The organism is Haemophilus sp. SZY H53 (assembly GCF_054332375.1).
The window spans coordinates 57,672-115,342 of record NZ_JBTGNV010000008.1; the positions used below are offsets into that span (position 1 = coordinate 57,672).

At 39.9% G+C, this 57,671-nt stretch carries 55 protein-coding genes and 2 pseudogenes (1 of these 57 only partly in view); 21 read left to right on the plus strand and 36 right to left on the minus strand.

All coding sequences use genetic code 11. From position 1 onward, the window contains the following. The 4 genes from ACXVWB_RS08400 to glnA form a co-directional block, all read right to left on the minus strand. Window positions 1–584: the 5' portion of a LicD family protein gene (locus tag ACXVWB_RS08400; RefSeq protein WP_458485318.1), read on the minus strand. The gene continues 229 nt to the left of window position 1, outside the view; only the first 584 of its 813 coding nucleotides appear in the window; its start codon is at window positions 582–584; its stop codon lies off the left edge, out of view. Between the two features lie 3 nt (window positions 585–587). After that, entirely contained in the window at window positions 588–1,388 is an 801-nt protein-coding gene (locus ACXVWB_RS08405; RefSeq protein ID WP_458485319.1) for a DUF4422 domain-containing protein, read from the minus strand. 2 nt (window positions 1,389–1,390) lie between these two features. Further along, window positions 1,391–2,524, minus strand: a complete 1,134-nt coding sequence (locus ACXVWB_RS08410) for an LPS O-antigen chain length determinant protein WzzB (protein WP_458485320.1) — start codon at window positions 2,522–2,524, stop codon at window positions 1,391–1,393. 206 nt (window positions 2,525–2,730) lie between these two features. Then, a complete protein-coding gene (gene glnA / locus ACXVWB_RS08415; protein WP_458485321.1) occupies window positions 2,731–4,149 on the minus strand; it encodes a glutamate--ammonia ligase in 1,419 nt (472 codons plus the stop codon). 246 nt (window positions 4,150–4,395) lie between these two features. Here glnA and typA point away from each other — a divergent pair, with 246 nt between their 5' ends. Further along, window positions 4,396–6,246, plus strand: coding sequence for a translational GTPase TypA (gene typA / locus ACXVWB_RS08420; RefSeq protein ID WP_458485322.1), 1,851 nt, complete (start codon window positions 4,396–4,398; stop codon window positions 6,244–6,246). An 83-nt stretch (window positions 6,247–6,329) separates the two neighbouring features. Here typA and rdgC read toward each other — a convergent pair whose 3' ends face one another. Then, window positions 6,330–7,241 carry a recombination-associated protein RdgC gene (gene rdgC / locus ACXVWB_RS08425; RefSeq protein WP_289902198.1) on the minus strand — a complete coding sequence of 304 codons (912 nt, stop codon included), beginning with the start codon at window positions 7,239–7,241 and terminating at the stop codon, window positions 6,330–6,332. Between the two features lie 68 nt (window positions 7,242–7,309). Here rdgC and proC point away from each other — a divergent pair, with 68 nt between their 5' ends. The 3 genes from proC to xerD are packed head-to-tail and all read left to right on the plus strand — an operon-like array spanning window position 7,310 to window position 10,181. Further along, complete coding sequence (gene proC, locus ACXVWB_RS08430) at window positions 7,310–8,125, plus strand: pyrroline-5-carboxylate reductase (RefSeq protein WP_289902241.1); 816 nt, start codon at window positions 7,310–7,312, stop codon at window positions 8,123–8,125. Further along, window positions 8,125–9,285, plus strand: a complete 1,161-nt coding sequence (locus tag ACXVWB_RS08435) for a 3-phenylpropionate MFS transporter (RefSeq protein WP_289902197.1) — start codon at window positions 8,125–8,127, stop codon at window positions 9,283–9,285. Before proC ends, ACXVWB_RS08435 begins: the two co-directional genes overlap by 1 nt. A gap of 2 nt (window positions 9,286–9,287) precedes the next feature. After that, window positions 9,288–10,181, plus strand: a complete 894-nt coding sequence (gene xerD / locus ACXVWB_RS08440; protein ID WP_049357954.1) for a site-specific tyrosine recombinase XerD — start codon at window positions 9,288–9,290, stop codon at window positions 10,179–10,181. Between the two features lie 58 nt (window positions 10,182–10,239). Here xerD and ACXVWB_RS08445 read toward each other — a convergent pair whose 3' ends face one another. The 9 genes from ACXVWB_RS08445 to epmB form a co-directional block, all read right to left on the minus strand. Beyond that, window positions 10,240–11,370: a glycerate kinase gene (locus ACXVWB_RS08445; RefSeq protein ID WP_289902196.1), complete on the minus strand. Its 1,131-nt coding sequence runs from the start codon at window positions 11,368–11,370 to the stop codon at window positions 10,240–10,242. Window positions 11,371–11,384: 14 nt separating this feature from the next. After that, on the minus strand, window positions 11,385–12,641 hold the full coding sequence (locus ACXVWB_RS08450) for a GntP family permease (RefSeq protein ID WP_289902195.1): 1,257 nt from the start codon (window positions 12,639–12,641) through the stop codon (window positions 11,385–11,387). Between the two features lie 114 nt (window positions 12,642–12,755). Continuing rightward, window positions 12,756–13,112 carry a diacylglycerol kinase gene (locus ACXVWB_RS08455; protein WP_128786865.1) on the minus strand — a complete coding sequence of 119 codons (357 nt, stop codon included), beginning with the start codon at window positions 13,110–13,112 and terminating at the stop codon, window positions 12,756–12,758. A gap of 20 nt (window positions 13,113–13,132) precedes the next feature. After that, the gene (relA, locus tag ACXVWB_RS08460) at window positions 13,133–15,382 is read right to left on the minus strand and encodes a GTP diphosphokinase (protein ID WP_289902194.1); all 2,250 of its coding nucleotides are present in this window, start codon (window positions 15,380–15,382) and stop codon (window positions 13,133–13,135) included. A gap of 102 nt (window positions 15,383–15,484) precedes the next feature. Further along, a complete protein-coding gene (gene rlmD, locus ACXVWB_RS08465; protein WP_289902193.1) occupies window positions 15,485–16,795 on the minus strand; it encodes a 23S rRNA (uracil(1939)-C(5))-methyltransferase RlmD in 1,311 nt (436 codons plus the stop codon). 36 nt (window positions 16,796–16,831) lie between these two features. Continuing rightward, window positions 16,832–17,536 carry a DNA repair protein RecO gene (recO, locus tag ACXVWB_RS08470; protein WP_289902192.1) on the minus strand — a complete coding sequence of 235 codons (705 nt, stop codon included), beginning with the start codon at window positions 17,534–17,536 and terminating at the stop codon, window positions 16,832–16,834. Window positions 17,537–17,568: 32 nt separating this feature from the next. Further along, complete coding sequence (locus ACXVWB_RS08475; protein WP_289902191.1) at window positions 17,569–17,949, minus strand: Opacity-associated protein OapB; 381 nt, start codon at window positions 17,947–17,949, stop codon at window positions 17,569–17,571. Window positions 17,950–18,052: 103 nt separating this feature from the next. Continuing rightward, window positions 18,053–19,429 carry an opacity-associated protein OapA gene (gene oapA, locus ACXVWB_RS08480; protein WP_128787983.1) on the minus strand — a complete coding sequence of 459 codons (1,377 nt, stop codon included), beginning with the start codon at window positions 19,427–19,429 and terminating at the stop codon, window positions 18,053–18,055. Window positions 19,430–19,502: 73 nt separating this feature from the next. Next, window positions 19,503–20,519 (minus strand): EF-P beta-lysylation protein EpmB, encoded by a 1,017-nt coding sequence (gene epmB, locus ACXVWB_RS08485; RefSeq protein ID WP_289902240.1) that lies wholly within the window; start codon window positions 20,517–20,519, stop codon window positions 19,503–19,505. Between the two features lie 36 nt (window positions 20,520–20,555). Here epmB and efp point away from each other — a divergent pair, with 36 nt between their 5' ends. Further along, complete coding sequence (gene efp, locus ACXVWB_RS08490) at window positions 20,556–21,122, plus strand: elongation factor P (RefSeq protein WP_049357938.1); 567 nt, start codon at window positions 20,556–20,558, stop codon at window positions 21,120–21,122. Window positions 21,123–21,243: 121 nt separating this feature from the next. On the opposite strand, the gene ACXVWB_RS08495 is transcribed toward efp, so the two are convergent. The 8 genes from ACXVWB_RS08495 to rdgB all read right to left on the minus strand — a co-directional run bounded on the left by ACXVWB_RS08495 (window position 21,244) and on the right by rdgB (window position 27,915). Further along, window positions 21,244–21,747: a surface-adhesin E family protein gene (locus ACXVWB_RS08495; protein ID WP_128786861.1), complete on the minus strand. Its 504-nt coding sequence runs from the start codon at window positions 21,745–21,747 to the stop codon at window positions 21,244–21,246. Window positions 21,748–21,801: 54 nt separating this feature from the next. Then, complete coding sequence (gene pflA, locus ACXVWB_RS08500) at window positions 21,802–22,542, minus strand: pyruvate formate lyase 1-activating protein (protein ID WP_049357935.1); 741 nt, start codon at window positions 22,540–22,542, stop codon at window positions 21,802–21,804. A gap of 116 nt (window positions 22,543–22,658) precedes the next feature. Beyond that, the gene (locus tag ACXVWB_RS08505; RefSeq protein WP_128786860.1) at window positions 22,659–22,949 is read right to left on the minus strand and encodes a putative quinol monooxygenase; all 291 of its coding nucleotides are present in this window, start codon (window positions 22,947–22,949) and stop codon (window positions 22,659–22,661) included. 82 nt (window positions 22,950–23,031) lie between these two features. Continuing rightward, entirely contained in the window at window positions 23,032–25,344 is a 2,313-nt protein-coding gene (gene pflB, locus ACXVWB_RS08510) for a formate C-acetyltransferase (RefSeq protein WP_172621991.1), read from the minus strand. Window positions 25,345–25,397: 53 nt separating this feature from the next. Beyond that, complete coding sequence (gene focA, locus ACXVWB_RS08515) at window positions 25,398–26,252, minus strand: formate transporter FocA (protein ID WP_289902190.1); 855 nt, start codon at window positions 26,250–26,252, stop codon at window positions 25,398–25,400. A 213-nt stretch (window positions 26,253–26,465) separates the two neighbouring features. Further along, a complete protein-coding gene (locus tag ACXVWB_RS08520) occupies window positions 26,466–26,816 on the minus strand; it encodes a helix-hairpin-helix domain-containing protein (RefSeq protein ID WP_289902189.1) in 351 nt (116 codons plus the stop codon). 143 nt (window positions 26,817–26,959) lie between these two features. Beyond that, window positions 26,960–27,277, minus strand: a complete 318-nt coding sequence (locus ACXVWB_RS08525; RefSeq protein WP_128786856.1) for a heavy metal-binding domain-containing protein — start codon at window positions 27,275–27,277, stop codon at window positions 26,960–26,962. 38 nt (window positions 27,278–27,315) lie between these two features. After that, window positions 27,316–27,915, minus strand: coding sequence for an RdgB/HAM1 family non-canonical purine NTP pyrophosphatase (gene rdgB / locus ACXVWB_RS08530; protein WP_049357925.1), 600 nt, complete (start codon window positions 27,913–27,915; stop codon window positions 27,316–27,318). 131 nt (window positions 27,916–28,046) lie between these two features. Between rdgB and copM the strand changes: the two genes are divergently transcribed. Then, window positions 28,047–28,418 (plus strand): CopM family metallochaperone, encoded by a 372-nt coding sequence (gene copM, locus ACXVWB_RS08535; RefSeq protein ID WP_049357924.1) that lies wholly within the window; start codon window positions 28,047–28,049, stop codon window positions 28,416–28,418. Window positions 28,419–28,466: 48 nt separating this feature from the next. Here copM and ispH read toward each other — a convergent pair whose 3' ends face one another. From ispH to glmU, 3 genes are all read right to left on the minus strand, one after another. After that, window positions 28,467–29,411 carry a 4-hydroxy-3-methylbut-2-enyl diphosphate reductase gene (gene ispH / locus ACXVWB_RS08540; protein WP_065244609.1) on the minus strand — a complete coding sequence of 315 codons (945 nt, stop codon included), beginning with the start codon at window positions 29,409–29,411 and terminating at the stop codon, window positions 28,467–28,469. Then, a complete protein-coding gene (gene lspA / locus ACXVWB_RS08545; RefSeq protein ID WP_289902188.1) occupies window positions 29,408–29,899 on the minus strand; it encodes a signal peptidase II in 492 nt (163 codons plus the stop codon). Before lspA ends, ispH begins: the two co-directional genes overlap by 4 nt. 116 nt (window positions 29,900–30,015) lie before the next feature. Beyond that, entirely contained in the window at window positions 30,016–31,386 is a 1,371-nt protein-coding gene (gene glmU / locus ACXVWB_RS08550; RefSeq protein WP_065242722.1) for a bifunctional UDP-N-acetylglucosamine diphosphorylase/glucosamine-1-phosphate N-acetyltransferase GlmU, read from the minus strand. A gap of 127 nt (window positions 31,387–31,513) precedes the next feature. On the opposite strand from glmU, the gene ACXVWB_RS08555 reads away from it, so the two are divergent. From ACXVWB_RS08555 to pyrG, 8 genes are all read left to right on the plus strand, one after another. Continuing rightward, window positions 31,514–32,263 (plus strand): DeoR/GlpR family DNA-binding transcription regulator, encoded by a 750-nt coding sequence (locus ACXVWB_RS08555; RefSeq protein ID WP_065242721.1) that lies wholly within the window; start codon window positions 31,514–31,516, stop codon window positions 32,261–32,263. A gap of 225 nt (window positions 32,264–32,488) precedes the next feature. Then, on the plus strand, window positions 32,489–34,258 hold the full coding sequence (gene fucI, locus ACXVWB_RS08560) for an L-fucose isomerase (RefSeq protein WP_126469724.1): 1,770 nt from the start codon (window positions 32,489–32,491) through the stop codon (window positions 34,256–34,258). Window positions 34,259–34,367: 109 nt separating this feature from the next. After that, a complete protein-coding gene (gene fucK, locus ACXVWB_RS08565) occupies window positions 34,368–35,792 on the plus strand; it encodes an L-fuculokinase (RefSeq protein ID WP_289902187.1) in 1,425 nt (474 codons plus the stop codon). 57 nt (window positions 35,793–35,849) lie between these two features. After that, complete coding sequence (gene fucU / locus ACXVWB_RS08570; RefSeq protein WP_065242718.1) at window positions 35,850–36,284, plus strand: L-fucose mutarotase; 435 nt, start codon at window positions 35,850–35,852, stop codon at window positions 36,282–36,284. A 20-nt stretch (window positions 36,285–36,304) separates the two neighbouring features. After that, on the plus strand, window positions 36,305–36,952 hold the full coding sequence (gene fucA / locus ACXVWB_RS08575) for an L-fuculose-phosphate aldolase (protein ID WP_049357912.1): 648 nt from the start codon (window positions 36,305–36,307) through the stop codon (window positions 36,950–36,952). A gap of 42 nt (window positions 36,953–36,994) precedes the next feature. Next, window positions 36,995–38,284 carry an L-fucose:H+ symporter permease gene (gene fucP / locus ACXVWB_RS08580; RefSeq protein WP_065242717.1) on the plus strand — a complete coding sequence of 430 codons (1,290 nt, stop codon included), beginning with the start codon at window positions 36,995–36,997 and terminating at the stop codon, window positions 38,282–38,284. Between the two features lie 82 nt (window positions 38,285–38,366). Next, complete coding sequence (gene fucO / locus ACXVWB_RS08585; RefSeq protein WP_289902186.1) at window positions 38,367–39,521, plus strand: lactaldehyde reductase; 1,155 nt, start codon at window positions 38,367–38,369, stop codon at window positions 39,519–39,521. Window positions 39,522–39,720: 199 nt separating this feature from the next. After that, window positions 39,721–41,358, plus strand: coding sequence for a glutamine hydrolyzing CTP synthase (pyrG, locus tag ACXVWB_RS08590; protein WP_065242715.1), 1,638 nt, complete (start codon window positions 39,721–39,723; stop codon window positions 41,356–41,358). A gap of 84 nt (window positions 41,359–41,442) precedes the next feature. Here pyrG and ACXVWB_RS08595 read toward each other — a convergent pair whose 3' ends face one another. Then, window positions 41,443–43,209: a DUF4153 domain-containing protein gene (locus tag ACXVWB_RS08595; RefSeq protein ID WP_049357906.1), complete on the minus strand. Its 1,767-nt coding sequence runs from the start codon at window positions 43,207–43,209 to the stop codon at window positions 41,443–41,445. Between the two features lie 287 nt (window positions 43,210–43,496). Between ACXVWB_RS08595 and eno the strand changes: the two genes are divergently transcribed. The 6 genes and pseudogenes from eno to ACXVWB_RS08625 all read left to right on the plus strand — a co-directional run bounded on the left by eno (window position 43,497) and on the right by ACXVWB_RS08625 (window position 49,038). After that, entirely contained in the window at window positions 43,497–44,807 is a 1,311-nt protein-coding gene (gene eno / locus ACXVWB_RS08600) for a phosphopyruvate hydratase (protein WP_054420251.1), read from the plus strand. Window positions 44,808–44,890: 83 nt separating this feature from the next. After that, the gene (locus ACXVWB_RS08605; RefSeq protein ID WP_289902185.1) at window positions 44,891–45,310 is read left to right on the plus strand and encodes a DUF2251 domain-containing protein; all 420 of its coding nucleotides are present in this window, start codon (window positions 44,891–44,893) and stop codon (window positions 45,308–45,310) included. Window positions 45,311–45,318: 8 nt separating this feature from the next. Then, on the plus strand, window positions 45,319–46,026 hold the full coding sequence (locus tag ACXVWB_RS08610; RefSeq protein ID WP_289902184.1) for an HAD-IA family hydrolase: 708 nt from the start codon (window positions 45,319–45,321) through the stop codon (window positions 46,024–46,026). Between the two features lie 373 nt (window positions 46,027–46,399). Continuing rightward, window positions 46,400–46,660: pseudogene (locus ACXVWB_RS08615) on the plus strand (hypothetical protein); the annotation flags it as partial. A gap of 2 nt (window positions 46,661–46,662) precedes the next feature. Next, a complete protein-coding gene (locus ACXVWB_RS08620; RefSeq protein WP_289902183.1) occupies window positions 46,663–47,844 on the plus strand; it encodes a glutathionylspermidine synthase family protein in 1,182 nt (393 codons plus the stop codon). 48 nt (window positions 47,845–47,892) lie between these two features. Beyond that, window positions 47,893–49,038 (plus strand): iron-containing alcohol dehydrogenase, encoded by a 1,146-nt coding sequence (locus tag ACXVWB_RS08625; protein ID WP_265469400.1) that lies wholly within the window; start codon window positions 47,893–47,895, stop codon window positions 49,036–49,038. Window positions 49,039–49,193: 155 nt separating this feature from the next. Here ACXVWB_RS08625 and rplA read toward each other — a convergent pair whose 3' ends face one another. The 8 genes from rplA to lysM all read right to left on the minus strand — a co-directional run bounded on the left by rplA (window position 49,194) and on the right by lysM (window position 55,511). Next, a complete protein-coding gene (rplA, locus tag ACXVWB_RS08630; protein ID WP_005695230.1) occupies window positions 49,194–49,883 on the minus strand; it encodes a 50S ribosomal protein L1 in 690 nt (229 codons plus the stop codon). Between the two features lie 4 nt (window positions 49,884–49,887). Further along, window positions 49,888–50,316: a 50S ribosomal protein L11 gene (gene rplK / locus ACXVWB_RS08635; RefSeq protein WP_014064251.1), complete on the minus strand. Its 429-nt coding sequence runs from the start codon at window positions 50,314–50,316 to the stop codon at window positions 49,888–49,890. Window positions 50,317–50,486: 170 nt separating this feature from the next. After that, the gene (nusG, locus tag ACXVWB_RS08640) at window positions 50,487–51,044 is read right to left on the minus strand and encodes a transcription termination/antitermination protein NusG (RefSeq protein ID WP_005695227.1); all 558 of its coding nucleotides are present in this window, start codon (window positions 51,042–51,044) and stop codon (window positions 50,487–50,489) included. 1 nt (window position 51,045) lies between these two features. Further along, the gene (gene secE / locus ACXVWB_RS08645) at window positions 51,046–51,462 is read right to left on the minus strand and encodes a preprotein translocase subunit SecE (RefSeq protein WP_289902182.1); all 417 of its coding nucleotides are present in this window, start codon (window positions 51,460–51,462) and stop codon (window positions 51,046–51,048) included. Window positions 51,463–51,583: 121 nt separating this feature from the next. After that, window positions 51,584–52,822, minus strand: a complete 1,239-nt coding sequence (clpX, locus tag ACXVWB_RS08650) for an ATP-dependent protease ATP-binding subunit ClpX (RefSeq protein WP_289902181.1) — start codon at window positions 52,820–52,822, stop codon at window positions 51,584–51,586. Between the two features lie 9 nt (window positions 52,823–52,831). Then, a complete protein-coding gene (gene clpP, locus ACXVWB_RS08655; RefSeq protein ID WP_289902180.1) occupies window positions 52,832–53,413 on the minus strand; it encodes an ATP-dependent Clp endopeptidase proteolytic subunit ClpP in 582 nt (193 codons plus the stop codon). Between the two features lie 145 nt (window positions 53,414–53,558). Then, window positions 53,559–54,857: a trigger factor gene (tig, locus tag ACXVWB_RS08660; RefSeq protein ID WP_289902179.1), complete on the minus strand. Its 1,299-nt coding sequence runs from the start codon at window positions 54,855–54,857 to the stop codon at window positions 53,559–53,561. 213 nt (window positions 54,858–55,070) lie between these two features. Beyond that, window positions 55,071–55,511 (minus strand): peptidoglycan-binding protein LysM, encoded by a 441-nt coding sequence (gene lysM / locus ACXVWB_RS08665; protein ID WP_128786841.1) that lies wholly within the window; start codon window positions 55,509–55,511, stop codon window positions 55,071–55,073. 177 nt (window positions 55,512–55,688) lie between these two features. On the opposite strand from lysM, the gene ypfJ reads away from it, so the two are divergent. After that, window positions 55,689–56,525, plus strand: coding sequence for a KPN_02809 family neutral zinc metallopeptidase (gene ypfJ, locus ACXVWB_RS08670; protein ID WP_128786840.1), 837 nt, complete (start codon window positions 55,689–55,691; stop codon window positions 56,523–56,525). 89 nt (window positions 56,526–56,614) lie between these two features. On the opposite strand, the gene ACXVWB_RS08675 is transcribed toward ypfJ, so the two are convergent. Beyond that, window positions 56,615–57,160 (minus strand): carboxymuconolactone decarboxylase family protein, encoded by a 546-nt coding sequence (locus ACXVWB_RS08675; protein ID WP_128786839.1) that lies wholly within the window; start codon window positions 57,158–57,160, stop codon window positions 56,615–56,617. Window positions 57,161–57,287: 127 nt separating this feature from the next. After that, a pseudogene (locus tag ACXVWB_RS08680) lies at window positions 57,288–57,574 on the minus strand (PTS sugar transporter subunit IIC); the annotation flags it as partial. Window positions 57,575–57,671: the final 97 nt, after the last annotated feature.

Here is a 57,671-nt window from a genome sequence, read left to right on the forward strand (position 1 = left end):
TCATAATCATATTTCATGGCTAAACTATTTAAATGATTGATAGCGCGATCTCTACCATAAATTAAAGCTAAAGGTTTAAGTACATATTTAGCTAATTTTTTGACCGCACTTTTTCCTTCACCTAATTTAGCATTACATAAACCAATAATTTTTCTGTAGTATTCTGCTTTCTTATAAATCCTAGCAACTTCATTTAGATCTTCAGGTAAACCATCCATTGGCATAATATCTAGCCATAGATGTTGCTGCATTTCATCTTCTGCATACTTAGCATCAATGTGCGTTTTGACATTCACAAATTTAGCATAAGGCAACAAAGTTCCACTCTGACTAAAAAATAAGAATTTATAAGTATCACTTTGATAACCACGACTAAATTCAATCAACTTATTAAAATCACTGCGAGGCATTGCTAAGTCAATATCATCATCCCAAGGAATAAAGCCTTTATGACGAATAGCGCCAAGCAATGTGCCACCTGAAAGATAATATCTCAACCCAAGAGCATCACAAATACGACGAAATTCGATTAGAATTTGTAACTCGACTTGTTTAATTTCATCTAAAGAAAGCTGCTTTTTCATTTTTTAAAAACTCTTTTCGTATTTTTTGCCGAAAAATTTTGCACTTAAAAAGGCAAAGCCTTTCTTCAACCAATTAATTTTCTCACCATAGACAAATGGAATTGCTTTCACTTTTAATGGCTTAGATTGAGAATATTGTTTTAACCAAACATTGAATAACAACTCACTGACACGTCCATAAAAACGTGCATGGAATGTTGAATATTGTTCCGCCGGAATACGTTTTTCCAATTCAAATAAAATGGGGAATAACCAACTGCAGTAATCATTCACTAATTCTTTAGACATTATGAACATGTTAAACATATAGCCACCACGCTGTTTCATTACTGCATCAAAACTTCCTAGAAATTCACCGCACTTTTCAGTAATAATTTCACGAGTTACATCTAAATGCTCGGCATGTAAGGTATTTGCATAATGTGAATAAAGCGTTTCAATGTAATAATTTCGTTTACTTGGTACGATTACATCATATTGGCTTAATAATTGACTCGCTTCTTCGTGTGTTAGATAGAGTGTTTTCAAAGGATTCTTTTTACGCTCAGCACGGCTTTTTACGCTAAAAAAACGACGATAATGAATTAAACCTAAATAATCATTAGGTAAATTTTTCCACGCCCAATAAAGTCCTGTTAGCTCACAAAAATTAGGATTTTTAGCTGAAATATTATCACCAGTATCATCGCCTTGATAACCAAGTTCCTCTTTCCCTAATTTACCTACATGTAATGGCAGATACATATCATCTGAAGGCATAAAATGTTGTTTGTGTGTAGCAATAATAATTTTAATATCTTTCATATTTATGCCTTATTCGAAAATACTTCTCTAGCTAAAATAATTAATGATGAAAGTACTACACCAAAAACAAATCCTACAATAAGTAAAATCAATCGCTTAGGCCAATCACGTTGAACGGGATAGTCTGGAGAACTCAAATAATAATAACTTTTTACTTCTCCAATATTATCTAAACTAGGCTCCAATTTTGTTAATTTTGTTAACTGTCTTTCTGTACTATAATAATCTACTGGATAAACAATTTCTGTATTCTTTGCAATATCTAGTTGCGCTTGTAAATATTTTTCTCCTAGCATAAAAAGGTAAGTACCATCGGCTAATTTAGAATCAGAAATATTTAAACGCCCCTCACCTAACATATATTCAGGAACAGAAAGGTTATTTGAATTACCTTTCGAAAAATCTCTAATACCTGCTTTCTTCGCAATATTCAAAGCCTTATCTAAATTCTCTACTTGAACAGTCTTAGCTTCAGTTAAACTTTCTTCAATTTGTTTTTTAGTAAATTTCAAAGCATCTAGGCGTAAATTAAATCCAAGTTTAAATTCTTTATTAATCTGATTCAAAACAAACTGATTTACAAAATTAACGTAATCCAATAATACAGCTTGAGCTAATTTAGGAGTTTCCGCAGAAAAAGTAATTTTTAAGCCTATTTTATCTAACGCTGTCAAATCTTTTTTATTAGGATCTACTTCATGGACAACAAGATACTTTGAAATTGCATTCTCAATGTAATCTTCCCGCTGCTCTTCTGTCATATCTTTAGTGTAATTCTTAATCAAACTTGATTGTGACAAGAATTCTCTTTTTAAATCGTTCGATAGAAGAAAATGTTTAAACTGCCCATAAAGTGAATTTGATAAACCTCCAGTTGAAAAGTCATTATCACCTATAATTCGTGCGTACTCCGCTCGTACGGATAATAGCTTACCTAGTTCAGTAGAACGAGGAGCCACAATGACTGCTGTTGATGTCCATTGTTCTTTAGCTGTAAAAGCATAGCCTGCCGCAATGGCAGTACAAACGAAGGCAGATAAAATAATCCACAGCTTTTTCTTCCATAGATTTTTAACTAATTCAATCAAATCAATCTCATCCGACTCATTTATTCTTTGATAACGACTATCACTCATTATTAATCCTTTCAGGTCAATTGAACATACTATAAATTTACCGCATTCTACCTGAGTTTCCCTACTCTAACAAGGGAATTAAAATAATCTTAATGAACTATGGTCAACTGTAATAACACTATAAATTATTAATATAAATAAAAAAAAGATATCACTTTAGAAGTGATATCTTTTATATAAAAATAAATCAATTGATTATATATTAATCAAGAATAATACATCTCAAACTCAACCGGATGTGGTGTCATATTTAAACGTTCTACCTCTTTACGTTTAATATTAATAAATGCTTCGATAAAGTCTTTAGCAAACACACCACCTTGCGTTAAGAATTCATAATCTTTTTCTAATGAATTCAATGCTTCTTCTAGTGAGCTCGCGACTGCTGGAATATCTTTTAATTCTTCCGGTGGAAGATCGTAAAGATTTTTATCCATTGCATCACCTGGATGGATTTTGTTCACCACGCCATCAAGACCTGCCATTAATAATGCAGCGAAAGCCAGATATGGGTTTGCCATCGGATCTGGGAAACGCGCTTCAATACGGATTGCTTTCGGGCTAGTTACTGCAGGAATACGAATTGACGCAGAACGGTTACTTGCAGAGTAAGCCAATAATACTGGTGCTTCAAAACCAGGTACTAAACGTTTGTATGAGTTAGTACTTGGGTTGGTGAACGCATTTAATGCTTTAGCATGCTTAATGATACCGCCGATGTAATAAAGTGCGGTTTCAGAAAGACCTGCATATTTATCACCTTGGAAAATGTTTTTGCCATCTTTGCTTAATGACATATTACAGTGCATGCCTGAACCATTATCACCCGTAATTGGTTTCGGCATAAAGCAAGCGGTTTTACCATGTTCTAATGCAACGTTTTGCACCACATATTTATAGATTTGTGTTTCATCTGCTTTTAAGGTTAAGCTGTTGAATTTCGTTGCAATTTCGTTTTGACCTGCTGTTGCCACTTCATGGTGATGAGCTTCGATGACTAAGCCCATTTCTTCTAAAATCAAACACATTTCAGAACGAATATCATGAGCGGTATCAATTGGTGCCACCGCACAATAACCACCTTTCTTCAATGGACGGTAAGCATTGTTACCGCCTTCATATTTTTTATTGGTGTTCCAAGCTGCTTCAATGTCATCAACTGCAAAAGAAGCGCGGTTCATTGATACATCAAAACGTACATCATCAAATAAGAAGAACTCTGGTTCAGGACCAAAGAATGCTTGATCAGCAATACCGGTTGAACGCATATAGTTTTCGGCACGAATAGCAATTGAACGCGGGTCACGATCATAGCTTTGCATGGTCGTTGGTTCATAAATACTGCAACGAATAGAGAGGGTTGGGATCTGCGCAAATGGATCGACTACCGCAGTCTCAGCGATTGGCATTAAAAGCATATCGGCTTTGTTAATGGTTTTCCAACCTTCAACAGAAGAGCCATCGAACATTTTGCCATCTTCAAACATATCTTCATCAACAAGGCTAACTGGGATAGAAACACCGTGTTCTTTACCTTTAATGTCGGTGAAACGAAGTAGCGCGAACTTAATATCGTTCTCTTCGATCAGTTTGAATACGTTGGCAATTGCATTTGCATTTGGCATAAGGAGTCCTCTATTTTGCTATATATAATCTTCATAAAAATTAAAAGAGCATTATAACGCAACCGCTTGCTTTTTTCATGGGATTTATTTTAAACACCGGCATAGCAGAGTAACGAAATATCGTGTATAATTTTTGCCCTTTCGAGATTCTCGTAGGGTGAGTTTAACTCACCAATTTAAACTACTTGGACTATTTGGTGGCATAAAAATTCCACCCTACAAACTTAAACTTTAAGAACGTAATAAATGAAAAACGACATTGATATTAATAAATTGCGCAATATCGCAATTATCGCTCACGTTGACCATGGTAAAACCACCCTCGTTGACAAACTCCTTCAACAATCCGGTACATTTGAATCAACTCGTGGTGATGTTGATGAGCGCGTAATGGACTCAAACGATCTTGAAAAAGAACGTGGCATTACCATCCTGGCAAAAAATACTGCAATTAACTGGAATGGTTATCGCATTAACATCGTAGATACCCCAGGACACGCCGACTTCGGTGGTGAAGTAGAACGTGTTCTTTCTATGGTGGATTCTGTACTTTTAGTCGTAGATGCCTTTGACGGCCCAATGCCACAAACGCGTTTCGTGACACAAAAAGCTTTTGCTCATGGTTTAAAACCAATTGTAGTTATCAATAAAGTTGACCGTCCAGGCGCACGTCCTGATTGGGTGGTGGATCAAGTATTCGATTTATTCGTTAATCTTGGTGCAACCGATGAGCAATTAGACTTCCCTATTATCTATGCTTCAGCATTAAATGGAGTTGCTGGTCTTGAACACGAAGATTTAGCGGAAGACATGACCCCATTATTTGAAGCGATTGTTCAACACGTTGAACCGCCAAAAGTGGAACTTGATGCCCCATTCCAAATGCAAATTTCCCAATTAGACTATAACAGCTATGTGGGTGTTATTGGTATCGGTCGTATCAAACGTGGCTCAATCAAACCAAATCAACCTGTAACGATCATTGATGGTGAAGGTAAAACTCGCCAAGGTCGTGTGGGTCAAGTATTAGGTCACCTTGGTTTACAACGTTATGAAGAAGATGTTGCTTACGCAGGTGACATCATCGCGATTACCGGTTTAGGTGAATTAAATATTTCGGATACTATTTGTGATATCAACGCCGTTGAAGCCTTACCTTCATTAACCGTTGATGAACCAACTGTAACCATGTTCTTCTGTGTAAATACTTCACCGTTTGCGGGTCAAGAAGGTAAATATGTAACTTCTCGTCAAATTCTTGAACGTTTAAACAAAGAATTAGTTCACAACGTGGCATTACGCGTAGAAGAAACACCAAACCCAGATGAATTCCGTGTTTCTGGTCGTGGTGAATTACACCTTTCTGTATTAATTGAAAATATGCGCCGTGAAGGTTATGAGCTTGCAGTTTCTCGTCCTAAAGTAATCTACCGTGAAATCAACGGCAAAAAACAAGAGCCTTACGAGCAAGTGACTATCGACGTAGAAGAACAACACCAAGGTTCTGTTATGGAAGCATTAGGTATTCGTAAAGGTGAAGTTCGTGACATGATGCCGGATGGCAAAGGTCGTGTACGTTTAGAATACATCATCCCAAGCCGTGGCTTAATCGGTTTCCGCGGTGAATTCATGACCATGACATCAGGTACCGGTTTACTTTACTCTAGTTTCGATCACTACGATGACATCAAACCAGGTGAAATCGGTCAACGTAAAAACGGTGTATTAATTTCTAACGCAACCGGTAAAGCATTAGCTTATGCGCTATTTGGTTTACAAGAGCGTGGCAAATTACTGATCGAAGCCAACGTAGAAGTTTACGAAGGTCAAATCATCGGTATTCACAGCCGCACAAACGACTTAACCGTAAACTGTTTACAAGGTAAAAAACTCACCAATATGCGTGCGTCAGGTAAAGATGATGCCATCGTCTTAACTACACCGGTGAAATTATCCCTTGAACAAGCAATCGAATTTATCGATGACGACGAGTTAGTGGAAGTCACACCTGAATCGATCCGTATCCGTAAAAAACTCTTAACGGAAAACGATCGTAAACGTGCAAACCGTACGACAACCAGTACGAGTACACACTAATTAAAAACGTGCGGAAATTTGACCGCACTTTTAAACAAACAAAAGGCGAACATGATGTTCGCCTTTTTTATTTTATGATTAAACTAACCTAATCTGACTTTCTCGCCACCGAATTCATCGAGTAAATTTTCGGTCAGTTTAGATAAAATACCTGTCATTAATACAAAATCAGCATCAAAGCGTTGCGCATAGTCTTCTTTTAAAATATCGGCATTTTTCTCACGCACCGCATCAGCAAATTTTAAACGTTTGAGCGTGCAATCTTCATTAAATACAAAAGTCAGCGTATCTTCCCATTCCAATGCGAGCTTGCTCACCACTTTTTTGCCATCTTGTAAAAGCGCTAAGATCTCCTCATTTTCCAAAGGCTGTTTCTTACAACGGATCACACTGTCTTCTTGGCTTCCACGCAGTTCAGCCTCTTCTAACGCCACCAACCAATGCGGAATTTTTTCCTGCACAATCCAATCCGTTAAAATGGTCGAAGGTTCATTCGCAAAAGCCAACGGCACAACCGGTAACGAACCAAGTGATTTACGTAATAATGCTAAGGCATCTTCTGCACGTTTACTGGATGCCGCATCAACATGAACAAGGTTATTTTCGGTATCAATCCACACGGCAGTTTGCTGATTTTTACTGAACGCACGCGGCAATAAATTCATCACCACATCATCTTTTAACGTTTGTTTTTCCGTTTTCTTCAATTTACGGTTTTCTTTTTGCTCAAGGCTTTCAATGCGTTCATCTAATTCACGTTTCACCACATTCGCCGGCAACATTTTCTCTTCTTTTTTCGCAACCAATAAAATGTGTTTACCGACAGAAAAATGCAATAATTCGCTGCCTTTCAAGGGATTCGTCCAACCGAATTTGCTTTGATCTTGTGAGCCACAAGGATGAAATTCACAATCTGACAACTGGCGTTGCAATTCATTAAGATCCCAATCTAGAGGCTTAGTCAGCCTATATGTCATTAAATTTTTAAACCACATCGTAACACTTCCTTCATAATAGGGTAAAATACACAGCATTGTAGCCCATAAACTCACGGGAAAAAATGATGCAACAGAAATTAATTGCCTTCATCGGCGGTGGCAATATGGCACAAGCCATTGTGTTAGGCCTATTAAAACAAGGTTATCCAGCCGATAAAATTATCGTTAATGATCCTAATGAAGAAAAACGTGCTTTTTTTGCTCAATATGGCATTTCCGTTTCGACTGACAACGAGCAATCCATCACACAATCTCAAGTAGTCTTATTTGCGGTTAAGCCACAAGTCCTCGCTGATGTTTGCAAGCCATTAAGTGCGGTTGATTTTTCTAACAAATTAATCATTTCTATTGCTGCGGGGATTTCGACCATCCGATTAGCCGAATTCATCCCAACAGCAAAATCCATTGTTCGTGTCATGCCAAACACGCCTGCATTAGTAGGTGAAGGAATGGCTGGCTTATTTGCCGATAAAAACACGCCTGAAACTGACCGCACTTTTGCGGAAGATTTGCTTTCTGCGGTCGGACAAACCACTTGGGTGGAGAATGAAGATCAAATGCATGCAGTCACTGCCGCATCTGGTAGTAGCCCTGCTTACTTCTTCCAATTTTTAGAGGCTATGCAACAAGGCTTAATAGAAATGGGCTTAGATGAAAAGCAAGCTCGTGAGTTGGTACAACAAGCCATGTTAGGCTCGGCGAAGTTGGTGATTGAAAATCCTCAAACTGCCCTTTCCACTTTACGAGAAAATGTCACCTCAAAAGGCGGTACCACCGCAGCCGCATTAAATGTGTTCAATCAACATCAATTTAACGACATCATTAAACAAGCGATGCAAGCCTGCGTGGCACGCTCACAAGAAATGGAAAAATTATTCTAATGCAAGTTCGTCCTTTTACTTGGCTCACCCTGAGCTTTTTTGGTTACTATTGTGCCTACGGTGTGTTTCTTCCCCTTTTCCCTGCGTGGTTGAAAACACAATCTTATAGTGAAGAAAGCATCGGTTTATTGCTGGCCTGTGGTTATATTTTCCGTTTTAGTGGCAGTATTTTATTTTCTGGCTTGATAAAACGCGTTTCTCTTTTAGTGAATGGCTTACGTTACTTAGCTGTTGCCAGCGCTGTCACCATGGCGTTAATCGGGCTCATGTCGCATAATTTTTGGTTATTATTTATTGGACTTGCCTTGTATTCCATGGTGAATGCGGCTGGCATGCCGATTGGTGATAGCCTCGCTAGCACGTGGCAACAACAAATTCATTTAGATTACGGCAAAGTACGCTTAATTGGCTCCTTTGCATTTGTTGTTGGTGTGATGGTGTTTGGGTATTTAGCGGGGATGATTGGTGAGCAATACATCACATGGATGATTACGGGAATCCTTATTTTCTATAGCATTGTGCAATTACTTCATCCCAATCCAATGCCACAAGATGAGCCACAAAGTGCGGTCGAAAATTCTGTTGGATTTTTAGGCTTACTCAAAAATAAAACGACACTTCGTTTATTTATCGCTATTGCACTGATTCAAGGATCACATGCCGCTTATTACTCATACAGCACTATCTTCTGGACAAGCCACGGTCATTCTGTTTCCGATGCGGGCTTATTTTGGGGAATTAGCGTATTAGTAGAAATTGTCGTCTTTTTCTTCTCCACCCGATTATTCAAAAATTGGAGCATTACGGCCCTTTTCTATCTCACTGGCATCGCTGCTATCGTACGTTGGCTTGCTTTCGGTTATGCCGACACCTTTGTTGAAATCGTTCTATTGCAATGTTTTCACAGCCTCACTTATGTGGCGGGGCATTACGCAACAGTGCGTTATATCACGACTCAACCACAAAACCATATTGCAAAATTACAAGGTTTATACAATGCTTTAGCGGGATGTGCAGCCATTGCTATTTTCACTGCACTTTCTGGCGTACTTTATCCAATTTCTCCAGTTTATGCTTTCAGCTTAATGGCTGCTTTTGCATTCATTGGTTTATTTATCACTCCGCGTGGCGTGAAAGCCTTTTTGGTACATAGAGTGTAAACATGAATAATCTCACGCTAGTCGATTTATTCTTAAATGAATATTGGATCGAAAAAGGGTTGTCCGAAAACACTGTGCAGTCTTATCGTCTCGATTTGACCGCACTTTGTGATTGGTTAGATAAACAAAATTTATCCCTCGAAACCCTTGAACCATTAGATCTGCAACAATTTCTAGGCAGCCGTTTAGAGCAAGGTTACAAAGCTACCAGTACTGCACGAATGTTGAGTGCGATGCGAAAATTGTTTCAATATTTATATCGTGAGAAATATCGTACGGATGATCCAAGTGCCGTACTGAGTTCGCCTAAACTACCAAGCCGTTTGCCTAAGTATTTAACCGAGCAACAAGTCACAGATTTATTAAATACGCCAGATGTAGAAATTCCGCTCGAGTTACGCGATAAAGCCATGTTGGAATTGCTGTACGCCACAGGATTACGTGTCACGGAATTGGTCACGCTCACTATTGAGAATATGAACCTGCAACAAGGTGTCGTGCGAGTGATTGGTAAAGGTAACAAAGAACGCATTGTGCCAATGGGAGAAGAAGCCGCATTTTGGGTGCGACAATTCGTGCTTTACGGTCGTCCTATTTTGCTTAATGGACAAAGCTCTGATGTGGTCTTTCCAAGTCAACGAGCTCAGCAAATGACTCGCCAAACCTTTTGGCATCGTATAAAACATTATGCGGTGTTAGCGGAAATCGATACAGATGCCCTTTCACCACATGTTCTCCGTCATGCCTTTGCGACGCATTTAGTGAACCACGGTGCAGATCTCCGTGTTGTGCAAATGCTCCTCGGACACAGCGATCTCTCCACTACGCAAATCTATACTCATGTGGCTAAAGAACGCTTGAAACACCTTCATGAAAGATTTCATCCGAGAGGATAAGATCAAAAAGTGCGGTCAAATTTATTGTTATTTTTGATCGCACTTTAGTATGAAAAGCTTATTTCAATGACAACAATCTCGCCACATTTTGAGCTGTTGAGATTAAATTCTGCTCGCCCTGTTTGAGAATTGTCGGTAAATCATCCAGATTACGGATAATTGGGAACACCGCATCAATGCCATGTTCATACACCACTTCATAATCCTCACGTAAACAACCTACGATCGCGATGACTGGCTTATTAAATTGTTTTGCTGTGCGTGCCACACCAATTGGGGTCTTACCTAAAATACTTTGTGCATCCATACGGCCTTCACCGGTAATGACTAAATCAGCCTCTTTAACTTGCTCAGCAAGTTTCAAATTATCCAAGACAATCTGCACACCGGCTTTGAGCTGCACATTGGGTAAAAGCAATAAACCACCGCCCATACCACCTGCCGCCCCCGCGCCTGGTTGTTCTTGAATTTGTTTACCACAATCCCGCTCGGCAATTTTAGCAAAATGGGCTAATGCAGCATCGAGTTCTTTCACCATATCAGGCGTCGCACCTTTTTGTGGACCAAAAATCGCAGAGGCACCTCGTTCACCACAAAGTGGATTATTCACGTCACAAGCTACTTCAATTTCCACATGTTGCAATCGAGGATCTAAATCAGTCATTTGGATTTCAGCAAGATTGGATAACGCTGCACCACCAAAGCCAATGGATTGACCATTTTTATCCAATAAACGTAAGCCTAACGCTTGCAACATACCCGCGCCACCATCATTTGTAGCACTCCCGCCAATTCCTAAAATGATATGCTGTACGCCAAGATCAAGGGCTTGCTTAATTAGCTCACCCGTACCAAAACTGGTGGTTTGACAAGGATTTCGTTTATCTATCGGGACAAGATGCAATCCCGATGCGGCCGCCATTTCGATAATCGCTGTTTTACCATCACCCGATAAACCGAAAAAGCTTTTTACTTGATTGCCTAACGGTGCAGTGACTTCTGTTTCAATCAGGCGACCTTGAGTGGCATCCACTAAGGATTGCACGGTTCCCTCACCTCCATCTGCCATCGGTAATTTCACATATTCGGCATTCGGGAAAATTCGTTTAAAGCCCGTTTCAATTGCATTTGCCACTTCGAGCGCGGTTAAACTTTCTTTAAATGAATCAGGCGCAATCACAATTTTCATACACTCTCCTGACATCAATAAAACACTCCGAAAATGAGCGTAGAAACGACCGTCATAATCAAACCAATCGCGCTTTCATAAGGAATCAGTTTTAAGCGTTCTTTCATATTCATATTCACACTGCCGCCAGTCGCATGGAAGAAAGAACCGTGTGGCATATTGTCGAATACAATCGCTCCCGCATGGATCATGGCGGCGGCCGCAAGGCTGCTTACACCCAGTTCTAATAATGTTGAGCTGAATACATTGGATGCGACTGCCGTGCCTGCCGTCGTTGACGAAGTCGCAAGAGACATCAATACACCAGAAATCGGGGCGAGAATATAAGGAGGCAAACCAGAGTGTTTTAAGCCCTCGATTAGCACATCTTTCATACCCGAGTTACCAATAATGCCCGATAAAGCACCGGTACCGAGCAACATAATCGCCACAGGTGCCATTTTTCCTAAGCCACTAATCGCATAGCTATTTGCGTGGCGAAGTTTTCCCATACATAACGCACCAATTAAACCACCTAGTGGTAATGCAATGAGAGGATCGACTTTAATGTCCGCCAATGGACGTAGCGCCAGTAATAAGATGGCCACTAATGGCGCTACAAGTGCGGTCAAAAATGAGGGTAAATTTTGAGTATCAACGGCAACGCTCTCTTGTTCGGATACAAAAGAGCCTTTATTTTTTAAACGTTTCGCTAAGAAATAGGTTAAGGCTAACCCAAAGATCCCGGGGATAATCCCCGCTACCATTACCGACGTTAAAGGCAGATGAAAGGTATCTGCAGCAGCAATGGCATTGGGATTCGGTGACATCAAGTTTCCAGCTTTCCCCCCACCAATCATCGCTAATAAAACAGCTGATTTTGATAAATTGGTGCGACGAGCTAACGCGAGCGCAATCGGGGAAACGGTAATAACAGCCACATCAATAAACACACCTACAGCGGTTAAAATCAGTGTTGCTAAAGCTAAGGCCAATAACGCTCTTGCTTCACCAAGTTTATGTGTAATAGTTTCGGCAATCGTGCTGGCCGCCCCCGATTCAATGAGTACACCTGCTAGTACGCCCGCCGCTAAAATTCGCATAACGGCTGTCGTAATGCCCTTTGCCCCACCGATCATTAAGTTCACCGTTTCGGATAAATCTGCGCCTCCAATTAGTCCGCCTATCAAGGCCCCCGTCAACATGCCATAGACTGGTGAGACTTTTTTCAAAATAAGAAAAATGGCCACAATAAGCGCAACTAATGCACCGAAAGATGAAACTGTTGTCATAAATACCTACTTATATCCAATACCGCTGAGATATATAAATGTTTGTGTACATTATACAAAAACGGCTTATGTAAAACACATAAGCCGAAATTGTTACTGAAAATTGACCGCACTTTAGAAAAATAAAATACTTCCCCAAATAACGGCAACGATGCAAAGCGCAATGAATACCGCTGCTGAGCCTTGGTCTTTCGCTCTTCCTGAAAGCTCGTGGCGTTCTGTACCGATACGATCCACCACCGCTTCAACTGCACTATTTAACAGCTCCACTGCCATCACGAGTAAAACCGATGAAATCATCAGCGCGATTTCAATTTTAGTGTCACCTAACAAAAATGCGAGCGGAATCAGAATGCACGCAAGAAAACATTCGTGGCGAAATGCAGTTTCATTTTTGAATGCACTCTTTAAACCTTGTAAGGAATATTTTGTAGAGTTAATTAAATGGGTTAATCCCGTGGTTTTATACATAAAAGTTCCTATGTTGCAATCTATAAACGTTTTGCTTCGATAACGTCGTCTAACTTCGCTAATCTGGCCAGTATTTTACTTAAACTTTCGACATTTTTCAGTTCAATTTCCATATCCATCGTTGCCACTTGTTTTTTAGTGTCCGCACGGCTTGAAACACCTAGCACACTGACTTTTTCATTCGCCAGCACAGTCGTAATATCGCGTAATAAACCATTACGATCACTCGCCACAATGCGAATATTAATATGGAAACCTGCTGCGTAATTATCTCCCCAAATAGCATCCACTACACGTTCAGGATGAACGACTTGTAATTCAAGGAATTGTTCACAATCGCTACGATGAATAGAGATCCCTCGCCCCACAGTAATATAGCCTGTAATTGCATCACCTGGAATAGGTTGACAACAACGCGCCATGTGATGCATCAAATTGCCTACACCTTCAACAATTACATAACTTTTATTCTGTTGTTGTTCTGCTTTCTGTTGTGCCTTTTGTTGTGCGGTATTCGCGCTTTTGCTCGCAACATGACGAAGAATCTCTTGATCAGCCTCTTCTGCCGTCACTTTAATCAGCCGACTTTGTAAGAAGTTCATCAACTGATTTAAACGAATATCTCCACTACCTATACCCGCATATAAATCTTCTAGATTTTTTAAGTTATAACGTGGTAAAGCAAGCTGTTCTACTTGTTTTAAGCTGATATTCAAACGAGCAAGTTCATTATCTAACAGCTCTTTACCCGCTGGAACATTTTTATCGCGATCTTGTTTTTTGAACCAGGCTTGAATTTTCGCACGTGCTTTTGACGTATGGGTAAAACCTAAGTTTGGATTCACCCAATCTCGGCTTGGATTTGGATTTTTCTGTGTGATGATATCCACTTGCTCACCCATCTGTAGGTGATAAGTGAATGGCACGATACGCCCCCCAACTTTCGCCCCAATACAACGATGACCAATTTCACTGTGGATCGCATAAGCAAAATCGAGAGGGGTTGATCCAGCGGGTAAATCAACCACTTCACCTTTTGGCGTAAACACATAGACTCGATCATCAAACACTTGGCTACGCAATTCGGCCATCACTTCGCCAGAATCTGTAATATCATCTTGCCATGCAAGTAATTTACGCAACCAAGTGATTTTTTCTTCATAAGCAGAAAGACTACCTGTCGTTCCCTCTTTGTATTTCCAGTGTGCTGCAACCCCAAGTTCCGCATCATCATGCATTTGTTGAGTACGAATTTGCACTTCAATCGGCTTGCCGCCTTTACCTAATACGACGGTATGAATAGATTGATAGCCATTCGGTTTTGGATTGGCGACATAGTCATCAAATTCTTTTGGTAAATGTTTGAAATGAGTGTGCACGATACCAAGCGCGGTATAACAATCCTGCAATTTTTGCACGATAATTCTGACCGCTCTTACATCATATAAACCACTGAATTCCAAATGTTTCTTTTGCATTTTTCGCCAAATACTATAAATATGTTTTGGACGACCGTAAACCTCAACCTGCTCGATATTTTCTTTTAAATAACCGGTTAATTCTGTTACAAAATCAGCAATATATTGCTCACGGTCTAAACGACGCTCGTGCAATAATTGAGCAATATTTCGATATTGTTCTGGATGTAAATAACGGAAGCAGTAATCTTCAAGCTCCCATTTTAATTGACCGATACCTAAACGATTTGCCAACGGGGCATAAATATTGGAACATTCTTTCGCTGCTAACACTTTTTCTTCTTCGTAAACATGATTTTCTGCATTACGAAGAAAGGTAATACGTTCAGCAAGTTTGATTATCACGCAACGAAAATCATCTACCATCGCAAGGAGCATTCGGCGCATATTATCTACTTGAGAGGCATTAGCAGAATGACTGGCGTTGAGCTGACGAATATTATCCATCTCTTCTACGCCTTTGAGTAGTTTAGTGATTTTTGGACCGAAATCTTCTTGAATTTGTTCCCAATCGACGAGTTGGTTGGCCACTAATGGAAATAGCATCGCAGTGAGCAAACTTTCACTGTCCATATTCATTTCATGCAGGATTTCCACCATCTCCACGCCGGATTGCAACGTAAGAATTGCATTTTTCATTTGAGCTGCGTGTTCAGCCATCTTAGCTTGAGCATAATACCAGGCATTAATTAGGGATTTTTCAGTTGAAGTTAGAAGTTTAAGGCTCGAACACCATTGTTCGATCACAAAATCTTGCGGATTTGATAAGTGAGAACCACGAACTGCAACCATAATACCCCCTTGTTGATGAATATGGCTCGGCGACATCCTGTCAACCGAGTTGTCTTTTTTAAGACAACAAAAAAGCCTGATTATTCTATCAGAATTTATAGCTTATTTAAGAAATAATGTCACCGACTCCAAATGGCTGGTATGGGGAAACATATCAATCATGGACGTTTTGATGATACGATACCCAAAAGATCGGAGAATTTCAGCATCTCGTACTAAAGTGGCGGGATTGCAAGATACGTAAAGAATGCTTTCTGCACCCAGTTCACATAACGCATTCAGTGCAAAAGCCGCACCACTGCGAGGCGGGTCGAGAAGAATTTTATTGAAATGTTGTTTTGCCCAAGGTTGTTCTGAAAAAGCTTGGTCTAAATCGGCTTGATAAAATTCAATATTATCGATGTGATTAAACTGTGCATTCGCTTGGGCTTTTTGCACCATATCAAAAACACCTTCAATTCCAACCGCACTTTTCACGCGTTTAGCTAAAGGCAACGTGAAATTGCCCATGCCGCAGAATAAATCTAAGACATGATCATCCTGATTCAAATCAAGCCAATCTAAAGCCGTCTCAACCATTTGTTGATTTAAGTGGGTATTCACTTGAATAAAATCGCGAACATCAAAAGATAAACGAATACCATTTAATGCATAATAAGGCATTTCACCATGCACAAGTTGAATACCTTGATCATCTTGCAGGAACAAATTGACGGCATTTATACGAGCAAACTCAAGCAACAAAGTGCGGTCAGTTTCAGCTAAATTTCCTTTGTAACGTAACAACATAGCTATGCCATTCTCAGCAGAAACCAATTCAATATGCCCTAATTGTTTCGGGGCTGAATATTGCGCCCAAAGTGCGGTCAATTTGGGGATAAGATCATTGATTGCTTGCTCTGCGACTAAGCATTGCTGAATGCTGACTAACTGATTGGAGTTTTTCTGACGAAATCCCATTTCAATGATTTTATTTTTCGCATTCCACAGTAAACTTAATCGTACTCGACGACGATAAGCCCATTGTTCGCCACAAATCATGGGCATTAATTGAATAGGCGCTGCTTGCAGTTTACTTAAACGAGAAAAAAGGGCTTTCTCTTTCGCTTTACGTTGCATTTCCACAGGAATATGCTGGCCTTGGCATCCACCACAACACCCATAATAACGACATTGTGGCTCAACACGCTGATTACTTTCTTGTAGCCATTTTTGTGCAGTCGCTAATCCATATTGACGTTTTTCATCGGTCACTACCGCTTCCACTTTTTCCGTTGGCAAGGCATTTTCAATGAACCAGGTTTTACCTTGAATTTTGGCGACACCTAGCCCTTGATAATCCAAATCCTGAATTTCTGCGACGATTCTTTGCGTGGTTTTCTGTTTTTTTTGTGGAGCGTAAAGTAAAGCCATGATGGTGTTTTAATCTATTTATATCAAAGAAAGAGATTATTTTAAATAAAGTACATTTTGCGTAAATAATTCTCGGCTTTTCAGCGGCTTATCACCTAAATAAGGTTTAAGCGCGATGCGGGTAAAACGCTTTGCCGCTTGCAAGACTGCCTCATCAGTAAATTCCAAACGCTCAAAGGCGAGTAAATCTCGACCATAAAAGGTCAAGTTATCTTTCACCAACGAAGCGATAAAACCCTTTTCCGCACGATATTGGTAAGTCATCGATTCATCCACAGGCAAACCCGAGCCAGCACAATGCAAAAAATCAATACCATAACCTAAGATTTTAAGTAGATGAAATTCAAATAGACGTAATGTAGGCTCAACCTGTGGTTGAGTGGCTAAGCCGGTTAAGCATTGCAGATAATGCTGAAAAAGCTGTAGATTGGCAGTTTCTGGCTCGATCACTCGCGTAATCAACTCATTTACATAAAACCCGCTGTATAGAGCCGTCTGTTGTAAAGGTAATGTAATCGCTGCCGGCTCAGCTTTGGTGAGTGTTTTTAATGCGCCTTTCCCCGCCCAACGTAAAAGCAATGGCGTAAAAGGCTGTAAAACAGATTTCCATGCAGAACGTTTCGCTCGAGCACCTTTTGCAATAACTGTCAAACGTCCTGTTTCCTCCGTAAATAAATCTACCAAAAGACTGGTTTCACTATAAGGACGACGATGTAGCACAAAGCCGCGTTGGAGATCCATAAAGAATGACTTACCTGATTTTAATTGATTTGTTATTTAACACAGCGTTCCGCAAGTACTTCGCCTACGCTAGTTTGTAATTGGCTGAAGTCATCACGTTCCTGCCAGTACCAACGAATATTCGCATAATTTCTACCTCGTTCCGAAATCACGCGCATTAGCTTTTCAGTTACACCATTAAAGGTTACTGTTACTTGACTTAATATTTTTTTACTCTTTTTTTTCTGTCTAATATGCATCACGCTCACTTCTTTATTTCCTTCACACAGATAAACTGTTACTAATCCCTTTTGAGATTTCTTATCAAGCGTTTGCACTTTCATTTTTTGTAAAGTTGGTTGATTTAAGACCATGTTTTGGGTACAAGCTGACAACCCAACTATGGTCAAAATTAAAATTAATTTTCTTAACATAAATATTATTTCCATAAAAATTTTTATCATTGTTCACTTCATAAAATGAACAGAGATAAACAATCTTATCTAGAAAAAAGGGCGATTGCTCGCCCATTAAAAATTATTTTTTATATTGATATGAACCATCAGATTGACGAATAAACTTACCGCCATTCGATAAACGAAGTTGATTCACTCGTCCTTGACTGTTCAATAAAACCTGTACTCTATCACCAGGTTTGAAACTGCTTAAGACATTACCTGCACCAGGTGCTTTAGTCATCGCATTTACATCAGCAATATTCAATTTATTATCACGGAATACTTGCATCAATGAAACCCCTTGCGGCACAGTTAATGTTTTAGTTGCGCCAGACAGCGGTGTTTTTTCTTCTGCTGGTCCAATTTTCACTCTATCACTTGTTGGTTTAGCCTCAACAATCTGAACATTCTTATTTTTCGTCACAACAGGTTTAGCCTCTTGAATTTTAGCTTGCTCTTTTCTTACCGTTTGAGTAGATGGAGCGCTCGCTTTGTCAGCTGATTTAAACTGTTTTTTCTCTTGAATAACTTGTGTCTGTTCACGACGTAGTTCTGCTTTATGTTCAACCGTTGCATTATTTTTTTCTACGGCTGGTTGTGCAGTTTTCACTGGCTCTTTAACTGGAGCTGGAGCAACAGTTGGTTGTGTAGGAGCTTCTGTTGCAGGTTGTTGAGCAACAGTTTGTTTTGCTGGTTCTGCAGTTTGAGGTTTAGTTGCATCTGCTTTGTCACCTACATATTGCATCGCTGGAGGCGTATCTGATTTAGCCTCATTTGCTGCTTGTTCTGTTGTTGCCGGAGCGGTTGTATTGTTGTTATCTAATACGGTTGTTTCAACCGGTTGAGATTGATCCAATGATTGAAACTGGACAGGGATTTCATTACCATTTTGTTGTTCAAAGCTCTCCACCGTATCGGAGTTTGGTTTCAACGCAAAGAAAATGATCAGTAATACCACTAAACCTAAAATAGCAATGAATAAACGGCGATGTTTTTCTGGTAACATTTGTAAAACTTTCCATTTTTCGGGAGATTTCAAACTCGTTGTGGCTGCCGGCGCAACGCTTTCAGCTTGAGTTGTCACTTCTGCCACAATCTCTTCTGCAGGAGCATTTTCAAAAATCACTTTTTCTTCCGCTACGTTTTCTACTTGAACATTTTCAATAGACTCTTGAGTTCTGAAAGCACTTGATGGTGCTGACTGTTCAGCATTTTCACTTTGAAATGCTTGAGCTGGTGAAAAATGTTCACTTGTTGTCGTGCCAAAAGTCGGCTCTCGACGAACATGAAATTGCGTATCTGGTTGTTCTTTTTTACCAAAAAGGCCTTTGGCTTTATCAAAAATTGAGTCACTTGATTGAACCCGTTTTCTTGGTGTAATAGCGTCAGAATGATTAAGTCCTAAATCTAATTCATTTTGAGATGAATTGTCATCAGATTGATTTTGCTTATCCACGATGTTACCTCGATTTGCTAAACTAAAGATCACACAAAAGTGCGGTGAAAAACTAAGCCCATTTTATCGGATCTTAAGATGTGTATAAAGTTTTATTTGGTTCCCCTCCGATTTCTCTCGCTAATTTGGGCACTAAATAACCTGAGGTGAGTGTCTGTAATTCTTTGTAAATTTGTAACGCTTTCTCATCTGAAATATAGAAATGGCTTGCGCCCTGCACTTTATCCAACAAATGCAAGTAATAAGGCAGAATTCCCGCTTGAAACAACTTATCGCTCAATGCTTTTAATGTATGTGGGTTATCATTCACCTCCTTTAAAAGGACTGATTGATTGAGTAACGTGACCTTAGCGCCTACCAGTTTTTGCATCGCCAAAGCGAGTTCTTCATCAATTTCATTTGGGTGATTGATATGCGTCACAAACACTGTTTGTAATGGGCTTTTTAGCAATAAATCACAAAATTCATCCGTAATACGTTCTGGAATTACGACAGGTAAACGAGAGTGAATACGCAAACGTTGTAAGTGCGGTATCTTTTTAAGGTGTTCTAATAGCCATGCCCATTCACTATCCTTCGCCATCATCGGATCACCACCTGAGAAAATGACTTCTTCAATTTCAGGATGTGCAGCAATATAGTCTATTGCTTGCTGCCAACTCGTTTTATTGCCTGGATTTTGGTCATAAGGAAAATGACGACGGAAGCAATAACGGCAATTGACTGCACAGCCTCCTTTTGTCATGAACAGCAAGCGATTTTGATATTTATGCAGAATATTAGGTACCGCATTTTTTTGCTGCTCATCTAAAGGATCTTGGCTAAAACCTTCGGCCTCAATAAATTCTTGTTGAGCCGTCATTACCTGTAAAAAAAGTGGGTCTTTAGGATTCCCTTTTTCCATTTTTTCAACAAAAGGTAAAGGTACTCGCATAGCAAAAAGTTTACGAGCGACGATGTCCTCGGCAAAATCTTCAACAGACAAATTTAAGGTTTTTAGCAAGATTTTCGGATCAGAAATCGCATTTTTTAGGGTTTCTAACCAATTTTGTTCTTCTCTAATCGCAATATTTCGGGTTAAAATACGCACTTTCAAACAATCTCTATTTTTTAGGATATTTTTAATATGGCTACATATACTACCAGTGATTTCAAACCAGGTCTAAAATTTATGCAAGACGGTGAGCCTTGTGTGATCGTTGAAAACGAATTCGTTAAACCAGGTAAAGGCCAAGCTTTTACTCGTACTCGTATTCGTAAATTAATTTCAGGCAAAGTATTAGACGTAAACTTCAAATCTGGTACTTCGGTTGAAGCTGCTGATGTTATGGATCTTAACCTCACTTATTCATACAAAGATGATGCATTCTGGTATTTCATGCACCCAGAAACATTCGAACAATACTCTGCTGATGCAAAAGCAGTAGGTGATTCAGAAAAATGGTTGTTAGATCAAGCAGATTGTATCGTGACTTTATGGAATGGTGCACCAATCAGCATCACACCACCAAACTTCGTAGAATTAGAAATCATCGATACTGATCCGGGCCTTAAAGGTGATACAGCCGGTACAGGCGGTAAACCAGCAACATTAAGCACTGGCGCTGTAGTGAAAGTACCTCTTTTCGTTCAAATCGGCGAAGTGATTAAAGTCGATACTCGTTCAGGCGAATACGTTTCTCGTGTGAAATAATCTTTTATAATGAGATAAAAAGAGCGGTCAATATTTGATGAATATTGGCCGTTTTTTATTGCTTGCTCATTAGTTTTATAGATATAAAAAATGCGGTTATTTCTAACCGCACTTTGATTGATTATTTTGCTTTTGAGCCTTCTAACTCTAAAGAAGGTTTTCTATCTGAGTTCACACAAATGATTTGTGCGGCAGCATAGAGCGTTGTATTCGGCTTTAAACTAATGGTGTATTTCTCTTGTTTTTTCGGTGCTGCACGTAAACCTTCGCCCCAGAAATCATCATAAAAATCGGTACGAACTTGGGTTAAATGGTAGTTCTTACAGTTTAAGATTTTATATTGGCGAACAGAACGTGCATAACGTCTAGTTTCGTTTGGATACACATATAAACCTTTATCCAAATTTACGACTGCATCAAAATGCACTTGGTTTAAATCTTGGTTATCGACCCAAATAGAATCAGCATCAATATAGTAATTTTTATCTTTTACCAATCGAACATAACCCACTCTATCTTTAGAAGGTGGGCTTAGTTTCACCTCTTCTTGAGAAAGTGTCGGTTGGACAGCTGAACAGCCTGCTAAAAGGGCTATACCTAAAAACGTTAATGCTAATTTTTTCATTTTTCTCTCCTTAAAGCTTACTGAAGCTTGCTGTTTACCATTTCATACTATCGCTTAATATTTTACGGTGTGTCCGTATCCCTCTAAGATATTTTTAATATGCTCAAGCGACTCTTTTGTCGGTGGCAATACATCTTCGAGTTCATAGTCAAACCCAAGGGTTTTCCATTTGTGGGCACCTAATCGATGATAAGGTAGAAGTTCGACTTTTTCAATATTGGTCATACCTTCAATAAACTGTCCGAGCAGATGAACATCATGATCGTTATCGGTATAGCCTGGAACTACTACATAACGAATCCAGGTACGCTGATTACGTTTTTGCAAATATTTCGCAAATTCCAGCGTCCGTTTATTCGGTACGCCGATCAAATTCTGGTGTACTTTGTCGTTCAGTTCTTTTAAATCAAGCAAAACGAGATCAGTTACATCGAGTAGTTCATCAATAATATGGTCATAATGACGTACAAACCCATTAGTATCTAAACAAGTATTAATCCCTTCTGCTTTACAAGCTCGGAACCAGTCACGCACAAATTCTGCTTGAAGAATTGCCTCACCACCTGATGCTGTCACACCACCACCAGTTGCATTCATAAAATGGCGATAGCTCACGACTTCTTTCATGAGTTCTTCCACACTGATTTCGCGCCCACCATCAAGATCCCAAGTATCACGGTTATGGCAATATTTGCAACGCATTAAACAGCCTTGCATAAATAAAATAAAACGAATACCGGGGCCATCCACGGTTCCACAGGATTCAAAGGAGTGAATTCTTCCTAGCACAGACATACATAAATTTCCAAAAAATTAATCTAGCTAAATTTTACCAAAAATATCATCTATAAAAAATGAGCCTGACTTAAAATCAGGCTCATAATTAAAATATATTTATCAAAGTGCGGTCATTATTCGCTAACTTTTTGAAAGGTTTGCACCACTGGCGCTTGTTCACAATACTCGACCAATACAGGTACAATTGAGGTAAAGTGTGACGTTGCAAAATGTTGTTCTAAATCGGCTTTGCTTTTCCATTGCTCAATAAAAACATAATGATTAGCCTGCTCACTATTTTGTTGTAATTCATAAGATACGCATCCTGTTTCTTGACGAGTATGCTTAATTAATTCTTTGCATTGAGTTAGAAAATCATTAATTTTGTCTGCTTTTACTGAAAATTGGGCAATAACTGTTAGCATAATTTGCTCTCCTATATATAAAAATAAACCACTCACAAAACTAGTCTGTGAGTGGTTTATATTAAAACATAATATTATTTACTTAGAAAGACTCAGTAAATGTACGAGTTACGACGTCTTGTTGTTGCTCTTTAGTTAAAGAGTTGAAACGTACTGCGTAACCAGATACACGGATAGTCAATTGTGGATATTTATCCGGATTTTCCATTGCATCTAACAACATTTCACGGTTTAACACGTTCACATTTAAGTGTTGGCCACCTTCAACTGTTGCTTCGTGGTGGAAGTAACCATCCATTAAGCCAGCAAGATTACGACGTTGTGCTTCTGCATCTTTACCTAACGCATTTGGTACGATTGAGAAGGTATAAGAAATACCATCTTTCGCGTAAGCAAATGGAAGTTTAGCTACAGAAGTTAATGATGCTACCGCACCTTTTTGGTCACGACCGTGCATTGGGTTTGCTCCTGGTCCGAATGGTGCACCAGCACGACGACCATCTGGAGTATTACCCGTTTTCTTACCATAAACCACGTTAGAAGTAATGGTTAATACAGATTGTGTAGGCACTGCATTGCGGTAAGTTTTAAGTTTTTGAATTTTCTTCATGAAACGTTCAACTAAGTCACAAGCGATGTCATCAACACGGTTATCGTTGTTACCATATTGTGGATATTCACCTTCGATTTCAAAGTCGATTGCTACGTTACTTGCTACAACATTGCCATCTTTATCTTTGATGTCACCACGAACCGGTTTAACTTTCGCATATTTAATTGCTGAAAGTGAGTCTGCCGCAACAGAAAGACCAGCAATACCACAAGCCATGGTACGGTATACATCACGATCATGTAATGCCATTAATGCTGCTTCGTATGAATATTTATCGTGCATATAGTGGATTACGTTTAATGCAGTCACATATTGTTTTGCCAACCAATCCATAAAGCTATCCATACGAGTCATTACTGTATCAAAATCTAACACTTCATCAGTAATTGGTGCTGTTTTCGGACCTACTTGCATACCTAATTTTTCATCGATACCGCCGTTGATTGCGTATAACAATGTTTTCGCTAAGTTTGCACGTGCACCGAAGAATTGCATTTGTTTACCCACAACCATTGGTGATACACAACATGCGATTGCGTAGTCATCATTGTTGAAGTCTGGACGCATTAAATCATCATTTTCGTATTGAACTGATGAGGTATCAATCGATACTTTCGCACAGAAACGTTTGAAGTTTTCAGGTAATTGTTCAGACCAAAGGATAGTTAAGTTTGGTTCTGGAGAAGTACCCATGTTGTAAAGGGTGTGTAAAATACGGAATGTATTTTTGGTTACTAATGTACGACCGTCTAACCCCATACCTGCGATGGTTTCAGTTGCCCACATTGGGTCGCCTGAGAATAATTGATCGTATTCAGGTGTACGTAAGAAACGAACCATACGGAGTTTCATAACTAAGTGGTCAACTAATTCTTGCGCTTCAGTTTCAGTAATTTTACCTGCTTGTAAATCACGTTCGATATAGATATCGATAAAGGTTGCAGTACGACCGAATGACATCGCTGCACCGTTTTGTGATTTGATTGCAGCAAGATAAGCAAAGTACATCCATTGAATGGCTTCTTTAGCATTAGTTGCAGGGTTAGAAATATCATAACCGTAGCTTGCCGCCATTTGTTTCATTTGACCTAATGCACGGTGTTGTTCTGCGATTTCTTCACGTAAACGAATAGTTGCTTCAAGATTTACGCCATCTTCTAAGTCTTTTTGTAAAGAAGAGAACTGTGCGTATTTATCTTTCATTAAGAAGTCAACACCATAAAGTGCGACACGACGGTAGTCACCAATGATACGACCACGGCCGTAAGCATCTGGAAGACCAGTTAATACACCCGATTTACGACAACGTAAAATGTCTGGCGTATAAACATCAAATACACCTTGGTTGTGGGTTTTACGATATTCAGTAAAGATTTTTTTCACTTCAGGATCTAATTCACGACCGTAAATTTTGCATGATCCTTCCACCATTTTAATGCCACCAAATGGCATAATGGCACGTTTTAATGGCGCATCTGTTTGAAGACCAACTATTTTTTCTAAATCTTTATTGATATAGCCTGGCGCGTGAGAAATAATCGTTGAAGGCGTATGTTCGTCAAAGTCTAATGGCGCGTGAGTGCGGTTTTCAACTTTGATCCCTTCCATTACGGTTTCCCAAAGTTTTGTTGTCGCTTCGGTTGGACCAGCTAAGAAAGAATCATCACCTTCATACGGGGTGTAGTTTTTCTGAATAAAATCACGCACGTTGACGTTTTCTTGCCAATCACCGGCAACGAACCCTGTCCACGCCACTTTTTGTGCTTCATTAAGTTCTGACATAGTCATTTCCTTTTTTAATTGATAAAAAATAAGTCTGTTAGTTCGTTAGTACATTAGTGAGCTTTAGTTAAATAACGTTGGAATAAGCCGATACAAACTGCGCCGCCCACAATGTTGCCCAACGTTACGGGAATTAAATTCTTCACAATGAAATGATAAAGATCTAAGTCTGCATATTTCATTGGATCCACACCAATTTGTTGCCAAAATTCTGGTGTACTAAAATGAGCTGTGATAATGCCTAGTGGAATCATAAACATATTTGCCACACAGTGTTCAAAACCTGATGCGACAAATAAACCAATCGGCATGATCATAATAAATGCTTTGTCTGTAACAGTTTTACCGGAATAAGACATCCATACCGCTACACACACCATAATGTTACATAAAATACCAAGGTTAAATGCTTCAAACCAAGTATGATGAATCTTATGTTGAGCGGTTGCCAAAATGGTTAAACCCCATTGACCATTTGCTGCCATGGTTTGTCCTCCAAACCAAATCACCGCAGCAATAAATAAACCGCCTATGAAGTTGCCCAAATATACTACAATCCAATTTCGAATCATTTGGGTTGTGGTTATTTTTCCGCCTACACGGGCAACTAAGGTTAAAGTAGAAGAGGTGAATAATTCTGAACCTAAAATCACCACCATAATTACGCCCAAGGAGAAGACTAATCCACCAACTAATTTGGTTAATCCCCAAGGCGCACCAGCGCTCGCTGTTTGAGTTGTCGTATAAAATACAAAGGCTAATGCAATACAAGCCCCAGCACTAATACCAGACATGAATGATAAAAATGGACGTTTTTGCGCTTTATACGCAGCGATGTTTTCAGCATAATCCGTTGCTTCAACTGATGTGAGAGCAACAGAAGATTGATTTAAATTTTCTGATGCCATATCTGACTCCAAATAATTAATTTATTCTTTTTATACTTCAACATAGGTATTTTTATACCTATTGGTATTCTACTCTCTTAAAAAACCTTTGCAAGAAATCCCCCATTTATTTCAAAAAAATTTGATATTTTGCAAGTTTTGGTAAATTTTCTACTCAAATACAAAAAAAAGCGAGATATCTCTATCCCGCTTTTTATATATAAATAACAGAGATTAAAACACGATGCGATCGCGATTTTTCTCTAAGGTTGCTTTACCTATGCCTTGTACTTCAAGCAATTGTTCTGCCATAGTGAAATTACCGTGCTTTTCACGATACTGTACAATGGCTTCCGCCTTTTTCGCACCAATACCAATTAGCGCTTTTTGAATTTCTGATGCGCTGGCGGTATTGATATTTAATTTATCACTCACTGCTTGTTGTGTCGTTTGTGATGCAGTTTGTTGCTGAACTTGCGCTTGAGGTAGAGCCTGTTCAGCCACTTGTTCTTCTGCAAACACTTGCGAGCTCAACATTGTGGTTGCAACAAATAATGAACTAAATAAATGTTTCATCAATTTCATAAAAATGCCCTTTATTAATAAAAAGTACCGTTGATTTATATCAACAGCGACATTTTTAAGAAAGACCAAAAACACGCAAGAAATTGACCGCACTTTTGCGATCATGATCGCAAAAATTACATTTAAGTAAATGAAAAACGACCTTAACGCACCACCACTGCCGTGCCACTTGCAATCACCATAAACATGCTTTTCGTGCCTACCGTTGTGTAATTAACCTCTACGCCAACAATGGCATTAGCACCCAAGGCATTTGCTTTTTCTTCAAGTTCTTTCAACGCATCTTGACGCGCGCGACTAATACGACGCTCATAAACACTAGAACGCCCACCAATCACATCTGTGATGCCAGCAAAAAAATCACGCATGAAGTTTGCCCCCGCAATCACCTCACCAAAGACGACTTGTTTGTATTCTACGATTTGTTTCCCTTCAACACTAGGGGTTGTTGTCACAATCATTTTGTATCCTTAAATTCTCGTTAAAAATTAACCGCACTTTAGACGCTTAATTTTGATTTTAAAATGGCTAATGCCTTAGCACGATGAGAAATTTTCTTTTTCTCTACGGTTTCTAATTCTGCAAAAGTACAACCTTTTTCAGGGCTAAAAAAGAGCGAATCGTAACCAAAGCCGTTTTCACCTCGTTCTTCATAAATGATATTCCCTTCACATTCACCTTGAGCAATGATCGGAGAAGGATCACTTGGGTATTGTAATAACACAATCGTACTCACAAATTTTGCTTGGCGACGTTCAGTTGGTACATCAGCTAATTCTGCCAGTAATTTTTCACGATTTTTCGCATCGGCTTCCTCACCATCTACACCCGCATAGCGTGCAGAATACAATCCTGGCGCACCATTTAACACATCCACCACAAGACCGGAATCATCTGCAATAGCCGGTAAACCTGATTTTTCAGATGCATAACGCGCTTTCAGGATCGCATTTTCGACAAACGTTAAGCCAGTTTCCTCTGGGCTTTCGATGCCTAAATCCGTTTGAGCAATCACTTCAAAACCGAAATCGGCTAATACGTCTGCCATTTCTTTTACTTTGCCTTTATTGCCCGTGGCAAGCACAATTTTTTGCTTCATGATTCTGTTCCTCATATCAAATATTGTCTTATTCTAGCACCTCACCAAAAATTTTCGGAATAAATATTGACTTTAACCTTAGGTCAAAGTTTATGATTGGTGCTCATTCAGTTATCACATAGGAGAAAAACATGAAAAAACTTATGACTTTTATCACACTTAGCGCTGCTGCAGTTTCAATTTATGCCCAAGCTAATGAACAACCGCATCAAGCACACATGAATATGCCAATGTCGACAGATTCTGCAATGCAACAAGAATTAATGCAAGGTATGAGTCAAATGCATCAAGACATGATGGCAGCTGCGCAATATAAAGATCCTGATGTTGCTTTTGCAGCAGGTATGTTGCCACACCATATTGGCGCAGTAAAAATGGCAGAAGTTGAATTAAAATACGGAAAAGATCCTGAGATGCGTAAGCTTGCTGAGAATATTATTAACGCTCAACAGGCAGAAATTGAACAAATGCAAAAATGGCTTAAAGTGCACAATAAAAAATAAAATAACACCAAAAAAGTGCGGTAAATTAACCGCACTTTTTTAATAGAATTAGTTTACTTCTTTTATTCGTAGCTCTTTTGGCACTTCAAAGAACATATTTTCTTCTAAGCCTTGAAGCTCTTCAATGCTATCCGCACCAAATTCTTTTAATCGAGCAATCACAGATTGCACCAACTCTTCGGGTGCTGAGGCCCCTGCTGTTACGCCAATTGTTTCAACGCCTTCAAACCAATCTGCTGTCACATCATTTGGATCATCAATCAATTTTGATTTCACACCCATACGCGATGCCAACTCAGCTAAACGATTAGAATTCGATGAGTTTTTAGAGCCTACAACGACCACTAAATCACATTGTTTCGCTAATTCACGCACTGCTTCTTGGCGATTGGTTGTCGCATAGCAAATATCGTTTTTATGTGGGCCTTGAATAGCTGGATATTTGTCTTTCAATGCACTGATAGTTTCCGCCGTATCATCAAGAGAAAGCGTAGTTTGTGTCATAAAGGTTAAATCATCATTTTCTTGAACCGGCAAACGAGCAATATCTTCCACGCTTTCAATTAAGAAAATACCACCTTCCTCGTTGTTGTACTGTCCCATTGTGCCTTCCACTTCGGGATGGCCTTTGTGTCCGATCAAAATCGCTTTCGTCCCTTTACGGCTCGCACGAGCCACTTGCATATGTACTTTGGTTACCAACGGACAAGTTGCATCAAATACTTTTAACTGACGATCTTTCGCTTCCTGACGAACAGCTTGTGACACGCCATGAGCAGAGAAAATCACAATGGCGCCATCTGGCACTTCGCTCAGTTCTTCTACAAAAATCGCCCCACGCTCACGCAAACCATTCACCACAAAACGGTTATGCACCACTTCATGACGTACATAAATTGGTGCACCATGAATTTCAAGTGCTAATTCAACAATGCTAATGGCTCGATCGACACCCGCGCAAAATCCGCGAGGGTTAGCTAAAATTATCTTCATTTTTGACCGCTCTTTTTATCACCTTTAAAGGCATCTAATGCTAATAAACCCGCACCAATACAAATCGCAATATCTGCCACATTGAATACCGGATAATGATAAATATCCCAATAAAAATCTAAGAAATCCACCACAAAACCGTTATACGCACGGTCCACCATATTGGCTAATGCGCCACCGATAATCAGTGCATAAGCTGAATTTTGTAATTTTTGCTCTGCCGAATTCTTTTTCATAAAGTAAGCCAGCATTAAAGAAATCCCAATCGCAAGCACAATAAAGAAATATTTCTGCCAACCATCATGCTCAGCTAAAAAACTAAACGCTGCGCCATAGTTACGCACATAGGTTAAATTAAAAATGGGTAATAGGTTCACACTTTCATATAAATCAAAGCGCTGTACCACAATATATTTGGTCAGTAAATCAAGGATAAAAGCGACCGCACTTAGCCAAAGGAATGAAAGTCCTGTTTTATTTTTTGTCATAGGAAATTATCTGTCTTTATAAATGGACGATGATTTTAGCAACTCGAACAACCTTTATAAAGTAAAAGGCATCAAATCATAAAAGGCGAACACATTGGTTCGCCTTGCAATGTTAATTACTTTTTCTTCACCGGTCTTTGCCAACCTTGAATATGACGTTGTGGCACACGAGTGATCACCAGCTCATCTCTCTCAATATTTTGAGTGATCGTTGAACCAGCTCCAATGGTTGCACCATCTGCCACAGTAACTGGCGCGACTAATTGTGTATCCGATCCAACAAATACATTGTTACCAATGATTGTTTTAAATTTATTTGCACCGTCATAGTTACAAGTAATGACACCTGCACCAATGTTACAGTTCTCTCCGATTTCGGTATCACCTACATAAGTGAGATGATTTACTTTAGAACCTTTACCTACTGTAGATTTTTTAATTTCCACGAAGTTGCCCACATGGGTTTCAGCCGCTAATTCAGCACCTGGACGTAAACGAGAGAATGGGCCAATCGCCGCTTTCTCACCAATTGTTGCATCTTCTAAAACAGAATAAGGCTTGATCTCAACATCATCACCAATAGTCACGTTTTTCAATACACAACCAGCGCCAATTTTCACACGATCGCCCAAGCGCACATTACCTTCCACAATCACGTTCACATCAATTTCAACATCTTTACCGTGCTCTAATGTGCCGCGTAAATCAAAACGTTCAAGGTCAATCAACATCACACCTGCAAGTAAAAGTTTTTCTGCTTGTTTACGTTGATAATAGCGTTCCATTTTGGCTAATTGTAGGCGATTATTTACCCCTTCAACTTCCATAAAATCAGTTGCTTGCACAGCTACAATCGGACAACCATCTTGATGAGCTAAGCCAATTACATCAGTAATATAAAACTCGCCTTGTGCATTATTATTATCTAAACGCGCTAACCATTTTTTGAAACTTGCACCATCTGAAACTAACACACCTGTATTAATTTCTTGAATTTTAAGCTGCTCAGGCGTTGCATCTTTTTGTTCAACAATCCCTACAACTTTGCCATTTTCACGTACGATTCGACCATAACCTGTTGGGTTATCTAATACGACGGTTAACACTGCGATACCATTTTCAGGTTTCGCATCGATTAATTTTTGCAATGTTTCCGGTGTGATCATTGGGCCATCGCCATACACCATTAAAACATTTTCATCATCACGGAAAAAAGGCATTGCTTGTTGCATAGCATGTCCTGTACCCAATTGTTCCGCTTGGAATACCCAGTTCACACTTTCATTTGCCAAACGCTCACGCATTAATTCGCCACCGTGACCATAAATCAAATGCACATTTTCTGCACCTAATTGATTCGCTGTATCGATCACATGTTTTACCATTGGTTTTCCTGCCACTTTATGTAAGACTTTTGGTAAATCAGAATACATACGAGTGCCTTTACCGGCTGCTAAAATCACAACACTTAATGCTTTATTTGTCATAAATTCTTCTCTTCTTGATAAAAAATTTTTGGGCGTATTCTATCGTAGAAAGGGTTGAATGATAAGTTGTTTATCTTTTTAAGAAAATCCTATAATAGAAAAAACTTTTCAACCCATAGAGGTACGCATGCGTAATCGAGACGAAATCATCTTACAACTACTAAATCACCAAGGGAAAGTTAGTGTGCAAGAACTTGCCCAGCAATGCGAAATGTCAGTAGAGACCATTCGTAGAGATCTTAATCGATTAGAAAAAAAAGGTTTACTCTATCGCATTCATGGTGGCGCTGTTAGCGGAAAAACGAATGATATAGGATCTTTTTTTCAAATACGACAACATATCAATGCTGCAGCCAAAAGACATATTGCCCAAAATGCCCTTGAATTACTTTATGAAAATGCTGTGATTGGCCTCGATGCAAGCTCCACCAGTTGGTACTTTGCATATCTCATGCCTGATATCCCCTGCACGGTTGTGACAAACTCAATTTTTAACATCAATGCTCTCGTAAATAAGCCCAATATCAAAACAATAGTGACTGGTGGAGTTTACTCTCCAAAATATGAAGCTTTCTATGGGCCTTTATCCGAATATTTATTACAGCGCTTACATATCAATTTTTCTATTCTTTCCTGCTCAGGCATTGATAACGAAGGTAATATTTGGGAATCAAACGAACTCAATGCCTCACTAAAACGAAAAATGATGGAAGCATCAGAAAAATGCTATTTACTTGCAGATCAGTCAAAATTTGAGAAAAAAAGCCTCATACAATTAAGCGAGCTAAATAAAATGGATACCATTTTTACGGATTCCCCCCTTTCGCCACTCTTACAACAATATTGTGATAAAACAGATACAATGACTGTTTTATAGATAAATATGCCCGAATTGACTGTTTTTAGGATAAAAATAAGAAAATCGGGCATCTACTTTATAAAAAAAATAATTCTTTTGTGTGATCTCTTTCACAAATCTGAAATCTACTTTGCATTTCGTCTATCTTATTACATTCTTTTTATCAAAAATAATACCAAGTTAAGTTGATATCAGCTTATTCACCTTTCATCATAAATGTTAAACGTAAGGAGGATTTTTATAATGACATCTTTCGCTCAATCAAATCGTGTAAAAATTGGTATTCGTCCAACTATTGATGGGCGTCGTATGGGAGTTCGAGAATCATTAGAAGAACAAACCATGCAAATGGCCAAATCCGTTGCTGAGTTATTGCAAACTCACATTCGTCACACCGATGGTTCCTTCGTGGAATGTGTGATTGCTGACACCTGTATCGGTGGTGTTGCTGAAGCTGCCGCTTGCGCAGAAAAATTTAAACTCAATAATGTTGGTTTAACAATTACGGTTACCCCTTGTTGGTGCTACGGTTCCGAAACTATCGACATGGATCCGCACATGCCGAAAGCTATTTGGGGTTTTAACGGCACCGAACGTCCAGGAGCTGTTTATCTTGCTGCCGCCCTTGCTGGCCATTCTCAACTAGGTTTACCGGCTTTCTCTATTTATGGCACCGAAGTACAAGAAGCAGATGACACTAGTATTCCTGCCGATGTTAAAGAAAAACTGTTACGCTTCGCACGTGCCGGTCTTGCCGTTGCAACTATTCGCGGCAAATCCTACTTATCTATCGGTTCCGTTTCCATGGGTATCGCCGGTTCTATCGTCAACCAACAATTCTTCCAAGAATACCTCGGCATGCGTAACGAATATGTGGACATGACCGAAATCAAACGCCGCTTGGATCGCAAAATTTACGATCAGGAAGAAGTGGACTTAGCGCTTTCTTGGGTGAAACAATATTGCAAAGACGGGATTGACGTAAACAGCCCGGAAAATCAACGCTCACCGGAAGAACGCGCTGAACTTTGGGAAAATGTGGTGAAAATGACCATCATTGCCCGTGATTTAATGGTGGGTAATCCGAAATTAGCTAAATTAAACTTTGGTGAAGAAGCACTTGGTCATAACGCCATTGCTGCCGGTTTCCAAGGTCAACGCCATTGGACCGATCATTTACCGAACGGCGACTTTATGGAAGCCATCCTAAACTCCACCTACGATTGGAATGGCGTACGTCCTCCATACATTCTTGCAACAGAAAACGATAGTTTAAACGCAGTCTGTATGTTACTTGGTAATCAACTCACTGGTCAGGCGCAAATCTTTGCCGACGTACGGACTTACTGGAGCCCAGATTCCGTAGAACGCGTTACCGGTTTCCGTCCGGAACAAGGCTTCTTGCATTTAATTAACTCAGGATCTGCTGCCCTTGACGGTACAGGTCAACATCAAGACGCCAATGGCAATCCGATCATCAAACCTGCATGGGAAGTCACGGAAGAAGACGGCAAACGTTGTTTGGAACATACCCGTTGGTGTCCTGCGGTACACGAATACTTCCGTGGGGGCGGTTTATCCTCTCAATTCTTAACCAAAGGCGGCATGCCGTTTACTATGCATCGTATTAACCTTATTAAAGGCTTAGGTCCGGTGCTACAAATTGCCGAAGGTTGGTCTATTGATTTACCGAAAGAAGTCAATGATGCCCTTGACCATCGTACAAACGAAACCTGGCCGACGACTTGGTTTACGCCTCGTTTAACTGGTAAAGGAGCATTTACTGATGTTTATTCTGTAATGGCGAACTGGGGAGCTAACCACTGTGTAGCCACTTACGGACACATCGGTGCTGATCTCATCACGCTAGCTTCAATGTTGCGTATTCCTGTTTGCATGCACAACGTTGAAGATGCCAATGTGTTCCGCCCAAGCTCTTGGAACGGTTTTGGTCAAGACAAAGAAGGTCAAGACTACCGCGCCTGCCAAAACTTCGGACCACTTTATAAATAACCTATGACTGGCGCAAGCTTCCCTAACTTGCGCCATCATCCCATAAAAATTCAAATACAAGTGCGGTTGAAAAACAAATGAATTTTAAACCGCACTTAGGAGAGCTTTTATGTCTATCGTACTGATTTTTGATTGCGGTGCGACTAATTTACGCACCATTGCCATGAATGATAAAGGCAAAATCATGGCATCCCATCACCTTGCTAATAATACTCAACAGGGTAGCGAATCACCCGATTATCATATTTGGGATTTTGAAGAAATTTGGCAAAAACTCACCATGTGTGCAGATAATACGATCACTCAATTAAAGCAACAACAGGTTGATTTAAAAGAAATCGTAGGCATTTCCGTCACGACTTTTGGTGTGGATGGCGCAGCATTTGATAAAAACGGACAACAACTTTACCCGATTATCTCGTGGAAATGCCCGCGCACAGTGCCGGTGATGGAAAACCTCCCTCAGTTGCTAGACATAAAAGCCCTTTATCAACGCAACGGCATTGGTCAATATAGTTTCAACACTTTATTTAAACTACTTTGGTTGAAAGAAAATAAACCGGATATTTTCCAAAAAATGGATAAATTCGTGTTCATTTCCTCCATGCTAACCCAGCGATTAACTGGCAAATTTACCACCGATCGCACTATGGCAGGCACATCCATGATGACCAATCTCGCAACAGGCAATTGGGACGAGGATATCTTAAAACTGCTTGGTTTAAGCCAAAAACACTTTCCACCATTGCATAACGCAGGTGAAAAAGTGGGGGAGTTAACTAGTGCGCTTGCCGACCATTGGGGTTTAAATCGTATTCCAGTTATATCCTGTGGTCACGACACCCAATTTGCCGTATTTGGCTCCGGTGCGGGATTGAATCAACCAGTACTCAGTTCAGGCACGTGGGAAATCTTAATGGCCCGTACAGAACACGCCAAACCGCAATTCGATTTTGTGCCGCAAGGCTTAACCACCGAATTTGACGCACAACCGAATTGTTTTAACCCCGCCGTACAATGGGTCGGCTCAGGCATTATGGAATGGCTCGGTAAATTGTTGTTCGCCGATATATATGGCACCGACCAATATTACCCGACCATGATCGCCGAAGGTATCGCTGCCGGTGAAAAAGGCTCGCAAAGTGCGGTCAATTTTCAGGGTGTATTTAGCCAACTCGGACAAGGCAATATCAGTGGACTTTCCATGTTCTCCACTCGTGGTGAAATCTACCGTGCCGCACTTTATTACATGGCAAACCAACTCAAGCAGGGCTTGGACGTATTACAACAAGTCAGCCACTTCAAAGCGGAAAGCTTGCTTTGCGTCGGTGGCGGCTCGAAAAATCCACTTTGGAACCAAATCCGTGCTGATGTTTTAGGTTTACCGATTGATGTCGTGGATGTCGCAGAAAGCACTGTGCTCGGCGCTGCAATGTTTACCTTCGCAGGCGTTGGGATATACGCAACGCCAGAACAAGCACAGAAAGCAATGCAACCAAATAGAACGCGTGTTAATCCAGCTAGAAAGAATTAATCCCTCCTCTTTCTAAGAGGCAATAAAACTTGAAAAGAATAAATAGGAGAAATCAATATGTTAAAAGGTATCCACCCGGCAATCTCCCCTGAGTTACTCAAAATTCTTGCCGAAATGGGACATGGCGATGAAATTGTACTGTCCGATGCCCATTTTCCCGCACACTCATTACATTCAAACGTAATTCGTGCAGATGGCATCACCGTATCTACATTACTCAAAGGCATTGCACCATTATTTGAGTTTGATGCTTATGTCGATGCGCCGTTAATTATGATGCAAGTGGTGCCTGGTGATACTCTCGATCCACAAGTAGAAGAAAATTATCTAACGGCGATTAAAAATGCGATTGGTTTTACACCTAATTTAGAGCGTATTGAACGCTTTGCCTTTTACGAACGTGCCAAACAAGCTTATGCCGTCGTAATCAGTGGCGAAACAGCTAAATACGGCAACATTATCATCAAAAAAGGGGTTACCCCCATTCTATAACAGCTTAGAGGTACTAAAAAATGAACAGACAAGAACTTTCACAAAAAATTATTGATACTTGCCTTGAAATGACTCGACTAGGGTTAAACCAAGGTACAGCGGGAAATGTCAGTGTACGTTACAAAGACGGCATGCTGATCACCCCGACAGGAATGCCATATCATTTAATGAAACCGGAAAACATTGTGTATGTAGACGGCAAAGGTAAACACGAAGAAAACAAACTGCCGTCTAGTGAATGGCAATTCCATTTAGCTGTCTATCAAGCACGCCCTGAAGCCAATGCGGTGGTGCATAACCATTCTATAAACTGCGCAGGGCTTTCTATTTTGGAAAAACCGATTCCGGCCATTCATTACATGGTCGCGGTTGGTGGCACCGATCATATCCCTTGTGTGCCTTATGCAACGTTCGGTACTCACGAATTAGCGTCCTATGTGGGCGAAGGCATTAAAGAAAGCAAAGCGATTTTACTTTCTCATCACGGTTTGATCGCTTGTGGTGAAAACCTAGACAAAGCCTTATGGTTAGCACAAGAAGTCGAAGTATTAGCATCTTGGTATTTGAAATTGTTATCAACGGGCTTAGAAATTCCATTATTAAGCAAAGAACAAATGAACGTGGTTTTAGGAAAATTCCACACTTATGGGCTGCGCATTGAAGAATAGTCCGCAAATAGATTCATCACTTATTTAAACAAGGAAAAGATTATGAGCGCTAAAGTTTTAGAAAAAAAATATCTTGTGCCCTTCATTCTTATTACAAGCTTATTTGCATTGTGGGGCTTTGCGAATGATATTACCAATCCTATGGTTGCCGTATTCCAAACAGTCATGGAAATTCCGGCATCTGAAGCAGCTTTAGTACAATTTGCTTTTTATGGTGGTTATGGAACCATGGCAATTCCGGCTGCATTATTTGCCAGTCGCTATAGTTATAAAGCAGGTATCCTTCTAGGTTTAGCGCTCTATGCGGTCGGTGCATTCTTATTCTGGCCAGCTGCTAAATATGAAGTGTTCAATTTCTTCTTAATTTCTCTTTATATTTTGACTTTTGGCTTGGCATTTCTTGAAACAACAGCAAATCCTTACATTTTAGCCATGGGTGATCCGCAAACGGCTACCCGTCGCTTAAACTTTGCCCAATCCTTTAATCCACTTGGTTCTATTACCGGGATGTTCGTCGCATCTCAATTAGTCTTAACCAATTTGGAATCCGATAAACGGGATGCTGCTGGAAACTTGATTTACCATACTTTATCCGAAACAGAAAAAATGGGCATTCGCACCCACGACTTAGCCGAAATCCGTGACCCTTACGTTGCACTTGGTTTTGTCGTTGTTGCAGTGTTAGTCATCATCGCCTTATATAAAATGCCTTCAGTGAAGGTAGAGGAGAGTGATACCCGCCTTTCTTTTAAAGAGGCCGTAGCTCGCTTAATTAAGAAGCCGAAATATCGCGAAGGTGTGATTGCTCAAGTATTCTACGTTGGCGTACAAATTATGTGCTGGACTTTCATCGTACAATATGCCGAACGTTTAGGCTTCACCAAAGCGGAAGGGCAAAACTTCAACATCATCGCTATGGGGATTTTTATTACCAGCCGTTTCATCAGCACAAGCTTAATGAAATATCTTAAAGCCGAATTCATGCTCATGTTGTTCGCTATCGGCGGTTTCTTCAGCATCCTCGGTGTGATTTTCATTGACGGTGTGTGGGGCTTGTACTGCTTAATTTTAACTTCTGGCTTTATGTCACTCATGTTCCCAACCATTTACGGCATTGCACTCTACGGCTTAAAAGAAGAATCTACCTTAGGTGCCGCCGGTTTAGTGATGGCAATTGTAGGCGGTGCGTTAATGCCTCCGTTGCAAGGTATGATCATCGACCAAGGCGAAGTGATGGGATTACCGGCTGTCAACTTCTCATTTATCCTACCGTTAATCTGCTTCGTCGTTATCGCGATTTACGGCTTCAGAAGTTGGAAAGTTCTAAAATAATGTAAAACATGACCGTACTTCGCTTAAAAGTGCGGTCGTTTTTTTACGCATTTTTATCATCTTAAGTAAAGGAGTATATTTTATGGCTAATCGAATGATTCTTAACGAAACCAGCTATCACGGTGCCGGCGCTATTCAACATATTGTGGATGAAGTCAAAATCCGTAGCTTTAAAAAAGCCTTAGTGGTGACGGACAAGGATTTGATTAAATTCAAAGTGGTGGAAAAAGTCACCGCACTTTTGGACAACGCAGGGCTTGCTTACGAGATTTTTGACGAAGTGAAAGCTAACCCAAGCGTCGATGTCATCAAAAAAGGTGTGGCAAAATTCAAACAAAGTGGTGCAGATTATCTAATTGCTATCGGAGGAGGTTCTCCTACAGATACTTCAAAAGCTATCGGCATTATTATCAATAACCCTGAATTTGAAGACGTTCTGTCTCTTGAAGGTGTTGCGCCTACCAAGAACAAATGTGTACCCATTATTGCTGTTCCGACTACAGCAGGCACTGCCGCTGAAGTCACCATCAACTATGTGATTACCGATGAAGCGAATAAACGCAAATTTGTTTGCGTAGATGTACACGACATACCAGTAGTCGCTGTAGTCGATCTTGACATGATGTCCAGCATGCCTAAAGGTTTGACCGCTGCCACCGGCATGGATGCACTAACCCATGCTATTGAAGGTTACACCACCAAAGCCGCTTGGGCACTTACCGATGCTTTGCATTTGGAAGCGATTCGTTTAATTGCTAAACATTTACGTGGTGCGGTAGAAAACACCAAAGAAGGACGCGAAGGCATGGCGCTTGGTCAATATGTTGCCGGGATGGGCTTTTCAAACGTAGGCTTAGGTATCGTACACAGCATGGCACACCCGCTTTCTGCCTATTATGACACTCCGCATGGTATCGCCAATGCTGTCTTATTGCCTTATGTTATGGAATTCAATGCGCCTGAAACGGGTGAAAAATTCCGTGAAATTGCCCGAGCAATGGGTGTAAAAGGCGTAGATGACATGAGCCAAGATGAATATCGCAAAGCGGCAATTAATGCTGTAAGACAACTTTCTAAAGATGTCGGAATTCCAGAAAAATTACACACGATAGGCGTTCAAGAAAAAGATCTTCTCTCTCTTTCTCAAGATGCACTTAATGATGTGTGTACTGGAGGCAATCCGCGTGATTGCACAGCAGAGGATATTTTAGAAATCTATAGATTAGCGTTTAAATAATTCATTGATAAAAATTAATCTAGAGCGATTATTCTTCCGTTGAGTTAACTCAATAAATAAGGTAGACTATCCTCCCGTCTTGATAGCTAGTCATCTTTTTCTTTTATTTTTGACCGCACTTTTCAGCATCCTGCAGAAATTTGCATAAAAGATGATTGGCTATAATCATTTTTATCCCAACATTTTTAGGTCTCTCACTATGGCTACAAATTATATTTTCGTCACAGGCGGTGTGGTTTCATCGTTAGGTAAAGGTATTGCTGCAGCATCATTGGCAGCCATTTTAGAAGCACGTGGCTTAAACGTGACTATTATGAAATTAGACCCTTACATCAACGTGGATCCGGGTACAATGAGCCCAACCCAACACGGCGAAGTGTTCGTGACACAAGACGGGGCGGAAACCGATTTAGACTTAGGTCACTACGAGCGTTTTATTCGTACCAAAATGACCAAACGCAACAACTTCACCACAGGTAAAATTTATTCTGAAGTATTACGCAAAGAGCGTCGTGGTGATTATTTAGGTGCGACAATTCAAGTTATTCCACACATCACCAATGAAATCAAAGATCGTGTGATTGCCGGTGCACAAGGCCATGATGTGGTAATCGTGGAAGTGGGCGGAACAGTGGGTGATATTGAATCACTTCCATTCTTAGAAGCCCTTCGTCAACTTGCCGTACAAGTGGGCCGTGAGCATACTCTCTTTATGCACTTAACATTAGTGCCATATATCCCAACTGCAGGCGAAGTAAAAACCAAACCGACACAACATTCTGTAAAAGAATTACTTTCAATTGGTATTCAACCGGATGTGCTTATCTGCCGTTCAGATCGCATGATTCCACCAAACGAGCGTGCAAAAATCGCCTTATTCTGTAACGTACCAGAACGTGCGGTCATCTCATTAAAAGATGTGAATTCAATCTACCAAATTCCGGCGTTATTGAAATCACAAGGTTTAGATGAATTCATTTGTCAACGTTTCCACTTAGACTGTCCTGAAGCCGATCTTTCTGAATGGGAACAAGTGCTTTATCAAGAAGCCAACCCTGTGGGCGATGTGACCATCGGTATGGTTGGTAAATACATTGAATTACCTGATGCTTATAAATCAGTGAATGAAGCCTTAAAACATGCAGGCTTGAAAAACCGTTTAAGTGTTCATATCAAATACATTGATTCTCAAGATGTTGAAACCAAAGGCACTGACGTATTAAAAGGCGTAGATGGTATTTTAGTACCTGGCGGCTTTGGCTATCGCGGTGTAGAAGGTAAAATTTTGACAGCAAAATATGCGCGTGAAAACAATATTCCTTACCTCGGTATTTGTTTAGGGATGCAAATTGCGTTAATCGAATACGCGCGCAACGTTGCTGGTCTTGAAAAAGCCAACTCATCTGAATTTGATCGTAACTGCGAACAACCAGTAGTTGGTTTGATTACAGAATGGCAAGATGCGGAAGGCCACATTGAAACTCGTGACGACAATTCAGATCTCGGTGGCACGATGCGTTTAGGGGCACAGCAATGCCATTTAATTGAAGGCTCAAAAGCGCGTGCATTATATGGCAAAGAAACGATTGAAGAACGTCACCGTCACCGTTATGAAGTGAACAATAACCTGCTTCCACAAATTGAAAAAGCGGGTCTTAAAGTGACAGGTTTATCGGCTGATCGTAAATTAGTGGAAATCATCGAAGTACCAAACCACCCATGGTTTGTGGCATGTCAATTCCACCCAGAATTTACCTCAACGCCACGTGATGGTCACCCATTATTTGAAGGCTTTGTCAAAGCAGCCAGAGAAAATCAGTTAAAAACTGAAAAGTAATTTACTGATAATTCCATAAACAAGTGATCTGCACCCCAAAATCGGGACACCTACTTTGGGTCCAGATCACTTTTTATATATGGTCTATTTATCGAAAATAGCTTCGACGGTTAATTCCTTGTAGTAATAGCCTTTTTCTTGACTAAATTGCATATCAAGCTCACTCAAATAAATCGTAAAGCTTGGTCTATCAATTTTTAATAAATCTTGGCTAAGCGATTTAAATTCAGCTTGAGAGATTTTTTTCATCGGGTCTAGCTGATGTTCTTTGAATACTTTGTGAATATGTTCATCCATATTCGTACAATATCTGTCATGATCTTCAACAAAGCAAACCTCTGGCTTCTCTTTGTGCTTATCCGCTTTTTCATCAGATTTCATATAAGTCTGAATCTCTGTACGAGCAAATCCAGGCATCGGTACATGAATCCATTTTTTATACGGCGTGACATCAATTGATTTCCATTCAAATCCCACTGTTGTTTTTCGGTCGCTAATTATTCGCTCATTGATGCGGATCTCATCACGATAAATATTGAATGCCAAAAGTTCTTTCGATTTTTCACCATATTGCTTCTTAAATACCTCTCGTCTTTCTTGATAAGCATCTTCCACAGAAGAGTCTAGCTCTATACTGTAAAGCAAATAGTCTGATACACTATCTAATTCTTCCCAATCTTTAAGCTCGCTCTTCGGCATATTCTCTAAACGCTCTACAAAATCTACATCATCACGAATTTTTCCTTGTCCATCAGATAAATTTAGTTTTGTTAATAACTGTTCAAAACGTTCCGTTTGGCTTTGATAAGCAATTTCTTTCGGACTCACCACCCAAGTCATGGCAAAAATTGCCACCATTACAACTCCAGAAATCAGCCGGTATTGACGTGCTTTTGGCACAATCAGGATCGCATAAGCAATCGTAATCGCCGTAGCCAAAGCCACTAAATAAATACGCTGTTCCGTCCAAGCATAGGCACTAATACGGCGATCAATCGCCAGCCATAGCAACACGATTGACACAATAGCAAGATATGGATAGAACTTAAAGAAAGTTTCCCAGCTGGCTTTAGCACAAATAGAACGTAATGCATATACGCCTAAACCACCAAGCAGGTAAGGCAAGGAAATATTCGCCAGCATGCCTTTTGGTAATACGCCTTCAAAAATAATTTGAACAACATAAGCATAAAGCAACACAGTGAAAATAATCAATGCTGGTGCTAATACGAAATTAACTAAAATGTCAAAAATGCGATTTAACGTCATTTCCGATTTAACTTGGCGCTGTTGGAATACTAAGAAAAACAGTGGCTGAGTAAAAATGCCTAAAGACATATAAACGTGACTATAGAAACTATCAGAAAACGCTATATTAAAGAGTGTTGTAATCGTAAATAAAATAGCCGCTATTAATCCAAATACCAATAACCATACTGCCGTTGCTAAGCCAAGATGGAATAGATTGATAAAATTACGGTAGGTAAACCCTTGATTATTTTTTTCAAATGGAAACCCTAATAACATCAGTAACGCAATAAAATTTGCGCCCCAAAACTTAGGGCTATAGCAATAAAAATCAGCATTATCATTCACTTGCCAAATGGTGAAAACAGTAATGAGAGGCACAATCCATGAAAAACGATACCAAGAATATGGGCGAGATAAATAAATAAAGGCAAGCAGCATCGGCTCAAATAGCCAATAAGCTAAATGATCTTTTTCTGAATTCATATCTACAAACCAAATTCCAAGAGCAAACGCAGCAATCATGAATATTTCGATCGGATGGGTAGATATCACTGATTTTATTTGTGTTTTGGTTTGCTGAAAAAAAGTCGAAAGAGACATAATGATTCCTTTTTCAATGCAACAAAGTCTCAATTAAGAATAAATAATTGTTCGTAAAATAATACGAAATTTCGTGCAACTGTAACCAACTTTTGAAGGCAATTCCACTGAAATAAAAGAAATAATTGGCGAAAAAGAGATAAAAACTTACCGCACTTAATTAAAAAATAAGATACAGATCAAAGTGCGATCATTTTTCCAAGACAAATTTCTAAATTTGCTTTATTATATTGCCACTTTAGGTTCGCCTAACTAATTTTAATTAACTTTAAACAGAGGAAAACAAAATGGCAAAAATCGTTAAAGTCATTGGTCGTGAAATCATCGACTCTCGTGGTAACCCAACTGTAGAAGCTGAAGTTCATCTTGAAGGTGGTTTCGTTGGTTTAGCAGCTGCTCCATCAGGTGCATCTACCGGTTCTCGTGAAGCATTAGAATTACGTGACGGCGACAAATCTCGTTTCTTAGGTAAAGGTGTATTAAAAGCGGTTGCTGCAGTAAACGGTCCTATCGCAGATGCATTAGTGGGTAAAGAAGCGTCTAACCAAGCTGAAATCGACCAAATCATGATCGATTTAGACGGTACTGAAAACAAATCTAACTTCGGTGCAAACGCAATCTTAGCGGTATCTTTAGCAAACGCAAAAGCCGCTGCAGCGTCTAAAGGTTTACCTCTTTACGCTTACATCGCAGAACTTAACGGCACGCCAGGCGTTTACTCTATGCCATTACCAATGATGAACATCATCAACGGTGGTGAACACGCAGATAACAACGTTGATATCCAAGAATTCATGATTCAACCAGTTGGCGCGAAAACGTTACGTGAAGCACTTCGTATCGGTGCAGAAGTATTCCACAACCTTGCGAAAGTATTAAAATCTAAGGGCATGAGCACTGCTGTAGGTGATGAAGGTGGTTTTGCACCTAACTTAGCATCTAACGCAGACGCTTTAGCATGTATCAAAGAAGCTGTAGAAAAAGCAGGTTATGTATTAGGTAAAGACGTCACTTTAGCAATGGACTGTGCATCTTCTGAGTTCTACAACAAAGAAACTGGCAAATACGAAATGAAAGGCGAAGGCCGTTCATTCACTTCTCAGGAGTTCACACACTATCTTGAAGAATTAACCAAACAATACCCAATCGTGTCTATCGAAGATGGTCAAGATGAATCTGACTGGGAAGGTTTTGCATACCAAACTAAAGTGTTAGGCGATCGCGTTCAATTAGTGGGCGACGACTTATTCGTCACTAACACCAAAATCTTAAAAGAAGGTATCGAAAAAGGTATCGCAAACTCTATCTTAATCAAATTCAACCAAATCGGTTCTTTAACTGAAACTTTAGCGGCAATTAAAATGGCTAAAGATGCAGGTTACACTGCGGTTATCTCTCACCGTTCAGGTGAAACCGAAGATGCGACTATCGCTGATTTAGCGGTTGGTACAGCAGCAGGTCAAATCAAAACTGGTTCTATGAGCCGTTCTGACCGTATTGCGAAATACAACCAATTAATCCGTATCGAAGAAGCATTAGAACGTGCTGGCACACCAGCTCCGTTCTTAGGTTTAAAAGCGGTTAAAGGTCAAGCATAATTTTTGCTTAATTTAATGTAAAATAGCACCGCACTTTGCATAAAAGTGCGGTGTTTTTCTATCTAATATTTAAAGGAAAGAAAATGTTACACTTAACCCTCGAAGATCAACTTTTTCTCGGTCAACCAAAACAAGTCGGCACACACTCGACTGTGCATGATCACCTGGCGGTGATGTTTGAAGATGACGGTGAAACCGGCTATTTTTATGCATTAGATATGCGTCAAAATGCGCAGCCTGTTGTCGATTGCTTACATGTTTATAACGTCGATAACACACGCAATCACCACGAAGCACGTAAATTAGAAATCTGCTGGGATGAAAGCGGTTATTTAGCCTTATTGCTCATTAACGACTATCCACATGCCGTATTTGATTTTGCTCATTTGATCGGCTATAACACTAACAAACATCCTCAGCCTGACTTAATGAGCATGTGGACACACGAAGAAATCACCAATGAACGTGCGACCGCATGGCTTGGTGTGAATACCATTAAATAGGATTAACTATGCGATTTTACCGCGGTCTTCAGTCTTTCAAGATCATGAGTTTTGATCTTGATGACACCCTTTACGATAATAGTAATGTCATTCGTTTAGCCGAAGAACGCTTTCTTCAATGTGTGCAAGAATACGCGCAACTGAGTGAACTTACCTCAGAATATTGGCGAGAATGGAAATGGCAACTGGCGGAGAAAGATCCCTTGATTGCTGAAGATGTGATCGCCTGGCGGGTCGAAACGTTACGACACTTACTGGCGCATCATAGTAAAAGTGCGGTTGAAATTGACCGCACTTTGGCCATCGCTATGGAAGAATTTATTGAATGGCGGCATAAAATTGATGTACCCGCAGAAAGCATTGAAGTGCTGAATCAACTGAAAGATCGCTACCTGCTAAGCGTAATTACTAACGGCAATGTGATTGCAACACGTATTGGATTTGAACACTTTCAACTGAGTTTACGTGGAGGAGAGCAAGGCAGAGCGAAACCTCATCAAGATTTGTTCCACCAAACCGCCGATCATTTTGGCATAAAACCGAGTGAAATTTTACATATTGGTGATAACTTAACCACGGATGTTCAAGGCGCCATTCAAGCTGGCTGCCAAGCTGTATGGATTAATTTATCAGGCAAAGCTCTCAATTCATTTACTGAAGCAAGTGTTTTGCCTACATTAGAAATCAATCATTTAACTGAATTATTAACACTTTAACCCTATGATAAAAAAGAAAAATCAAGTTCTCGTCAGCCTTTCTATTGTGGCTTTATTGGGCGGCTGCTCAGAAGAGCAAGTTCAACGTGATGTTTATAACAGCCTTGAGGATTGTTTAGCTGATTGGCAAAAAATTGAATTATGCGAAGCTGACCAATCTAATGAAAATAACAGCAGCACAACTACACATGCTGGATCTGGCTCCTCTCTCTCGGGCAATTTAAATACACGTCCAAGCAATAATAGTGAATGGTCAGAAGACAATCAGACCGTCAAACAAACCTTAAATCCAGATGGCGCAACTCACTCTGGCAACTCAAGCGGTTCTGAGGGAACAAGCCACACGAGTTCTGCAACAGGAGAAGGACACGGTAGTATGGGCAGTGCGATTGCAGGTGCCGCAATGGGTTATATGATCGCGCGTACGATGGGCTCATTTTTAGGTCCAAGCTACAATCCAAGTAACCGTGCCGTTTCAACGCCAACGGGCCAAGTTATTCAACCGCAAACTAATCGTTCCGTCGGTAAACCTGTATTAGTGAAAGGTAATGCAGGCAGCACTTACAGCAAACCAGTTTCACGCGGTGGCTTTAAAAGCTCAAATTCAAGCAGCAGCCGTAGCTCAGGCGGTTAAATATGAAACGAATCACCGGTTTTCCCACTCGCCCCGATATGGTGCAACAATTATTAGATGTGGGCTTTGATTACTATAATCTGCCTTCCTCTGATGGCTCGCATTATTGGTCGGATAATGTAGCGTATGAATTTACCTTAGCTGAAATCGATCACATTGAAGATGCTACCAACGAATTGCATGCAATGTGTATGGATTTTGTTGCCGATGAAATTAAACAAGGTGATTATGCCCATTATCGCTTCACCGATTTACAGAAAAATCTGATTGAACAAACATGGGCTAAAAACGTACCGCACTTATATGGCCGTTTTGATTTTGGTTATGACGGCGAAAACCTCAAAATGTTTGAATACAATGCCGACACCCCTACTTCCCTGCTTGAAGCTGCTGTGGTGCAATGGCAATGGTTAGAGCAAATTGAAGGCTTAGCACATCGTGACCAATTCAATTGGATTCACGAAGAATTACTCAATCGCTTTCAGTTTATTCAACAGCAAACAGGGCTAAACGATTTCCATTTTAGTGCCATGCAAGAAGCGGGCCGTGAAGATTGGGGCAATATCGATTACTTGGCGGATGTGGCTTACAACGCAGGTTGGCATATTCATCAACTTGCCATTGAAGATGTTGGCTACGATAAAGACAGTCAGCAATTCCTCGATCTGAATAATCAACCTATTGATTGTTTATTTAAGCTCTATCCGCTTGAATGGATGACTACGACAGAATATGCACCACACATGCTTAATTCATCCACCACTTTTATTGAACCCGCGTGGAAATTACTATTAAGTAATAAAGTGCTATTAGAGAAATTGTGGCAAAAACATCCAAACCACCCTTTATTACTACCCGCTTACTTTAGTAAACATGATATTACCGATCGCCAATCAATATGGGTGAAAAAACCGACGTTAGGTCGTGAAGGCGCCAATGTTTCTTACTATGAAAAACGTAATGGTCTGGAATTTGCCGCCAAAGGTAGCGAACATTCAGCCTTTTACGATCAAGCTGGTTACATCTATCAACAAAAATTTGAACTGCCAAATTTTGATGGCATGTACCCTATGATTGGTTCTTGGGTAGTGGGTGATGTGGCTTGTGGCATTGGATTGAGAGAAGATTTTACCCCAGTTACTGGCAATGATAGTCACTTCATTCCGCATTACTTTGTGGAATAAAAACAACGCAAAAACTGACCGCACTTAACAGATAATAAGGAGATAAATATGTATCCATTTAGTTTTCAAAACCCTACTCGCATTGAATTTGGTCTCGATAAAGAAAAAGAGATGGGTAAATATATGCATGAATACGGTGCAAAAAAGGCCTTAATTATCTATGGTAGTGAACGTGTCAAACAATCCGGTTTATTTGAAGATGTGGCGAAAAGCTTACGTGAACATGGCATTGAATACATTGAATGTGGTGGCGTAAAAAGCAACCCGACAATCAGTAAAGTTCGTGAAGCCGTTGCAATGGCGAAAGACTTTGGAGCTGACAGCGTGTTGAGTATCGGTGGTGGCTCTTGCCTTGATAGTGCGAAAGCGATCGCAGCGGGTGCGTGCTATGAGGGTGATACTTGGGACTTTTTTAAAGGCACACCGGTGCAAAAAGCATTAATGATTTTCGATGTAATCACCCTTGCGGCAACAGGCAGTGAAATGAACTGGGGAGCCGTCATTACCAATGAAGAAACACAGCAAAAATATTCAATTCACAGCAATCATTTATTCCCAAAAGTATCTGTCATTAACCCGAAATTGCAAGCGACCGTCAGTCGTGATTATTTAGTGTATTCTGCCGCAGATATTATTGCTCATTCTATTGAAGCCTATTTCACAGCTGAATATCGTCCTGAAATTATTGATTTCTTAGTAGAAAGCAATATTAAAACTGTTATTCGTACGACTGAAATCTTGCTCAATGATCCACAAGATCTCAATGCGCGTGGCGAATTTGCCTGGGCGGCTACACTGGCGTTGAACGGTTTAACGCATTTAGGTATCTCACCTTACGGTTTCCCAAATCATATGATTGAGCATTCCATGAGTGCGATTTCAGATGTACCCCATGGCGCAGGGCTCTCTGTAATTATGACTGCGTGGATGCAATGGTATCAATCTCAAAGACCTGCTCAATTCAAACGCTTTGCTAAAGAAATATTTGGCTTAGATAAGGCTGAAGAGGGTATTCAAGCCTTAAAAGCTTGGTTTGATAAAATCGGTACACCAACCCGCCTTGAACAACTTAACATTGATGATAAAACCTTAGCTGAAATTGTTGATAATGCGGTTCAAACTGCGATTAAGGCGAAAATGGATAAGATTTATACCAAAGAAGCTATTGAAGCAATTTTCGCTTTAGCGAAGTAATCTCTCATAAGAAAGAGCGGTCAAATTCAAAATATAATGAAATTTGAGCGCTCTTTTTATATTCTCAACATTTCACTTATTGAAAAGCATGTAAAAAATAACCGCACTTTAGTTACCCAAAGTGCGGTTAATTTGAATTAAGTTTTAACGCTTAATTATAGTGAAGCTTGATCAACAGCCACACCAGCACCCATAGTTGTAGAGATGCTTACTTTCTTGATAAAGATACCTTTTGCAGTAGTTGGTTTTGCTTTGTTTAAAGCAGCCAATAATGCTTGAAGGTTTTCTTTTAATTGAACTTCAGAGAAGTTTGCTTTACCAATTGTTGTGTGGATGATACCGTTTTTATCATTACGATAACGGATCTGACCAGATTTAGCATTTTTAACTGCTTCAGCAACGTTTGGTGTTACGGTACCAACTTTAGGGTTTGGCATTAAACCACGTGGGCCTAATACTTGACCTAATTGACCAACAACACGCATTGCATCAGGAGAAGCGATAACAACGTCAAAGTTCATTTCGCCTTTTTTGATTTGCTCTGCTAAATCTTCCATACCGACTAAATCAGCGCCAGCTTCTTTAGCTGCATCTGCGTTAGCACCTTGGGTGAACACAGCTACGCGTACTTCACGACCTGTACCGTGTGGTAATACAGTTGCACCACGAACGTTTTGGTCTGATTTACGAGGATCGATACCTAAGTTTACTGCAACGTCAACACTTTCAACGAATTTAGCCGTTGCGAATTGTTTTAATAACGCAATTGCTTCGTTGATTTCGTATGCTTTAGTAGAATCTACGCCAGCTTTGATTGCTTTCATTTTTTTAGTCAATTTAGCCATCGTATTATTCCTCCACCACTAAGCCCATTGAGCGAGCAGTACCAGCAATTGATTTCATTTTAGTTTCGATAGTCGCACCAGTCATATCTGCTGCTTTAGTTTCAGCGATTTGACGAACTTGATCTAAAGTTACTTTACCCACTTTATCTTTGTTCGGTTTACCAGAACCAGATTTGATACCTGCAGCTTTTTTCAATAATACTGCTGCTGGTGGAGTTTTAGTAATGAAAGTGAATGAACGGTCTGCATATACAGTGATAACAACCGGAATCGGTAAACCTTTTTCTAAGCTCTCAGTACGAGCGTTGAATGCTTTACAGAATTCCATGATGTTCACACCTTGTTGACCTAATGCAGGACCAACTGGTGGTGATGGGTTTGCCATACCCGCTGCAACTTGCAACTTAACGTATGCTTGGACTTTTTTTGCCATTTTTTAGTTTCCTCTAAATGGGTGATAACGCCGAAATCGGCTCCCCTGTTAATGAAAGGCTGTATTTTAATTAATCAGCCTCGAAATTTCAAGCAGAAAAACTACTCGAAAAACAACCGCACTTTATTTTTAAGTGCGGCCATTAAATTTCTTATTTTGGTAAAGGGAAATTAACGTGTTTTTTCTACTTGACCAAATTCAAGCTCAACGGGTGTTGCACGACCGAAGATAGATACAGACACTTTTAAGCGACCTTTTTCGTAATCCACTTCTTCAACCGTACCATTAAAGTCAGCAAATGGACCTTCTGTCACACGCACTTCTTCACCTGGTTGATATTCTTTACGATGACGTGGTTTTTCAGCACTTTGCTCTAAACGATTTAAAATTAAATCTGCTTCACGTTTAGAAATTGGCGCAGGCTTATCTGGTGTACCACCGATAAAGCCCATTACACGTGGTACGCTTTTCACTAAGTGCCATGTGTCATCATTCATTGCCATTTCAACTAATACATAGCCGGGGAAGAATTTACGTTCGCTTTTACGGCGCTTACCCGCAACATTTTCAACAACTTCTTCAGTCGGCACTAACACTTCACCAAACTGATCTTCCATTTGTTGTTGTTTGATATATTCACGCAATGTGATTGCAACACGACTCTCAAAGCCTGAGAATGCTTGCAATACATACCAACGTTTTTTGGATACGTTTTCAGTTTCGCTCATTTTAGAATCTCAAATCGGTTAAGAAGTTAATCAATGCAATGATAATTGAATCTATTGCCCAGAAGAATAAAGAGGTAAGCACGGTTACCCCAATAACGATTAAAGTTGTTTGACGTGTTTCTGCACGAGTGGGCCATACCACTTTACGACCTTCAACTTTTGCTTCGCTAAAGAATGTACGAGCTTTTGTACCTTGATTAGTAATTGCAGCTAAACCAAAGGCAATTAATAAAGCGACAACTACGCCAACTACACGTACAGGTAAAGAGAAGGCGTCTTTAAAATAAACGTTACCAATCGCTGCAGCAGTAAAAAATGCCACAGAAAGAATCCAAAGAAACGTATTTAAGCCTTTTGATTTTCCTTCTACGACTTGTTCTTGGTCGTGTTTCTTTTTCTCAACAATTTCAGTTGCCATAAGTGAATCCGTATAAAATAAGGGATAAATAATTTTTAGATTAATTTTAGAACGTGCGATTGTAGCATTTTCTTTCGGGATTGCCTATGAAAAATGTTAGAAAAAACAACCGCACTTTCTATTAGTTTTTATATTCGAGCTTCGGTGGTTTGTTATCAACGATAGTTTCTTCATCCACAATCACTTTTTGCAAGTTTTCGATTGAAGGTAAATCATACATCGTATCTAACAACACAGCCTCAACGATTGAGCGTAAACCACGTGCACCGGTTTTACGTTCAAGGGCTTTTTTCGCCATCGCTTTTAATGCTTCTGGGGTGAATTCAAGCTCCACATCTTCTAAGCCAAATAATGCTTGATATTGTTTGGTCAGTGCATTTTTTGGTTGAGTCAGGATCTGAATTAACGCCTCTTCATCTAATTCGCTTAATGGCGCAATCATTGGAAGACGACCAATAAATTCTGGAATCAAACCGAATTTCATTAAATCATCCGGCTCAACTTGGCGGAATAATTCAGAAAGATTTTCTTTCTCTTCTTCTTTCTCTACTTTCGCATCAAAACCAATCCCGGTGTCAGTTTGTGTACGCTTACCGATAATTTTATCTAAGCCGGCAAATGCCCCACCACAAATAAAGAGGATTTTTGAGGTATCCACTTTCAACATTTCTTGTTGAGGGTGTTTACGTCCACCTTGTGGCGGTACAGATGCGATAGTGCCTTCAATTAATTTTAACAAGGCTTGTTGCACACCTTCGCCAGATACATCACGAGTAATAGACGCACCTTCTGATTTACGGCTGATTTTATCAATTTCATCAATATAGATAATGCCCTGCTCTGCTTTTTCCGTATCGTAATCGCAGTTTTGCAATAATTTTTGCAGCACGTTTTCCACGTCTTCGCCCACATAACCAGCTTCAGTTAACGTCGTCGCATCAGCCATAGCAAAAGGTACATTTAAACGGCGCGCCAAAGTTTGAGCTAATAAGGTTTTACCACTACCTGTTGGACCGATTAACAAGATGTTACTTTTACCTAATTCCACATCATTGCTTTGGTGGTTCGTACGTAAGCGTTTATAGTGATTGTAAACCGCCACTGACAAGACTTTTTTCGCATAATCTTGTCCAATCACATAATCGTCTAAGTGAGCACGAATTTCGTGCGGTGTCGGTAATTTTTCTTCAACTGCTAGTTCGCTAGGTGTTTTGATTTCTCCACTGTCTTCCAACATACTGTGGCAAAGCTCGATACACTCGTTACAAATATAACCCTCTGTACCTGCAATTAATTTACCTACTTCACTTTTTTCTCTTCCGCAGAAAGAACAGTGAAGATCGTTATCATTTGTTGTCATGTTAAATCCTTAACGTTTCATCAACACATCGTCCACTAAGCCGTAAGCTTTTGCTTCTTCCGCCGACATAAAGTTGTCACGATCAGTGTCTTTTTCGATACGCTCGATGTTTTGACCAGTATGGAAAGCAAGGCGCTCGTTTAAAGTATGCTTAATTTTAAGAATCTCTTGTGCGTGAATCTGAATATCTGATGCTTGTCCACGGAAACCACCTAACGGTTGGTGAATCATCACTCGTGCATTCGGTAATGCAGCTCGTTTTCCTGCTGCGCCTCCTGCAAGTAAAAATGCGCCCATTGAGCAAGCTTGGCCAATGCAAAGAGTACGCACATCTGGTTTAATAAATTGCATGGTATCGTAAATTGCCATACCCGCAGTCACTGAACCGCCTGGTGAGTTAATATAAATATTGATATCTTTTTTCGGATCTTCTGATTCTAAGAAAAGTAGCTGTGCCACGATCAAATTTGCCATACGATCTTCTACTTCACCACTCAAAAAGATCACGCGCTCTTTTAATAGGCGGGAATAAATGTCATACGAACGTTCACCACGAGAGGTTTGTTCGACAACCATAGGAATTACACTCATTTTTGCCCCTAAATATGTGCTAAAAAATCGGGCAATATTCTACCCGAAAATCAGTAAAAACAAAAATGCGGTCGCTTTTCATTGAAAAAAACGACCGCACTTTTCGATGATATACCTGTGAATTTAATTCACGTGCTATCAATTATTATGCTTGTGGATTCATGATCTCATCAAATGAAGACGCTTTTTCAGTCACTTGAGCTTTAGCAAGAACGGCATCAACTGCTTGTTCTTCTAATACTACATTGCGAATGTTGTTCATTAACTCTTCATTTTTGCTGTAATATTCAACTACTTCAGCGGGTTGTTCGTAAGCAGAAGCGATATCCGCGATCATTGCTTTCGCACGTTCTTCATCCGCTTTCAATTCGTTTGATTTGATCACTTCAGAGAATAATAAACCGACTTGAACACGACGTTTTGCATCAGCTTCAAATAATTCGCGTGGTAATTGTGCAGCTTGTTGTGCATTGCCACCGAAGCGTTGTGCGGCTTGGTTACGTAATACGTTGATTTCTTCTTCTACTGCAGAAGCTGGAACATCAATTGGGTTTTGTTCGATTAAACCGTTGATGACTTGTTGTTTAACACGAGAAACTAACGCGTTTTTCAATTCACGTTCCATGTTTTTACGGATTTCTGCACGTAAATCTGCCACAGTTTTGGTGTTTGGACCAAATTTGGCAACGAACTCATCTGTTAATTCAGGTAATTCCATTTCTTCTACTTTTTTCAAGGTGATCGCAAATTTTGCATCTTTACCTTTTAAGTTTTCAGAATGATATTCTGCTGGGAAAGTCACATTGATATCGAATTGTTCCCCTGCTTTGTGGTCTACGATGCCCTCTTCAAAACCAGGGATCATACGACCTTGGCCCATGAATAGAACGAAATCAGTTGCTTTACCGCCTTCGAATTCTTCGCCATCTACTGAACCAACGAAGTCGATTGTTACGCGTGAATCTGCTTTCGCTGCAGCTTTGCTTTCAGCCCAAGTCGCTTGTTGTTTACGTAATACATCGATCATTTTATCGATATCAGCTTCAGTGATTTCAACAGTTGGTTTCTCAACTTTGATGTTTTCTAAGCCTTTTAATTCAACTTCTGGGTACACTTCGAAAGTTGCAGTGAATGATAAATCTTTACCAGGTTCGAACGTTTCGATAGCGAAAGTTGGACGACCTGCAATGTTGATTTTCTCAGCGATTACTGCATCAAAAAAATGACGTGGTAATAAATCGTTTAATACATCTTGGCGGATTGATGCGCCAAAACGTTGTTCAATGATGTGAGCTGGCACATGACCTTTACGGAAACCATCAACACGTACATTTTTTGCTGCACGTTTAAATTCTTCACGAGTTGCTTTTTCTACAGCTTCAGCTGGAACGGTGATCGTCACACGACGCTCTAAACCTTGAGTTATTTCAATATTTAATGACATTTGTAACCTCAATTAATGTTGCACTCGGTAAAAACCACACCGAACACGTTATTGTTTGTAAAAATAAAAAACCGCCAAATTATAGCGAAAGAAAATCAAACAGTCGATAGAAACCGGAAAAATCAATAGAAAACCGGCTAAAATTGCACAATTTATCAACAATTTTGAATAAAGAAAAAAGTGCGGTCAAAAATAACCGCACTTTTTATCGAATTATAAACCTTTCGGTAAACGAATTTTTTGACCTGGGAAAATCTTATCCGCATCTTTAATCACTTCTTTGTTCGCTTCAACGATAGCGGTATATTTCGCGCCATTTCCGTAAGCTTTCTCAGCGATTTTCCACAAAGTGTCACCTTTTTGGATTACATAGAATGTTTCATCACTGCTTAAGGTTTCACCGTTATTGATGCTTGCATCGCTTGTTACTGAGTGGATACCTTGAATGTTACCCGCCATTAATACTGCTTTTTCTAATGCTGCTGCAGTTGATGCCACACCTTGGATATTGGCTACACCATTTTCAACGGTAACAGATAAGTTTTCTACGCCTGGATTGTCTTCTGCAATGTGTTGAGTCACAGCTTTAGACGCCTCTTCTTCTTTAGAAAAAATTTTCTTACCGATGTCACTGACAAAATCAAATAAACCCATTTTAACGTTCCTTTTGTATGTTTGTTTAAGGGATTATTACGATACTGAAATTCCCTTAAGAAGTCTATAAACCAGAGTGTAAAGCTATGTAAATATTCCAAGAAAACTGATCTAAAATTGACCGCACTTTGATAGAATACGCCGATTTTCAATTTACTCACTCAGCAAGGACAAATTATGCGTTGGCAAGGTCGTAAAGAAAGCTCAAATATTGAAGATAGACGTGGCTCTGGCGGCGGTAACTTCGGTGGAGGAAGAGGCACTGGTGTTTTCGGTATTATTATCTTATTAGTTGGTGCTTATTATGGCGTGGATCTTTCAGGCTTAGTGGGCACACCGGATTTTTCAGGACAAAGCTCTCAACGATTAGAAACCCAAGAAGAACAGCAGCTTGCGAGTCTTTCTAAAGTTGTATTAGCGGATACTGAAACCGTTTGGGGACAATATTTTAGACAAATGGGTAAAACCTATAGCGAGCCAACCATGGTGCTTTACAATGGCGTAACCCCAACCGCTTGTGGTACGGGTCAATCTGCAATGGGCCCATTCTACTGTCCAAGCGATCGCAAAGTTTACCTTGATTTATCATTCTATAATGAAATGAAAAATAAACTGGGTGCAGCAGGTGATTCAGCCTTTGCTTATGTAATTGCGCACGAAGTCGGTCACCATGTGCAAAATATGCTTGGTATCCTGCCGCAAGTGAATCGCGCACAACAAAGCAGCGATCGCAAAACTGCAAATCGACTTTCTGTTCAATTAGAACTTCAAGCTGACTGTTTCGCCGGTGTTTGGGCGAGCCAAGCGGTGAAAAGTGGTTTATTTGAACGCGGCGATGAAGAGAAAGCATTTAATGCAGCAGAAGCTGTGGGCGATGACCGTTTACAAAAACGCAACCAAGGTTATGTGGTACCGGATAGTTTCACTCATGGTACATCGGCACAACGTCTAGAATGGTTCAGAAAAGGCTTGCAAAGCGCTAACCCTTCTATGTGTAATACCTTTAACCAATAAGATCTTTAAGGCTGATTCATATCAACCTTTTTATTTCAGCATAAAAAAAGTGCAGATCATTTTGAGCCACACTTTTATTATTGTCTTGATTATGCAAATGCCTGTAATTCAGGGTTGATTGGTGTTTCAGCGATGTTGTTCACATAGTTGCATAATGTGGCGAGGCTGACACCTAAAATCACATCAATAGCATTTTCTTGAGTATAACCTGCATCAAAGAATGCTTTAAGCTGCGCTTCAGTTAATTTTGCTTTTTGCAAAATAACGGCAAGGGTGAAACGTGCTAAAGTATCCAGTTTTTTATCACTTTCAATACGAGCTGTCGCACGAATTTGGTTTACAAGCTCTTCTTCAAGTTTTAATACTTTTAAAGCGATCTTCGTGTGGCCTGCTACACAGAAGCCACAACCATTGACTACCGCAGCAGTAATTTGCACCACTTCGCGTTCTGTTGCGGTTAAGCTGTTACGACCATTAATACCACCGACAGTGCGATAAGTTTCAAGTGCAGTAGGGGCATTCGCGAGAACACCAATTAAATTTGGAATAAAACCATTAGCATTTTGTACGGCTTTTAAAGTTTCTTGTGCTGCTTCAGGGGCTGATTCAATGGTGTGAATTTTAAATTGAGACATAAACTACTCCTACGGGATAAATCATAAATTTCCGTTTGATAATACCTTTCTAACTTAAATAATAAAAAGAAGAAAAGCTTATTTCATATAGCCAAAAGTTATGATTATTTTGGCGTCGCTATGCTGCCGTATCTGTACCTGCTACTAACGCAACGAAGAAGGTTGGAATCGCCACACGTAACGCTTGTAATGCAAGACCGCTGAAGTGACAGAATTCAATGCCACGGAAGTTCGCTTTTGCGGCAAAATCATCGGCTTTGTGTTGAAGGAAGATGATTAAAGTACGCACGAAGATAGTTAATACTTGACCTGCCGCGGCCACTGGAGACGATGAGTTTGACGTTCGTCCAATACACTCCCCATACCGCAAATGGCGGCAATGAGTGTGACTAAAATAATTTCCATTGTTGTCATAATGAATTTTTGAGGTATTTATAAATTAAGCGCAAAGTGCGGTTGATTTTGAAATAATTTTTGCTGAATAGAAAGCATTTCGCTCCAAATAAGAAAC

Bases quoted from the DNA above. Each gene is read 5' to 3' on its own strand.
- ACXVWB_RS08405 (WP_458485319.1), bottom strand. From the start codon at position 1,388: ATGAAAGATATTAAAATTATTATTGCTACACACAAACAACATTTTATG.
- ACXVWB_RS08410 (WP_458485320.1), bottom strand. From the start codon at position 2,524: ATGAGTGATAGTCGTTATCAAAGAATAAATGAGTCGGATGAGATTGAT.
- glnA (WP_458485321.1), bottom strand. From the start codon at position 4,149: ATGCCAAATGCAAATGCAATTGCCAACGTATTCAAACTGATCGAAGAG.
- typA (WP_458485322.1), top strand. From the start codon at position 4,396: ATGAAAAACGACATTGATATTAATAAATTGCGCAATATCGCAATTATC.
- rdgC (WP_289902198.1), bottom strand. From the start codon at position 7,241: ATGTGGTTTAAAAATTTAATGACATATAGGCTGACTAAGCCTCTAGAT.
- proC (WP_289902241.1), top strand. From the start codon at position 7,310: ATGCAACAGAAATTAATTGCCTTCATCGGCGGTGGCAATATGGCACAA.
- ACXVWB_RS08435 (WP_289902197.1), top strand. From the start codon at position 8,125: ATGCAAGTTCGTCCTTTTACTTGGCTCACCCTGAGCTTTTTTGGTTAC.
- xerD (WP_049357954.1), top strand. From the start codon at position 9,288: ATGAATAATCTCACGCTAGTCGATTTATTCTTAAATGAATATTGGATC.
- ACXVWB_RS08445 (WP_289902196.1), bottom strand. From the start codon at position 11,370: ATGAAAATTGTGATTGCGCCTGATTCATTTAAAGAAAGTTTAACCGCG.
- ACXVWB_RS08450 (WP_289902195.1), bottom strand. From the start codon at position 12,641: ATGACAACAGTTTCATCTTTCGGTGCATTAGTTGCGCTTATTGTGGCC.
- ACXVWB_RS08455 (WP_128786865.1), bottom strand. From the start codon at position 13,112: ATGTATAAAACCACGGGATTAACCCATTTAATTAACTCTACAAAATAT.
- relA (WP_289902194.1), bottom strand. From the start codon at position 15,382: ATGGTTGCAGTTCGTGGTTCTCACTTATCAAATCCGCAAGATTTTGTG.
- rlmD (WP_289902193.1), bottom strand. From the start codon at position 16,795: ATGGCTTTACTTTACGCTCCACAAAAAAAACAGAAAACCACGCAAAGA.
- recO (WP_289902192.1), bottom strand. From the start codon at position 17,536: ATGGATCTCCAACGCGGCTTTGTGCTACATCGTCGTCCTTATAGTGAA.
- ACXVWB_RS08475 (WP_289902191.1), bottom strand. From the start codon at position 17,949: ATGTTAAGAAAATTAATTTTAATTTTGACCATAGTTGGGTTGTCAGCT.
- efp (WP_049357938.1), top strand. From the start codon at position 20,556: ATGGCTACATATACTACCAGTGATTTCAAACCAGGTCTAAAATTTATG.
- ACXVWB_RS08495 (WP_128786861.1), bottom strand. From the start codon at position 21,747: ATGAAAAAATTAGCATTAACGTTTTTAGGTATAGCCCTTTTAGCAGGC.
- pflA (WP_049357935.1), bottom strand. From the start codon at position 22,542: ATGTCTGTGCTAGGAAGAATTCACTCCTTTGAATCCTGTGGAACCGTG.
- ACXVWB_RS08505 (WP_128786860.1), bottom strand. From the start codon at position 22,949: ATGCTAACAGTTATTGCCCAATTTTCAGTAAAAGCAGACAAAATTAAT.
- pflB (WP_172621991.1), bottom strand. From the start codon at position 25,344: ATGTCAGAACTTAATGAAGCACAAAAAGTGGCGTGGACAGGGTTCGTT.
- focA (WP_289902190.1), bottom strand. From the start codon at position 26,252: ATGGCATCAGAAAATTTAAATCAATCTTCTGTTGCTCTCACATCAGTT.
- ACXVWB_RS08520 (WP_289902189.1), bottom strand. From the start codon at position 26,816: ATGAAATTGATGAAACATTTATTTAGTTCATTATTTGTTGCAACCACA.
- ACXVWB_RS08525 (WP_128786856.1), bottom strand. From the start codon at position 27,277: ATGATTGTGACAACAACCCCTAGTGTTGAAGGGAAACAAATCGTAGAA.
- rdgB (WP_049357925.1), bottom strand. From the start codon at position 27,915: ATGAAGCAAAAAATTGTGCTTGCCACGGGCAATAAAGGCAAAGTAAAA.
- copM (WP_049357924.1), top strand. From the start codon at position 28,047: ATGAAAAAACTTATGACTTTTATCACACTTAGCGCTGCTGCAGTTTCA.
- ispH (WP_065244609.1), bottom strand. From the start codon at position 29,411: ATGAAGATAATTTTAGCTAACCCTCGCGGATTTTGCGCGGGTGTCGAT.
- lspA (WP_289902188.1), bottom strand. From the start codon at position 29,899: ATGACAAAAAATAAAACAGGACTTTCATTCCTTTGGCTAAGTGCGGTC.
- glmU (WP_065242722.1), bottom strand. From the start codon at position 31,386: ATGACAAATAAAGCATTAAGTGTTGTGATTTTAGCAGCCGGTAAAGGC.
- ACXVWB_RS08555 (WP_065242721.1), top strand. From the start codon at position 31,514: ATGCGTAATCGAGACGAAATCATCTTACAACTACTAAATCACCAAGGG.
- fucI (WP_126469724.1), top strand. From the start codon at position 32,489: ATGACATCTTTCGCTCAATCAAATCGTGTAAAAATTGGTATTCGTCCA.
- fucK (WP_289902187.1), top strand. From the start codon at position 34,368: ATGTCTATCGTACTGATTTTTGATTGCGGTGCGACTAATTTACGCACC.
- fucU (WP_065242718.1), top strand. From the start codon at position 35,850: ATGTTAAAAGGTATCCACCCGGCAATCTCCCCTGAGTTACTCAAAATT.
- fucA (WP_049357912.1), top strand. From the start codon at position 36,305: ATGAACAGACAAGAACTTTCACAAAAAATTATTGATACTTGCCTTGAA.
- fucP (WP_065242717.1), top strand. From the start codon at position 36,995: ATGAGCGCTAAAGTTTTAGAAAAAAAATATCTTGTGCCCTTCATTCTT.
- fucO (WP_289902186.1), top strand. From the start codon at position 38,367: ATGGCTAATCGAATGATTCTTAACGAAACCAGCTATCACGGTGCCGGC.
- pyrG (WP_065242715.1), top strand. From the start codon at position 39,721: ATGGCTACAAATTATATTTTCGTCACAGGCGGTGTGGTTTCATCGTTA.
- ACXVWB_RS08595 (WP_049357906.1), bottom strand. From the start codon at position 43,209: ATGTCTCTTTCGACTTTTTTTCAGCAAACCAAAACACAAATAAAATCA.
- eno (WP_054420251.1), top strand. From the start codon at position 43,497: ATGGCAAAAATCGTTAAAGTCATTGGTCGTGAAATCATCGACTCTCGT.
- ACXVWB_RS08605 (WP_289902185.1), top strand. From the start codon at position 44,891: ATGTTACACTTAACCCTCGAAGATCAACTTTTTCTCGGTCAACCAAAA.
- ACXVWB_RS08610 (WP_289902184.1), top strand. From the start codon at position 45,319: ATGCGATTTTACCGCGGTCTTCAGTCTTTCAAGATCATGAGTTTTGAT.
- ACXVWB_RS08620 (WP_289902183.1), top strand. From the start codon at position 46,663: ATGAAACGAATCACCGGTTTTCCCACTCGCCCCGATATGGTGCAACAA.
- ACXVWB_RS08625 (WP_265469400.1), top strand. From the start codon at position 47,893: ATGTATCCATTTAGTTTTCAAAACCCTACTCGCATTGAATTTGGTCTC.
- rplA (WP_005695230.1), bottom strand. From the start codon at position 49,883: ATGGCTAAATTGACTAAAAAAATGAAAGCAATCAAAGCTGGCGTAGAT.
- rplK (WP_014064251.1), bottom strand. From the start codon at position 50,316: ATGGCAAAAAAAGTCCAAGCATACGTTAAGTTGCAAGTTGCAGCGGGT.
- nusG (WP_005695227.1), bottom strand. From the start codon at position 51,044: ATGAGCGAAACTGAAAACGTATCCAAAAAACGTTGGTATGTATTGCAA.
- secE (WP_289902182.1), bottom strand. From the start codon at position 51,462: ATGGCAACTGAAATTGTTGAGAAAAAGAAACACGACCAAGAACAAGTC.
- clpX (WP_289902181.1), bottom strand. From the start codon at position 52,822: ATGACAACAAATGATAACGATCTTCACTGTTCTTTCTGCGGAAGAGAA.
- clpP (WP_289902180.1), bottom strand. From the start codon at position 53,413: ATGAGTGTAATTCCTATGGTTGTCGAACAAACCTCTCGTGGTGAACGT.
- tig (WP_289902179.1), bottom strand. From the start codon at position 54,857: ATGTCATTAAATATTGAAATAACTCAAGGTTTAGAGCGTCGTGTGACG.
- lysM (WP_128786841.1), bottom strand. From the start codon at position 55,511: ATGGGTTTATTTGATTTTGTCAGTGACATCGGTAAGAAAATTTTTTCT.
- ypfJ (WP_128786840.1), top strand. From the start codon at position 55,689: ATGCGTTGGCAAGGTCGTAAAGAAAGCTCAAATATTGAAGATAGACGT.
- ACXVWB_RS08675 (WP_128786839.1), bottom strand. From the start codon at position 57,160: ATGTCTCAATTTAAAATTCACACCATTGAATCAGCCCCTGAAGCAGCA.